Below are 57,671 nucleotides of genomic sequence, written 5' to 3'. Positions count from 1 at the left end.
GCCGCTCACGGACCCGGTCGTCACCCGCAGCACGGTCAACCGCCGGCGGTTCTACGAGAAGGTCGACGGCTGGCCCGAGGGGTTCGTCGCGATCGGCGACTCGGTGGCCACGTACAACCCGGTCTACGGGCACGGGCTCTCGGTCGCCGCGCAGGGCGCCGTGGCGCTGGGCGAGCTGGTGGCCCGGCACGGGCCGGCCGCGCCGGGGCTCGCGCGGCGGGTGCAGCGGGCGGTGGCCCGTCCGGTGGCGACGGCCTGGGAGTTCGCGACCAGCACGGACATCCACTACCCGGGCGCGATCGGCAAGGCACCGAGCCTTGCCAACCGCGTCCTCGGCGCGTACGTCAACCGGCTGATGCTCACCGCGACCGGCCGTCCGCTCGTCGCCAAGGCGTTCTTCGACGTGGTCACCCTGTCGAAGCCGATGAGCGAACTGGTCCGACCGGCGGTCGTGATCGCCGTCCTGCGCGGCCCCCGCCGCCCGCTCCTGACGGCGCCGCCGCTGACCGCGGACGAGTGGAAGGCGGTCACGGGACCGGCGGAAGGCCCGCAGAACAGCGGGGGCCGGGAGAGTGCGGCGTAGGGCCCGTTGCGAAAGTGGCGCCTGCCGCGCGACGCCCGGCACTTGCCCAAGCTCTCCGAGCAGGGGGTGCCCCCCGAGCACGCACCGGACGCCGCGCGGCCGCCCTTCGGGCGACGACGCCACTTTTCGCAGCAGGCCCTGGGGGTCCTTCCTTTGGATCAAGCCGTCGATGTGGGCGTGTTGCGCAGGGAGGCGCCGGCCGGGCCGGCCCTGAGATGAGCCGGCCCGGTAGTCATGTCCGGTTCCCGTCGCCGTCGCGTGCCGGGTCGGCGGCGTGGATCAGTTGGCGGAGTGCGCCAGGCCGCCCCATCGATGTCACCCGCGTCGTACTGTGCGGGTCCGGCACCGACCCCACCGACCTGATCGAGCCGCCCAGCGGGCAGTGACCCGCCGGCCGAAGCGGTCCCGCGGCCGGGGCGCTCACTTGAGTTCGATCACCAGGCCGAAGTCGTCGCCCCGGTGCCAGCCCGTGCTGATCTTCGGGCTGTGGTGGGTGTCGTCGGCCCAGCCGTAGAAGTGCGACCAGGTGACGTCGTCGCCGTACCAGTGGTCGTAGTCCGTCTCCGCATACGCCTGGACGGCCTTGCCGTCGCGCTTGGTGTCCCACAGGTAGAAGGCGCCCGAGGCGTACGACTTGCCGTTGACCTTCTTCGTGCACTCCATGTACTTGGCGGCGCCGCCGGAGATGTGGATCTCCTTCCAGCCGGAGCACTTGTCGGCCTGGGCCTCCACGTTCGCGGCGGGCCGAGCAGGCCGGGCGGACGGTGCGCCGGTCGCTGCCGGGGCGGCGGCGAGGCCGCCCGCCAGGGCGAGTCCGGCGGCTACCAGGGCGATGCGCTTGCGTGTCATCACAGTGGATCCTCTCCGTCGGCCGGCGGACGGTCCCCGGTGGGTCCCTCGTGGTCCGTCGGCACGACACCACCGTGCCCGGTCGCCCCGTCCCGCCCCAGCTGTCCTTGCCACATGACGCCCTTACGGGACCCCACCCCCTGTGACCTGGCAGGACGTCGCCAAAGGTGGGGGAACCGCGGGACGGCTGCGCGAGGTGTTCCCGCGGAACGGGCGGCACGGGTGGCGGCAGCGAACAGTCGCCGGCGGACGGTCGTGCGCAAATCACCGCGCCGCACGGGATTCGCCGCCTACGATGCGGTCCATGACCTGGCGACATTGATCCCGCAGCCATGCCTCCCGAGGGCCGCCTCGGATGCCCTGCTCCCGGCGTCCGAACTGTCCCTGCGGGAAGGCCTCATGACACTCTCACCTGCACGTGTGCCCGCCACCGGGATCCGGCGGCTGACCGCGAAGCTGTACTGCTACGCGTTCCTCAACGACTTCGTCCTGCTCTACCCGGTGTACGCACTGCTGTTCAGCGACACCGGTCTGCCGCTGTGGCAGATCTCCTCTCTCTTCGCCCTCTGGTCGGTCACGGGCGCACTCCTGGAAATTCCTTCCGGCGCCTGGGCCGACACGCTCTCCCGCCGGCTCCTGCTGTGGCTCGGCCCGCTCCTCACCGCCGTTGCCTTCGTCCTGTGGGTGCTCGTCCCGTCGTACGGGGCCTTCGCCCTCGGCTTCGTTCTCTGGGGCGCCGGCGGAGCTCTCCGCTCCGGGGCTCTCGAGGCACTCGTGTACGACGAGTTGGGCCGGCTCGGCGCCGCCGAGCGGTACGCGCGCGTCATGGGCCGGGTCCGCGCGGCCGGGCTGGTGGCCGTGATGGCGGCGATGGCGCTCGCCGGCCCGGTATTCGCCCTGGGCGGCTACCCGGCCGTCGGCGCGGCGAGCGCGCTGGCCTGCCTCCTCGCGGCGGCGACGGCGACCCGACTGCCGGAACACCGGGCTCCGGCCGCACGGAGCAGTGACTGGGCCAAGACGCTGCGGGCGGGGCTCGCCGAGGCCCGGGCCAACCGGTCCGTACGCGGAGCCCTGCTGCTCGTCCCGGCCGTGGGCGCCGTGTGGGGCGCGCTCGACGAGTACACCCCGCTCCTGGTATGGGGCACCGGCGTGCCCGACGAAGCCGTCCCCTACCTGCTCCTCCTCGTCTGGGCCGGGGCCACGACCGGCGGCCTGTCGGCCGGGGCGGGCGCACGCCTGGGTCAGGCCGGACTCTCCGGACTCCTCGCGGGAGCCGCACTCGCCCTTGCCATCGGCGCAGCGCTGCGGACACCGGCCGGCCTCGTCCTGGTGGCCCTCGCCTTCGGTGGCTTCCAACTGGCCACGGTGCTGGTCGACGCCCGTCTCCAGGCGCGCATCGTCGACGGACACCGGGCCACCCTGACCTCGGTGGCAAGCCTTGGCACCGACGCTGCGACGGTGGCGGTGTACGGCGCGTATGCGGCGGTCAGCTCGGCCACCACGCACAGCACCGCCTTCGTATGGGCCGCACTGCCCTACCTTGTGACGGCCCTGTTCGTAGCGGCCGGTGGCCGCGCTCAAGCCAGGTGATCGTCACGTGGCGCTGCGTTCGCTCGCCTCGCGTACGCCCCTGTCCGGCACCCGGTTCCCGGACGTACCGGGACGACCGGCCCGCAGCAGCGCCCGCCAGTGGTCGCGGCTCCACTGCGCGGGAGGTGTGCCGCCGGTGAACTCCTCGACCAGGGCAAGGAAGCGTGCGGGATCGGTGTGGAACGGGAAGTGGCCCGCGCCCTCGAAGATCTCCAGTCGGCTGCCGGGCATCGCCTCGTGCGCCCGGTGGGCGTGCCGCACGGGCACCACACCGTCCCGGTCCCCCCAGATCAGCAAGGTGGGCATGCCCTCGGTCAGATAGCAGCGGTCGAGCATGGTGACCGCCTGGCCGCGCCAGTCGACCACGGCCCGCAGCGTGCGGATGAAGGCGCTGCGGGACGTCGCGTTCGGGAGCGCGTCCACCAGGGTCAGCAACTCGGCCGTGTCCTGGCCGAGATCGGTGTCCAGCAGTCGCATCAGGTGCGCGAACAGGCCGAGGTTGAGCCGCATACCGGGCAGGCGGAGCGCGGAGAGCATCAGATGCGCTCCGGGCAGGGAGGCGGCGCGCAGCACCGGGTTGACCTCCCGGCCCACGCCCCCGGCGCTGACCAGAATCAACCGCTCGGTGCGCTCGGGGAACTGGTAGGCGAACTGCATGGCGACGCCGCCGCCCAGCGAGTGCCCCACCAGGGTCGCCGACTCGATGCCAAGGGTGGTGAGCAGATCGCGTATCCCGTTCGCGTACGCGGCCACGGAGTAGTCGGCGCGCGGTTTGTCGGAGGCTCCGTGGCCGAGCAGGTCCGGCGCGAGCACGGTGTGCGTGCGGGCCAGGTCGGGAATCAGCTCCGCCCAGGTCGCCGAGGAGTCGCCGATGCCGTGGATGAGGACGAGCACCGGGCCCTGGCCGGCCAGACGATAGGCGCGCCGGTAACCGTGCACGATCCGGTGGCGCGTGCGTGGTTCGCCCTCGCCCACGGAGCGCAGCCCAGGGACGCGCCGCGCATGCCCGCCCGGAACGTCCTCCACCGCCCGCCTCCCTTCCGCCGGCCCCCGCGAAGGCGTGTGAAAGCCCTTGCTCTCCAGCGTAGAGGGCGTGTTCCCCGCTGGATTTCGGCCATGTTTCGCCTCGGCTAAGCGGGCGAACCCACCGGGAGGCGAACGGGATTGTCAGTGGCGGACGGCAAGCTTGGGAGGTGCGCCCGAGGTGTGCGCGGCGGCCGTCCGCGCACCGCCGGCGCGTGCCGTGCACGAACCGCCGCGCGACGCCCCGTCGCACGGCCGAAACCGGGGAGAGACGACCGATGCCGACCGCCGTCCTGACCGACCGCCAGCGCGCCGCCGTGCAGGCATATCTGCGTCTCCTGCACACCGTCCGAGCCGCCTTCGACGGCCCGCCGGACGCGCACCGACCACCCGTGGTCCCGACCGCCGCGCTGGCCGAGGCGGACCGGGCCCTGGCGGAGGCGGGGCTCACGGGCACCGAGGAGGAGTTCTTCCGCCTGCTCGGCGACTGGTGCCCTCGATAGCCCGGTCGACGACTCGGAGGACGACTCAGAAGTGGTGCACGACGACGGCCGTCGCCAGCAGGCCCCCGCGTACGGTCCAGCGACCGTCGAAGGCCTCGACGCGGTGGCCGTCGACCAGCGGGCCCGGCACCAGAAGCCGTGCCCGGAAGCCGCCGGAGGCGTCCGAGGCGGCCGTGGAGTCGGACGGCCGCGAAGCGGCCCGGGAGTCCGACGAACCCGACGGGTCCGGGGCCGGGAGGGCGATGCCCGGGTCGATCTCCACGTCGGCCTCGAGAAAGTCGAGCCATTCGCCGGTCAGGGGGAACCACGCCTTGTAGACCGACTCCTTGGCGCTGAACAGCAGCCGGTCCCAGTGGACGGAAGAACGGCTGTGGGCAAGACCCCGCAGCCGGGTGCGCTCGGCGGGCAGGGCCACCGCGTCCAGTACGCCGTCCGGCAGCCGGTCGTGGGGTTCGGCGTCGATGCCGAGCGAGGCGAGTTCGCCGGCCCGGACCAGTGCGGCGGCACAGTAGCCGTCGCAGTGCGTCATGCTGCCGATCAGCCCGTCCGGCCAGCGCGGTGCGCCGCGCTCGCCGGGCAGGACGGGCTGCGGCGGGACTCCGAGCTTCTCCATGGCGTGCCGTGCGCAGGCCCGTACGGCGGTGAACTCCCGGCGCCGCTTGTCCACCGCCCGCCCTATGACCGCTTCTTCCTCGGGGTAGAGGCGGACACCTTCGCCGAGCACCTCACGGCCGTGCGCCTCCACGACCGCGACCGGCCCCGGAAGCAGCTCCTCGATCACCTGCTTGGTCCTCCATCGGCAGAATGCGCCGCAGCTCCCCGGGCGGCTGCGGGCGCGGGCCCCATTCACGGGGGTAGCCCAGGGACACCTCTTCGAAGCGGACGCCCTCGTGGTGGGTGGTCCGTGGGATGTGCAGATGGCCGTAGACCATGCACACCACCGGGAAGCGGCGGTGCCAGTCGGCGGTAAGGCGGGTCCCGCACCACATGGCGAACTCGGGATAGCGCAGGATGTCCGTCGGGTGCCGGTGAAGCGGGTAGTGGTTCACCAGCACCATGGGGAGTTCGGCGGGGATCTCGGTCAGCCTGCGTTCGGTCTCGGCCACCCGGGCCCGGCACCACGCCTCACGGCTGGGATAGGGGTCGGGGTGCAGCAGGTGCTCGTCGGTGCACACGATCCGGGTGCCGTGCGCGTAGTCGAGCCCCTGCTCCTTGGTCGTGCATCCCTTCGGCAGGAACGAGTAGTCGTAGAGCAGGAACAGCGAGGCGACGACCGCCGGACCGCCCGGGCCCTCCCAGACCGGGTAGGGGTCCTCGGGTGTCGTCACGCCCAGCCCCCGGCACACGGCCACCAGGTGCTCGTACCGTTCGACGCCGCGCAGGGTCACGGTGTCCTTCTGGTGGGTCCACAGCTCGTGGTTGCCCGGTGCCCAGATCACCTTGCTGAAGCGGCCCGCGAGCAGTTCCAGTGCCCAGCGGATGTCGGCGACGGTCTCGGCCACGTCACCGGCGACCAGCAGCCAGTCCTCGTCCGAGGTGGGCCGCATGCGCTCGACGAGGGCGCGGTTCTCGGCGTACCCGACGTGCAGGTCGCTGATGGCGAGCAGGCGTCCACGGCCGTCCGTCGACTCCACACTCGCCCCTTTCGAGATCCGAATTGGCTCCACAAGACCACATCGGGCTGCGGACGGACAAGAGCGACCCGCGGCAGGTTCCCGGCCGTGGCCGAAAGAGCGTGCACCGGGTGCTCAGCGTCGCGGAACACGCCCCTCGCCGCCTGATCGAGAGCCGGGGAAAATCCGTAACGCGCGCGTAGCAGTGACGGCGCCCGGAAGGCCCTATGATCGCCCCAGCACATCCGCCGCGGACGCCGCAGAAGCGTACGGCGGTTCGGTGCACCTCCCTCTCCCCTGGCCGGGCACGGCCTGCTTCGCCCTGCCCGCACAACCGTGAAAGGCGGCCTGCATGGTCTCTCGCGTACGCGTCTGGCTCAACCGCACGTACGCGGAGAACGTGTTCTTCATGGATCAGCTGCGGAGAAATCCCAGCGACCGGGCCGTCGAGATCCACGCCACGCACGGTGACCCGGACTCGCCGGTCCTGGCCGCCGCGGACACCGCCGATCTGGAGCCGGAGGACCTGTCCCCGGCCGCTTACGTGGAGTACGCCCTCGACCAGTGCGCACGGCGTGGCATCGATGTCTTCGTGCCCCGCCTGCACCAGTCGGCGATCGTGGCGCACCGCGCCGAGTTCGAAGCGGCGGGTACTGCACTGCTGGCTCCGCCGCCGGAGGCCGTGGCCGTCTTCGAGGACAAGGTGATCGCCTACGAGGCCGTGCAGGCGATCGGTGTGCCCGTGCCGCCGTGGTTCCGGGTGCGGTCGGCGGACGAACTCGTCGCCGCGGTGGAGGAGTTGGAGGCCGACGGGCACAAGGCGTGCTTCAAGCCGGCGTCCGGTGCGGGCGGGGTCGGCTTCCGGGTCGTCACGCGTGCCCCGTTCTCGCTCACGCACCTCACCGGGTTCCCCAGCCCCTACGCGCCGTTGGACCTGGTCGTGGAGGCGCTGAAGCAGACCGGCGAGCCGGTCGACTGGCTGGTGATGCCCCGCCTGGAGCAGCCGGAGGTGTCGGTGGACTGCCTCACCGGGCCGGACAACCGGGTACGACTGGCCATCGGCCGCACCAAGAACGGGCGTCGGCGCGGCTTCACGCAGCACGAGCAGTGGCTGGAGCCGGCGCGGCTGATCGCGGAGGGGTTCGGGCTGCACTACCTGTCCAACATCCAGTTCCGGATGTTCGGCGAGCGGCCCGTGCTCATGGATGTCAACACGCGCCCCGCCGGGGGCTTGCATCAGCTGTCCCTGTGCGGGGTCAACGCGCCCTGGGCGGCTGTGCAGTTGGCGCTCGGGGAGGATCCCGGGGAGATCACGCCGCCGTTCCTGGGGCAGGACTACACGGTGGTGTCGGGTCCGCGGCCGCTGCGACCGGTGTCGCTGCCGCAGCAGCGGGTCGAGCAGGTGGAGCCACTGCTGCCGACGGTTCCCGCACCCGTCGAGGCAGTGGAAGCAGCGGCCGAGGCACTGCCGCTCTAGGGGGTGTTTTTCGAAAGTCCTGTGCGGTGCCCGGTGCGCGCTCTGGGGGTACCCCCTGCTCGAAGAGCTTGGGGGAGTGCCGGTCGAAAGCCCTCGTACTGGACGTACTCGGGGTTTCGGCCGGTGCGGCGCGAGTGCGTGCCGGGTTTGCCCGTCGAGGGGCGGCGTCCGGTGCCCGCTCCGGGGGTACCCCCTGCTCGAAGGGCTTGAAGGAGTGCCGGGCGTCGCGACGGGGCGAACGTTGCCTGCTGGGGCGCTGGGTTCGCCGACCGGGTGAGAGCCCTTAGGAGTAGCTCAGCGGCCCGAAGGGCGAGCAGGCGGGCCCGGGGCGTCCGAGAGGCACCTCGGCGAGACTTCCGCCATGGATCTGACGCTCCATCAGGCAGCAGATGCGATGGAACGGCACGATCGCCCGAAGTGCGAGACTCCGGCGGGAAGCACGTGCCCAACCCAGGACCGGAGGTGTTCGGCAGGACCGTACTGACGCCGCAGCTCGCCGCATTGCACGCGGGCTCGGCTCTTCCGCCCACCGGTATGGACCAATTCCGTCATTCTCCTTGACACGCGGATTGGTCCATACCAACTTGGTTGCGCATCGTTCCGCATGTCCCTGCCACTCCCGAACACCCCACATCCTCCTGGGAGATCGCGTGCGCAACACACTGAGGCGTTCCAGACGCCGACTCCTCGCTCTGCTCGGTTCCGCCGCTCTGGCGGTCGGTGGAGCCATCGCCCTTCCGGGCACGGCCCAGGCGGCCAACATTCTGACCAACCCCGGCTTCGAGTCCGGCTCCCTCTCCCCCTGGTCCTGCACCGGGAACCTCGGCTCGGTCGTCTCCTCGCCCGTGCACGGGGGGTCCAAGGCCCTTCAGGGTGCGGTGAGTTCGAGTGACAACGCCCAGTGCAGCCAGACCGTGGCGGTGAAACCGAACACGACGTACACGCTTCAAGGCTGGGTGCGGGGCAGCTACGTCTACCTCGGCGTCGACGGCGGCGCCTCCACCTGGACGACGTCCCCGTCGGCCTACAGCCAGCTGTCGGTGTCCTTCACCACGGGTGCCTCCCAGACCAGTGCCACGATCTACGTCCACGGCTGGTACGCCCAGGGCTCCTACTACGCCGACGACATCAGCCTCGACGGCCCCGGCGGAGGCGGCGGCTCGGACACGCAGGCGCCGACCGCCCCCGGTGGGCTGACCTCCACGGGCAAGTCGTCGTCGAGCGTGTCGCTGAAGTGGAACGCCTCGACGGACAACGTCGGTGTGACGGCGTACGACATCTACAGCGGCTCCAGTCAGGTGCTCAGCGTCTCCGGTACGACCGCCACGGTCAGCGGGCTGTCGCCCAGCACCTCCTACACCTTCACCGTGAAGGCGCGGGACGCGGCCGGGAACACCTCCGCGGCCTCCAACTCCGTGACCGTCACCACGGACGCGGGCACCGGTGGCGGCACCGGCTTCAAGCAGGCCGCGCCCTACCTGTACGAGGGCTGGGGCGACCCGCCGAGCCCGACGACCGTGATGAGCGCGACGGGCATCAAGTGGTTCACGATGGCGTTCGTGCTGGACTCCGGCGGCTGCAACCCCGCCTGGGACGGCAGCAGACCGCTGACCGGCGGTGTCGACCAGACCGCCATCAACGCCGTCCGCTCCGCCGGCGGTGACATCGTCCCGTCGTTCGGCGGCTGGCAGGGCAGCAAGCTCGGCGCCAACTGCTCCTCGGCGAGCGCGCTCGCGGGGGCCCTGCAGAAGGTGATCGACGCCTACTCGCTCAAGGCGATCGACATGGACATCGAGAACACCGACGAGTTCGAGAACGAGGCCGTCCAGGCGAAGATCCTCACCGCCCTGAAGACGGTCAAGGCCAACAACCCCGGCCTGAAGACCATCGTCACCTTCGGGACGTCCACCACCGGCCCGACGTACTACGGCAACCGCCTCATAGAGCAGGCGCAGTCGCTCGGCGCCGACATAGACGTCTTCACCATCATGCCCTTCGACTTCGGCGGCGGCTCCGACATGTACGGCAACACCGTGAACGCGGCCGAAGGCCTGAAGGCCAAGCTGAAGTCGACCTTCGGCTGGGACGACGCCACCGCGTACTCCCACATCGGCATATCCGGCATGAACGGCCTGTCCGACCAGCAGGAGAACACGACCCCGGCGATCTGGACCCAGATCAAGGACTGGGCCAACTCGCACCACATCGCCCGTCTCGCCTTCTGGTCGGTCAACCGCGACCGGCCGTGCCCGGGCGGAGGCGTGGTGAGCAACTGCTCCGGCATCAGCCAGAACAACTGGCAGTTCACCTCGATCACGGCCGGCTTCACGGGCTGACCGAGGAAGCCACGAACGGGAAAAAAGGGGGTGCCCGGCACGTCGGGCACCCCCTGACCGTCAGAAGCGGCCCGAGCCCCGGTAGAGCTCCAGCTCGCCGTCCAACTCGACCGCGAGGACGGTGGCGTACGGGTCCAGGTCGGCCTCGGACGGCGGGTCGATCCACAGCACACCGACCGCCTCGTGCAGTCCGCCGACGACCCGGTGGCCGAGTTCGGTGCCGGTGCCGAGCACGGTGACCTTGCGGACCGGCGTGGCGAGGCCCCGGACGCCTGTCTCGGCGCGCGGGATGTCGAACAGGGTCAGGTAGAGGGTGCGGCGGTCGGCGGAAAGGGTGCTGGGGCCGTAGTGGTGTCCGGCCGGCAGGCCGCGCACCGTTCCGTACACCGCCTCCGCGTGCTTGCGGATCCACTCCCCCAGGCCCTCCAGACGCTCCACCTGGGGCTGCGGGATGGTGCCGTCCTCCATCGGGCCGACGTCCAGGAGCAGGTTGCCGCCTGCGCCGATGGTCTCGGTGAAGTAGCGGATCAGCTGGGACAGCGACTTGTGGTTGTGGTCGTGGTGCTGGTAGCCCCAGGAGTCGTTGATCGTCAGGCACAGCTCCCAGGGGCCCTCCGGCGGAACGATGGGAGCGCCCTGCTCCGGGGTGGCGTAGTCGCCCTCGCTGAGCATGCGGGCGTTGAAGACGACGTGGGGCACGTAACTGCGGATGAGCGCGGCGAGTTCGGGGATGCGCCACTGCTCCTCGCTGCGGTCCCACTCGCCGTCGAACCACATCAGGTCGGGACGGTACCGGGAGGCCAACTCCTCGACCTGGCCGTCCCGGTAGGCGATGAACCGCTCCCAGGCCTCAAGGTCCTCGTCCTCGGCCGCCACCTCGGAGTAGCGGTTGTCCTCCAGCTCCGGCGGGCGGCCCGGCTTGCGCGTGGAGGCGTAGTCGGGGTGGTTCCAGTCGGAGTGGGAGTAGTAGAGGCCGACCTTGAGCCCCTTCTCGCGCAGTGCCTCCGCGTACGGGCCGATGTAGTCCTTGCCGAGGTTGAGGTCGCCGTACCGCGTGTCCCACAGGGCCACCCCGTCGTGGTGACGGCTCGTCAGCACGGCGTACCTGGCGCCGGCGCGGGCGAACAGGTCCGCCCACGCCTTCGGGTCGTAGTCGGCGCCGGTGAAACGCTCCAGCTGGGACATGTACTGCTCGTGCGGCACGATGTCGTCGTAGAACGACCACGACTCCTGGACGCCGTCGACGGCATAGATGCCCCAGTGCACGAAGATCCCCAACTTGGCGTCGGTGAACCAGGGTTGCATGGCCACCGGTCAGCCCCTCCGCAGGCGGAGGGTCACGATCTGGAAGGGCCGCAGCGCGACGGGGACACCGCCGTCGACGATCTCCGCGTCCTCCAGCGGGCGCTCCAGCAGGTCCGTCACCTGGGCGCCGGCGAGCGGGAAGCCCGTGTGGAGCACACCCTCGGCGCGTCCGCCGCGCGACTCGTAGAGCCGTACGACGACGTCACCGGACTCGTCGTCGGCGAGCTTCACCGCCTCCATGGTGACGCCCTGGCCGTCCACGGAGACGACCGGCTCCGGCGCGCCCGCCGCCTCGGCCACCCGGAGGGGGAGGTTGAGGGCGTAGCCCTCGGCGACCGCGTCATCGATGGTCGCGCCCGGGAGGAGGGAGTACGTGAAGCGGTGGCGGCCCTGGTCGGCGCCCGGGTCCGGGATGCGCGGGGCGCGGACCAGGCTGAGGCTCACCCTGGTCGTGGTGCCGCCGTCCTCGCGGACCGTGCGGGAGACGTCGTGGCCGTAGGTCGAGTCGTTGATGACCGCGACGCCGTAGCCGGGCTCGGCGATGTGCACCCAGCGGTGGCCGGAGACCTCGAAACGGGCCGCCTCCCAGCTGGTGTTGGTGTGGGTGGGCCGCTGGATGTGCCCGAACTGGATCTCCGCGGAGGAGTGCGGGGCGCGGATGTCGACCGGGAAGCCCGCCTTGAGGAACTTCTCCGCCTCGTGCCAGTCGATGTCCGTCTCGAAGTCGATACGGGGGCTGCCGGCGCGGAGCGTGATCGTCTGCGTGATCTTCGAGCCCTTGCCGAAGCTCCGCTCCACGCGGATCGCGCCGAGCAGCGGGTCCTCCTCCACGACCGTCACGGAGTCGGCGTCCAGCAGATCCGTGTAGCGGTTCTTGTAGTGCTTGTCGACGTCCCAGGCGTCCCAGTAGTTCGGCAGGTCGGTGTGCAGGCGCAGCAGATTGCCCTTGTCGGCGAGGACCTCACGGCCACCGGCCCGCAGGTCGCGCACGGAGGCCAGCGTGCCGTCCTCCGCGACCTCGACGCGCACGAGGCCGTTGTCGAGCACACGGCCGCTCACCGTGACCGGCTGCGGCGGGGCGGCGACCGCCACGGGCGCGCTGCCGTTGGCCGGCACCTCGGCGTAGACCGGGACGCCCGTGGCCGTGCGGACGACCTCGGCGCGGTCGAAGGGGCTGGTGTTGAAGACGCGGGTGCCGCCGGCGCCCAGCGCGGCCACCGCCTGCGCCGTCAGCTCCTCCAGCTCCTGGGCGACGCGGGCGTACTCGGCCTCGGCCTCGCGGTGCACCCAGGCGATCGACGAGCCCGGCAGGATGTCGTGGAACTGGTGCAGCAGGACCGTCTTCCACAGCCGGTCGAGCTTCTCGTACGGGTAGGCGTAGCCCGGGGCGTGGAGCGCGGCCGTGGTCGCCCACAACTCCGCCTCGCGCAGCCGGTGTTCGCTGCGTCGGTTGCCCTGCTTGGTGCGGGCCTGGGAGGTGTAGGTGGCCCGGTGCAGCTCCAGGTACAGCTCGCCCACCCACACCGGGGCGTCCGGGTACTCCTCGCGGGCCTTGGCGAAGAACGCGTCGGGGTGTTCGACCTCGACCCGGGCGGAGCCCTCCAGGTTCTTCAGCCGCCGCGCCCGCTCCATGATCTCGCGGGTGGGGCCGCCACCGCCGTCACCCCAGCCGAAGGGGGCCAGCGAGCGCGTCGCGCCGCCCTTCTCCTGGTAGTTGCGCACCGCCCGGGCCATCTCCTCGCCGCTGAAGCGGGCGTTGTAGGTGTCGACCGGCGGGAAGTGGGTGAAGATGCGGGTGCCGTCGATGCCCTCCCACCAGAAGGTGTGGTGGGGGAACCTGTTGGTCTGGTTCCACGAGATCTTCTGGGTCAGGAACCACTCGTTGCCGGCGAGCTTGGCGAGCTGCGGGTAGGCGGCGGTGTAGCCGAAGGAGTCCGGCAGCCAGACGCCCTTGGTCTCGATGCCGAAGTGCTCGATGAAGAACCGCTTGCCGTGGATGAGCTGGCGGGCGATGGCCTCGCCGCCGGGCAGGTTGCCGTCGGCCTCCACCCACATGCCGCCGACCGGGGCCCACTGGCCCTTCTTCACCGACTCCTGGATACGGGCCCACACGTGCGGGTAGTTGTCGCGCACCCACTCGTACTGCTGGGCCTGCGAGCAGGCGAAGACGAACTCCTCGTACTCGTCGGCCAGGGACGTGACGTTGGAGAAGGTGCGGGAGGTCTTGCGCTTGGTCTCCCGGATCGGCCACAGCCAGGCGGAGTCGATGTGCGCGTGGCCGACGCCGGAGACGATGTGCGCGCTGGCGTGCGCGGGCTTGGCGAGGGCGGGCTTCAGCGCCTCCCGGACGGAGGCGGCCGAGCCGGAGACGTCGTCGAGGTCGAGCAGGTCCATCGCCCGGTCGAGGGCATGCATGATCTCGTGCCGGCGCGGGTCGTGCTCGCCGAGCTCCAGCATCAGCTCGCGCAGCACCTGGATGTCGAGGTCGAGGTGCCAGACGTCCTCGTCCAGGATGGCGATGTCGGCGCGCCGGAAGGTGTAGAGCGGCTTGTCCCCTGCTGTCAGCACGTCGCCGAGCGGGGTGGGGGCCGCGAAATTGTGCGCGAGGATGTCCGGGTTGGAGGCGGCCTCGACGAGGTAGTGGATCTCCTCGCCGCCGACGGCCGGGTGGGCGATCGGGACGTACTGGTTGAGCGGGTTGACGGCCTTCAGCGGCCGGCCGTCGGTCAGGTGCACCAGGGCCTCGGCCTGGTTGCCGGGCCAGTCGCCCACGAAGCCGAGGTCGATGACGGCCTCGACGCGCCGGCCGGCCCACTCCGCGGGGACCTGTCCACGCATCCGGAACCAGGTGGTGCCCCACGGCGGGCCCCATGGGGTTCCCATCGAGAAGGGCGCGTAGGACGCGGCGGCGGCCTCGGCGAACGGGACCGGCTCCCCCGGGGCCTGCCAGGCCTCCACCTCGAGGGGAACCGTGGCGGCGTAGATCGCGGTCTTGATGCGCTGGTCGTGGAGGCGCTGGACGCGCTCCTCGATCCGGCGGCGTTCGTCGTGCATTCGGTGTCTCCAGGGAGAGCGGGAGGCTAGAGAGGGAAAGCGCTTACTGAGAGGTGTTCACCTAAGGTACGCCAGCCCGGGGTGGACCGCCGTGTAGCCCTCGACCAGCCTGCGGGCCACGTTCACGGAGTCGACCAGCGGATGGAGGGCGAACGCCTTCACGGCCGTCGCGCGGTCGCCGGACTCGGCGGCGGCGAGCACCTCGCGCTCCACCGCCTTGACCGCGCAGACCAGTCCGGTGGCGTGGCCCGGCAGCGGGTCGACCGCGACCGGGTGCGCACCGTTCGCGTCGACCAGGCACGGGACCTCGATGACGGCCTCGGTGTCGAGGACGGACAGGGTGCCGCGGTTGCGGACGTTGAGGATCAGGGTCGTGCGCTCGTCCCGCGCGATCGCCCGCATCAGGGCGATCGCGACCTTCTCGTATCCGCCGGACAGGTCGTCGGCCTCGCGCTCGCCGGCGCCCGCGGTCTCGCGGTTCTCGGCCATGTAGGTGGCCTCCCGCTCGGCGCGGGTGCGTTCCCATGCCTGAAGGGCGGAGGCGCCCGGCCGCGCGACCTGTTCGTAGAAGTGCGCCTGCTGGTCGCGCAGGAAGGCGCCGCGGGTCTTCTCGGCGTGCTGGTACGCGCGCACGGACTCGCGGTTGAAGTAGTAGTAGTGCAGATACTCGTTGGGGATCGCGCCCAGCGACTGCAGCCACTCGGTCCCGAAGAGCTTGCCCTCCTCGAAGGAGCCGAGCAGGTCGGGGTCGGCGAGCAGGCGCGGGAGTTCGTCGCGGCCGGCGACGCGCAGGCCGCGGACCCAGCCGAGGTGGTTGAGGCCGACGTAGTCGATCCACGCCTCCTTGGGGTTCGCGCCGAGCACACGGGCGATGCGGCGGCCGAGGCCGACCGGTGAGTCGCAGATGCCGATGACGCGGTCGCCCAGGTGGCGGGACATGGCCTCCGTGACGAGGCCCGCCGGGTTGGTGAAGTTGATGACCCAGGCGTCGGGGGCGAGCCGGGCCACCCGCCGGGCGATGTCGACGGCGACCGGGACCGTGCGCAGCCCGTAGGCGATGCCCCCGGCGCCGACCGTCTCCTGCCCGAGGACGCCCTCCGCGAGGGCCACGCGCTCGTCGTTCGCCCTGCCCTCCAGGCCGCCCACGCGGATCGCGGAGAAGACGAAGTCGGCGCCGCGCAGGGCCTCGTCGAGATCGGTCGTGGCGGTCACCTCGGGCGCGTCGGGCACCCCCGCGGCCTGCTCGGCCAGGACCCGGGTCACGGCCGAGAGCCGGCCCGCGTCCAGATCGTGCAGCACGACCCGGGTGACGCGGCCCTCGGCGCGGTCCGTCAGGAGCGCCCCGTACACGAGCGGGACGCGGAAGCCGCCACCGCCCAGAATCGTCAGCTTCACGCTTGCACCTTTCCTGCCACGATCACCTCGACGCCCGCCTCGTCCAGCGAGGAGCGGGTCGCCGCGTTCACCGGCGCGTCCGACACCACCACATCCAGGTCCTCGGGACCGCAGACCTTCGCCATACCCGTACCCGGGAACTTGGCCGAGTCGGCGAGCAGGACGACCCTGTCGCTCGCCTTGATCATGGCTCGCTTGACCGGTACCTCGACGACCGTCGTGTCCATCACCTGCCCGCCGGGCCGGACCCCGCTGGTGCCGAGGAAGAGCCAGTCCGCGTGGAGCTGGCGCAGGTTGTCCTCGGTGAGGAAGCCGACCAGCGAGCGGTACTCGCGGCGGACCATGCCGCCGAGCAGCACCAGCTCGATGCCCTCGTCGTCGGCGAGCTCCTCGTAGACGACGAGGTTGCTGGTGATCACGGTGAGCCGGCGGCCGTGCAGCCGTCGGGCCAGGCGGTAGGCGGTGGTGCCGATGTCGAGCAGCACCGACTGTCCGTCCGTGATCATCTCTGCGGCGTGCGCGGCTATCGCGTCCTTCTCGGACACGCGCACCTCGGCGACCTCGGCGAAGGGCTGGTCGCCGTCCTCCACGACCGCGCCACCGTGCACCCGCGTGAGCAGGCCGTCCTCCTCCAGCTTGACGAGGTCGCGCCGGATGGTGGCCGGGCTCACACCGAGCTGCTCGGAGAGATCGGTCACTGACGCGGGCCCGCCGGAGCGCAGGACCCGCAGGATGAGTTGGTGTCGTCGTTCTGCCAGCACGCCGCGAACACTACTCGTCATCTTCAATCATTTCTATGCTCACTTCTGCTTGAGTATTGACCAATCTCGTCGATGAGCGCACGATTCCGTGCACCGAGTTTGAGCAGTTCTGACGAGAGGACCCACGCGTGGACGTCGACCGGCCCGATGTGCTGTTGACCGGGCTGCTCTTCTACGACCTCGTCCTCACGGGCCTGGGCAAAGCACCGACACCGGGCGAGGAGATCTGGACGGCGGGCATGGGCTGCGGCCCGGGCGGCATCGCGAACCTCGCGGTGGCCGCCGCCCGCTTCGGCCTGAGCACCTCCCTGGCCACGGTCTTCGGCGACGACTTCTACGGCGCGTACTGCCAGGACGTCATCGGCGACCAGGAGCACGTCGACCTCTCGCTCTCCCGCACCGCGAGCGGCTGGCCCACTCCCGTCACCGTCTCGCTCGCGTACGGCGACGACCGGGCCCTGGTCACGCACGGCCAGGAGCCCCCGTACACGCAGGACGAGCTGATGCGTGAGGTGCCCGAGGCGCGCACCGCCCTGGTGCACCTCGAGGCCGAGCCCCGCGCCTGGCTCGCCAAGGCCGCCGCGAACGGCACCCAGATCTACGCCGACGTCGGCTGGGACCCCACCCGGCGATGGTCCCGGGACCTCCTCGACCAGCTCTCCCTGTGTCACGCCTTCCTCCCCAACGAGACCGAGGCGATGGCCTACAGCCGCACCGACAGCGCGGTCGCGGCGCTCGGCACGCTCTCCGAGCTGGTGCCGGTCGTCGTGGTCACGCGGGGCGGCGCCGGCGCCGTGGCCGTCGACCAGACGACGGGCGAGTACGCCGAGGCCCCGGCCCTCGACGTCGGCGTACTGGACGCGACGGGCGCCGGCGACGTGTTCGGCGCGAGCTTCGTCGCCGCCTCGCTCGGCGGCTGGCCGCTTGAGGAACGGCTGCGGTTCGCCGTGCTCGCCGCGGGCCTGTCCGTACAGCACCACGGCGGAGCCCTCGCCGCCCCCGGCTGGTACGGCGTCGACCGCTGGTGGCGCTCCCTGGCCGACCCCGACCTCAAGCAGGTCTACGGCTTCCTGGCGGACCGCCTCCCGGCGGACGTGGGCCCACCCGTGCCCCACGCCCCCGTCACCCCGCCGATCCCTCGCACGACCGCCGGCCCACGGGCCTTCGCACGGCAGCACTGACTCTCATCACGCCCCTCAGCACCACGCAACAGGAACAACAGGAGTGACCCGTGGACCTTTCTCGTAGAGGCTTCCTCCAGGCCGCCGCGCTCACCGCGGCCGCGTCCGGCCTGACCGTCGCATGCGGCAGCGGCTCAGGATCGAGCGGCACCAAGAACGGCAAGGACCTCACCTTGTGGTACTGGGGCGGCGCACTCAGCGACAAGGTGGTCGCGGAGGCCAAGACACACTTCGGCAGCCAGGTCAAGCTGACCGTCTCGTCCATCGGCGGTGACTTCAAGCAGAAGCTCACCACCACCCTGGCGGCGGGCAGCTCCGTGCCCGACATCACCGGCATCAAGGGCGAGGACATGGCGTCCTTCCTGCCCAACGCCGGCCGCTTCCTCGACCTCAACGACCTGGGCTTCAAGAAGATCTCGTCCCAGTACCTGGACTGGAAGACCAAGCTCGCCCAGACCGCCGACGGCAAGCAGGTCGGCTTCCCGATCGACATCGGTCCGACCGCGCTCTTCTACCGGGCGGACCTGTTCGCCAAGGCCGGGCTGCCCACCGACCCCGACAAGGTCGCCGCACAGGCCAAGACGTGGGAGGACTACTTCGCGCTCGGCACCGAGCTGAAGAAGAAGGTCCCCGGCACCTACCTCGTCAACAACATCAGCTCGGTGTTCAACATGGCCGTCGGCCAGGGCACCCAGCGGTTCATCGACAAGAACAACCACTTCATCGGCGACCAGGACCACATCCGCACCGCGTGGACCACGGCGGTGCGCCCCTACACCCTCGGCCTCGACGCCAAGATCAACGACAACACCTGGAACGCCGCCATCGGCAAGAGCCTGACCACCGAACTCGGCGCGGCCTGGCACGCTCTGGACATCGAGCAGGCAGCCCCGGGCACCAAGGGCAAGTGGCGGGTGTGCGCGATGCCCGGCGGACCGGCCAACCAGGGCGGCTCCTACCTGGCCCTGCCCAAGCAGTGCCGCAACCCCGAAGAGGCATTCAAGATCATCAGCTGGATCCTCAGCCCGGCCAACGACGCCCGCGGCTTCACCGACGCCGCCATCTTCCCCGCCGCCCCGGCCGCGTACGCCATGCCGGCCATGACGGGCCCCGACGCCTTCTTCGGCGGGCAGAAGATCATCGAGGTCTTCGGCCCGGCCGCGAAGGCCATCCCGGACAGCTACGAGGCGCCCGCCGACGCCGCCGTCATGGCCCCCTACATGACGGAACTGACCAACATCGAGGCCAAGGGCAAGAAGCCCGACGACGCCTGGAAGGACGCGGTCAGCCAGGCCAGGCAGATCGCCCGGCGCCAGGGGGTGAACTGAGGTGTCGTCACCTCCGCTCACCGGTCCCGCCACGGTGCCCGAGCACCGTGGCGGGCCGGGCCCGGCCCGGTTCCGCCCGCGGCGCGCCACGCCCGCGGGCACCGCTCGGCCCAGGCGGCGCGGGCTGCTGTCCTACTGGCGGCAGTACCTGGCGATCTCGCCCTTCTACCTGATCTTCGTCGCCTTCTCCTTCTTCCCCGTCTTCTACTCGCTGTACCTGGCCTTCCAGCGCTGGGACGGCATGGGCACCATGCAGTTCGTGGGCCTGCAGCAGTTCCGGTTCCTCTGGTCGGACCCGGTCTTCTGGCTGTCGATCCGCAACACCCTGGTGATCTGGGTCCTGTCCACCGTTCCCACGCTCTTCGGCGCCCTGGTGCTGGCGACGCTGCTGCACTCGGTGCGCCGCTTCAAGGGCTTCTACCGCATCGCCCTGTACGTCCCGAACGTCACCTCGATCGTCGCGGTGGCGATCTTCTTCGGCGCGGTGTTCAGCAACAACTTCGGCCTGGTCAACGCGATCCTGGGCACGGTCGGCATCTCGCCCGTCCCGTGGCTCAGCAACCCGTGGCTGATCAAACTGGTCATCGCGCTGCTGATGACCTGGATGTGGACCGGCTACAACATGATCATCTATCTGGCCGGTCTCCAGGCGATCCCGACGTCGATCTACGAGGCCGCGAAGATGGACGGTGCCGGGCCCGTCCGCACCTTCTTCCAGATCACCATCCCGATCATGCGGCCCATCATCCTGTTCACCGTCATCATCTCGACCATCAACGGCCTGCAGAGCTTCAGCGAGCCCCAGGTCCTGTTCGCCAGCAACGCCGCCAACGCGAACCTCGGCGGCCCGGGCCAGGCCGGTCTGACCACGTTGCTGTACTTCTACCAGTCGGCCTTCCTGAACAACGACTACGGCTACGGCGCGGCCATCGTGTGGGCCTTCTTCGTACTGATCCTCGTGCTGGTCGCCATCAACTGGCGCATCACGCGCGGAGGGAGGAAGTCATGACGACAGCCGACACGACGCGGCCGGCCAAGAGCGCGCGGCGTCTGCGCCGCCCCAAGGGCCTGACCGCGCACATCATCCTCGTGCTGGCGGTCCTGATCTCGGTCTTCCCCTTCGCGTGGACGATCGTCATGGCGACCAACACCACCCAGGAGATCTACAAGAGCCCACCGAAGCTGACCTTCGGCTCCCACCTGCTGGAGAACATCCGGCACGTGCTGAACACCATCGACTTCTTCGGGTCGATGCTCAACACGGTCGTCGTCGCGTGCGTCACCACCGCCCTGGTGCTGTTCATCGACTCCCTGGCGGCCTTCACCTTCGCCAAGTTCGACTTCCCCGGACGCAAGGTGCTGTTCGGCACGCTGCTGTTGTTCATGATGCTGCCGCTCCAACTGGCCATCCTGCCGCAGTTCATCCTCATGTCGAAGATCGGCTGGGTCGGCATGCTCAAGGCGCTGGCGCTGCCCTCCCTCGCCAACGCCTTCGGCATCTTCTGGCTGCACCAGTACATAGAGAACGGCGTGCCCGACGAGCTGCTCGACGCCGCGCGCATCGACGGCGCCGGGTTCTTCCGTCAGTACTGGAACATCACGCTGCCGATGATCAGGCCCGCGCTGTCCTTCCTTGCCATCTACGCCTTCGTCAACTGCTGGAACGACTACATCTGGCCGCTCGTCGTGCTCACCAACCCCGACCATGTGACGCTCCAGGTGGAGCTCGCCCAGCTCAACGTCGGCCACACCACCGACTACAGCATGGTCATGGCCGGTGTGCTCATGGCGGCCCTCCCCCTGGTGGTGGTCTTCAGCATCTTCGCCCGCGGGTTCATAGCGGGCGCCACCGAAGGAGCGGTACAGGGCAGCTGAACCGGTGTCGCGAGGAAGAGGTGACCGGTGATGTACGACGTCGGGGTCGGGCGGCCAGGGCGTCGCAAGGTGCTCGTGGTGGGCATGGACGGGGTGCGCTACGACCGGCTGACCCGGTCGCCGTCCACGGCCCCCGTTGTGCACGGCCTCATGACCGCCGGGGCCCACGGCACCAGCCTGCTGCCCTACGGTGAGGTGGACGGTCAGGCCGAGAACGGGCCGTCGACCAGCATGGCCTACACCGACTCCGGGCCCGGCTGGTCGAGCGTGCTGACCGGGGTGTGGCCCGACCGTCACGGGGTGAGGGGCAACGACTTCGCCGGCGCCGACTACGCCCGCTACCCCGACTTCCTCAGCCGCGCCGTCACCGCCCGGCCTGGTCTGCGCGCCGCGGCCGCGGTGTCCTGGCCGGAACTGGTCCGCCGCGGCACCCTCGGGCCCGCCATCGGCCGAGGTGTGCACTACGACGGCGAGGCCGACGGATACGACACCGCCGACCGTCTGGTCGCCCGCACCGCCGCCCGCTGGCTCACCGAGGACGACCCGGACGTCGTGTTCGTGTACTTCGGTGCCACCGACGAGGCCGGCCACGCCACGGGTCCCCTCAGCCCCGCCTACGACCGAGCCCTCCTCACCCAGGACGCCCACCTCGGCCGGCTGCTCGCGGCCGTCGACGCCCGGCGCTCCGACCCCGCCCGTGCGGAGGAGCACTGGACCGTACTGGTCACCACGGACCACGGCCACCTCGACGCCGGTGGCCACGGAGGCGACACGCGTGCCGAGCGAGAGGTCTTCGTCATCCTCGCCGAGCCCGGCGCGCCCGGCGGCATCCGGCTCCCCACTGCCCGCCTCATCGACATCGCCCCCACCGTCCTGGACCGGCTCGGCATCCCCCTCGACCCCGCCTGGGGCCTGCAAGGCCGCGTCCTGGACGGCTCCATGCCACGCACACGTCACCACCGACTCACGTCACCACCGACTCCGGAATGGTCATGACCGACCCACTTCTCGCCCTGCGCCCCTGGCAGGCCCCAGAACTGACCTCCTGGGGGCGCCTGCCCATGAACGCCGTCGACCGGCGCTCCGGAGCACTCCCCCTGGACGGCGACTGGCGCTTCAAGTTGCTGCCCACTCCGGACGCGCCGGTCGGCGGTGCCTGGTCCTCGGCGTACGTCCCCGGCGCCTGGACCCTTCAGGGCACGGACGACCTGCCGCAGTACACCAACGTGCGCATGCCGTTCCCCGACTTCCCACCCGGCTCGCCGGACGCCAACCCGACGGGCGTGTACGAGCGCGAGGTGGACGTGCCCGCCGAGTGGGCCGGGCGGCGGATCGTGCTCCAGGTCGGGGCCGCCGAGAGCGTGCTGCTCGTGCACGTGGACGGGCGGCCCGTCGGCATCTCCAAGGACTCCCATCTGGCCGCCGAGTTCGACCTGAGCGGGGTCGTACGGCCCGGGGAGCGCGCCACCGTGCGCCTGACCGTCGTCAAGTGGTCCGACGCCTCGCACATCGAGGACCAGGACCAGTGGTGGCACGGGGGCGTCACGCGGTCGGTACTGCTGTACGCCACCGATCCCCTGCACCTCGCCGACGTGACCGTGCGGGCGCGGCAGGACGGCGGGCTGCGCATCGACTGCCGGGTGCGCGACGCACGCGGGGCACTGCCCGACGGGTGGTACGTCAGCGGCGAGCTGGAGGGCCACCTCCTCACGCAGGACACCGAGTTCGACCGCCTCAACACCGAGGACGACCGCGTCTCCGACTTCCTCGGCGAGGCCCGCATCCGCGCCACCGTCCCCGACGTGCGCACCTGGAACGCGGAGACGCCGGAGCTGTACGACCTCACCGTCCGCCTGCACCGCGCCGACGGAACGGTCGCCGACACCTCACGGCACCGCGTCGGATTCCGCGACGTCGAGATCGTCGGCCGGGACCTGCTGGTCAACGGCGAGCGCGTGTTCATCCGTGGTGTCAACCGCCACGACTTCCATCCACTGACCGGCCGCACGGTGTCGTACGACGACATGCGCGCGGACCTGGTGCTGCTGAAGCGGTTCGGATTCAACGCGATCCGCACCTCCCACTACCCGAACGACCCCGCCCTGTACGACCTCGCCGACGAGCTCGGCTTCTACGTCGTCGACGAGGCCGACATCGAGTCGCACGACCACGCCCACGAGATCGCCGACGACCCGCGCTATCTGAACGCCTTCGTGGACCGGGTCTCGCGGATGGTGCTCCGCGACAAGAACCACCCCTCGATCATCATCTGGTCCCTGGGCAACGAGTCCGACTACGGCGCGAACCACGACGCGGCGGCCGGCTGGGTGCGGCGGCACGATCCGACGCGGCCGATCCAGTACGAGGGGGCCGCCAAGCTCGACTGGGCGGCGACCGACGACGCCTCCGACATCGCCTGCCCCATGTACGCGCCGCTCGAGGACTGCGTGGCCCACGCCCTGTCGGGCCGGCAGACCCGGCCCCTGATCCAGTGCGAGTACTCGCACGCCATGGGCAACAGCAACGGCACGCTGGCGGACCATTGGGCGGCCATCGAGTCGACGCCGGGTCTTCAGGGCGGGTTCATCTGGGAGTTCTGGGACCACGGAATTCTGCAGCGCGTGAGCGACGGCAGACCGACCGGGCGCGCGGGCGCCGGGCTGTACGCGGGCGGTGTCGCCGCGCCCGGCCATCGCTGGGCGTACGGCGGCGACTTCGGCGAGACCATCCACGACAGCGCGTTCATCGCGGACGGTGTCGTCTTCCCGGACCGAACCCCCAAGCCCGCGCTGTACGAGCACCGGGAGATCGCGGCGCCGGTGCGCATCGAGTGCTTCAAGCACGAGGGCATCGTCCTCGGCAACCACCAGCACTTCCGGGGCCTGGACTGGCTGACCGGCCAATGGGAGCTGTCCCTCGCGGACGGCCGTACGCTGACCACGCCCGCCGATCTGCCCGATCTGCGGCCCGGCGAGACGGCTGCGGTACCGCTGCCCTTCGAGGTGCCGCGCGACGGCGGCGAGGCCTGGCTGACGCTGCGGGTGACCCTGGCCGAGGACCAGCCGTGGGCGCCGCGCGGCACGGAGGTGTGTGTGCCGCAGGTACGGCTGCGGGGACCCGACCCGACCGAGGACACCGCCGTGGACCGGCTCGTGGAGGTCGACGGCGAGGGCCTGCTGGTCCATCCGCTGCTGACGGCTGCCCCCACGCTGTCGCTGTGGCGGGCGCCCACCGACAACGACGAGCTGGGCGGCATGGCGCTGCGCTGGCGGACCTGGGGGCTCGACTCGCTGGTCCGCAAGGTCGTGTCGGTGCGGCGGGACGGCGGCCGGGTGACCGTGGACACCGAGTACGCCGGCACCGTCGGGGTCGTGCGGCACCGGCAGGTGTTCACACCGGTCGAGGGCGGAGTCCGGGTGGACGAGGAGGCCGAGCTGCCCGAGGAGTTCGACGACGTCGCGCGGGTCGGGTCGGTGTTCGAGACGACGCCGGGCCTGGATCTGCTGGAGTGGTTCGGGCAGGGGCCCTGGGAGTCGTATCCCGACCGCAGCGCGGGCGCGCCGGTCGGCCATCACTCCGTCCGCGTCGACGACCTGTTCACTCCCTATCTGCGCCCGCAGGAGAGCGGCGGCCGGCACGGCGTACGCCGGTTCACGCTGTCGGCGCCGGACGCGACCGGCCCAGTGCCCCGGCAGGCAACGTCCGCCCCGTCGCGACGCCCGGCACTCCCCCAAGCTCTTCGAGCAGGGGGTGCCCCCACTCTCGCCGCACCGGCCGAAAGCCCAAGTACATCCAGTACGAGAGCTTTCGGCCGGCACGCCGAGAGCACGCACCGGACGCCGCTCCTTGACGGGCAAGCGTTGCCTGCCGGGGCACTAGCGGTCGTGCTGGACGAGCCGCGCCAGGTCTCCGTCACCCGGCATCGCGCCGAGGACCTGGCGGCCGCCACACACCACGACGAGCTGGTGCCGCGTTCCGGCTGCGTGGTGCACATCGACGCGGCGCACCGGGGGCTGGGCACGACGTCGTGCGGCCCCGACACCTTCCCCGAGTACCGCATCCCACCGGGCGTCCACCGCTGGAGCTGGACCCTGCGTGTTCTGTAACCGCCCGCCTTTCCCGCTTTCCCGTCACGTCACCTCTCACGGAGCACACGTGTGTACGTCGCATGACCACGATCAGGACGAGGCCGCGCAGGCCGGTGCCGGAAGACGTGGTTTTCTCAGGGCCACCGCGCTGCTGGGCGCGGCCGCCACGGCCGGGGTGGCGCTGCCGGCCGTCGCCGAGGCGGCCGAGGAGAGCAGCCGGCGACCCGACGCCGAGAGCCGTCGTTTCACCCTCGCGGTGATGCCCGACACGCAATACCTCTTCGACGGGCCGAGCATCGACCCGGCGCCCGTCGAGGCGTCCCTGCGCTATCTGCTGGAGCACGGCAGGGACGAGAACATCGTCTTCCTGTCCCACCTCGGCGACCTCACCCAGAACGGCGCCGAGGAGGAGTTCGCCGCCGTCGGCAAGGCGTTCAAGCTCCTCGACCGGCAGGGCGTCGGCTACAGCGTCCTGGCCGGCAACCACGACATCAAGTCGTCGACGGACGACCAGCGCGGCTCGACGCCGTACCTGGACGCGTTCGGGCCGCAGCGTTTCAGGAGCAGCTCGACCTTCGGCGGCGCCTCCCCGGACGGCTACAACACCTACCACGTGTTCCGGGCGGCCGGGCGCGAGTGGCTGGTGCTGGCGCTGGACTGGCGGCTGTCGGCGAAGGGGTACGCCTGGGCGAAGGACGTACTCGCCCGGCACCCGAAGGCGCCCGTCATCCTCACCACGCACGAACTGGTCGCCGAGGACGACCAGTTGTCGGCGTACGGCCGGCAGCTGTGGGACCAGCTGATCGATGACCACGACCAGGTCTTCCTGACCCTGAACGGCCACTTCTGGCCCGCGGGTCGCGCGACCCGCAGGAACGCGGCGGGCAACGAGGTGCACCTGCACCTGACGAACTACCAGAACCGCTACTTCGGCGGCGCGGCGATGATCCGCCTGTACCGCTTCGACCTGGACCGGAACGTCATCGACGTGGAGACGGTCTCACCGTGGATCCTCGGGCGGGCCGCGGAGGGCCTCAACGAGCTGGAGCGGCAGGAGATCGAGCTGAGCGGTGACGCCGACCGGTTCTCGGTGGAGATCGACTTCGCGGAGCGCTTCTCCGGCTTCGACCCCGTCCCGGCCCGCCCCGCGCGGCCCGCGTCGCAGATGCTGATATCGGGCACGGTCGCCTACTGGCGCTTCGAGTCGCCCGTCTCCGGCGCCGTCCACGACCTGTCCGGCCGGGGCAACGACCTCACCGTCGTCTCGGTGGGCGGCGGCTCGCTCGGCTGGTCGCCGGACCACCACCCCGATCAACCGGGACACGGCAGCCTGGAGTTCCAGGGCTTCAAGTCGCCGCTGAAGGGCGCGTATCTGCGCACGGTGGACGGAGCTCCGCTCAACTCCGCCACCTTCGAGGACGGTTACACCATCGAGGCCTTCTACCGGCTGCCCGCCGACTGGGACCCCGACCACAACGCCTGGTCGGGCATCGTCAGCCGTACGGGCACGGGCGGCGCGGCCGGGAAGACCGCCGACGACCCCGACGAGCCGCTGGCCACCCTCTCGCTGTCCAACGACCGCGAGCCGCAGTGGGCGATGCGCCCGCTGAACCAGGAGGGCATCGCCACCAACTGGGGCCAGGAGACCCCGCTGGAGACCTGGTGGCACCTCGCGGTCGTCAACGACGGCCGGCACACGACGCTGTACGTCGAGGGCTGCCCGGTCGTCCGCAACCCGAAGGCCGCCGCGGTCGGCATCACGTCCGTCGGGCTGCCGTGGCTGCTCGGTGGCTACGAGTACGCCGGGAGGATCGACCAGATCCTGCACGGCCGCCTCGGCGACGTGCGCATCGTCGAACGGGCGCTGCCTGTCACGTCGTTCATGAACCAGCCGACTGCCCGCCGCCTGAACACGGGGATTGCGGGCTAGCGGGTGACGGGGCCGACGATCACCGTGTGGTCGTCGGGACCTTCGCCCTTGGCGGGCAGGTTCACCCTGAGTCGCAGGATGTGCGGGTGGATCTCACGCGGCAGGGTGATCACCGCGCGGGTGAAGGTCACTCCGCTGCCGCCACTGTAGTTCTGCGGCACGACCAGCAGGAAGGTCGCGCTCCGGCCCGGGGTGAGGACGACGGTGTGCGGGGCCTCGACGCTTCGCCGGGCACGGACGTGTCCGTCCTTGCCGACCAGGTCCACGCCCGGGAAGCCGTGCAGGGAGCAGGGGGCGGGGCCGGAGTTGGTCAGTCTCACGGGAATGTTCGAGTACGGGCCCTTGCCGTACGCGTCGCCCTTGGCGAAGGTCAGATGCGCAATCCTGCACCGGGCAGCGGTTTTCACGGTGGTCCGCGGTCCCGCGGACGCCGTGGCCGAGCCGGACCCCGCGGTCGTGCCGGATCCCGCGGTCGAGCCTGGCGCCGTGGCAGAGCCGGACGCGCTGCTCGTGCCGCCGGTACCGGTGCCGGAGGTGGCCGTCGCCGAGGAGCCGCCGCCTGCCGTACCGCTGCCGGAGCCCTGAGAGGCTCCTGACGTGGACGCGGTGGCGGACGGCGCGGAGCTCACTCCGCTGTGCTTGCCGTCGTCGCCGTTGCAGGCGGTGAGCGCGAGTCCCGCCGCGAGCACCACGGCGGCGGCCGGAACCTTGCGGAACTGCTGGACGCGCATGGGCTTCCCCCTGGTCTGGACGCGGGACCCGCCACGCGGGCCCTGCAGCCAGTTAGACGGGGGAAGGGGAGGCGAGGTTGCGGCGGGCGCGGGGAGGACTGCCGTGCGCATTGTCACCCGCCGCCGGAGGAACCCGGGCAGGGTTTCGAACGTGCGTTGCGTGCCCCTGCTCCGGACCGGACGCGCCTGCCTGCGAACGCGGGCCCGAGGCAGAAATCCCTGCCTCGGGCGAGAACGCCCTGCCTCAGGCGTAGAACCGCGACAGGCTCTGCAGGACGGCCGCGGGCTTCCCGCCGCCGTCGATCTCTATCGTGCCGTCCACGGCGATCTGCACCCCGCCCGGCACGTCCTCCACCGACGCGAGCTTCGCGACCAGCCGGATGCGGGAGCCGACCTTCACCGGTGCCGGGAAACGCACCTTGTTCAGGCCGTAGTTGACCTTCGTCGACACGCCCTCGACCTGAAGCAGCTCGGTGAAGAGCGGGATGAAGAGGGACAGGGTCAGATAACCGTGCGCGATGGGCGCGCCGAACGGGCCGTCCTTCGCCTTCTCCGGGTCGACGTGGATCCACTGGTGGTCGCCCGTGGCGTCGGCGAAGGTGTTGATCCGCTCCTGGGTGACCTCGATCCACTCGCTGGTGCCGAGGTCGCTGCCGGCCAGCTTCTTGAGTTCGTCGAGGCCGTTGACGGTGATGCTCATCTGTGGTCCTTTGCCTGGGAGTTGGTGCCGTACCGGGAGCGGACCCGGGACTTCAGGAGCTTTCCGGAGGCGGTGCGCGGGAGGGCGTCCGCGATCACCACCGACTTGGGGATCTTGTACTTGGCCAGCCGGCCGGAGAGCGAGGCGATCACCTCGTCCGGTTCGAGCGTGGCGCCCTCGCGGGGGACGACGACCGCGCGCGGCACCTCCCCCCACTTCTCGTCGGGCACGCCGATGACGGCGCACTCGACGATGTCCGGATGGGCGAGGAGCTGGTCCTCGATCTCGGCGGGGTAGATGTTCTCGCCCCCGGAGATGATCATGTCCTTGATGCGGTCGACGATGTAGACGTACCCGTCCTCGTCCACGCGGGCCGCGTCCCCGCTGCGGAACCAGCCGTCGGCGAACACGGCCGCGGTCTCCTCCGGCAGTCCCCAGTAGCCGGGCATGACGTGAGGGCCGCGCACCACGACCTCGCCCGTCTCGCCGACGTCGACGGGGGTGAGGTCGGGCCGCACCACCCGTACATCGCTGAAGAAGTGCGGCACACCGGCCGAACCCGCCTTGCTGACCGCGTGCTCGGCGTCCAGGAAGAGCGTGCCGGGAGCGGCCTCCGTCATGCCGTAGCCCTGGAGGAAGGTGAGCCCGCGCTCCTGGTACCTCGCGATCAGCGGGGTCGGGACCGGGGAGCCGCCGCAGGTGAGGATGCGGAGGCTGGACAGGTCTGCCCCGGCCCAGCGCGGATGCCGGGCCACCTGGTCGAACATGGTGGGCACCCCGAACATGAAGGTGATCCGGTGGCGTTCGATCAGGTCGAAGGTGGCCTCCGGGTCGAAGGACTCGACCAGGACGCAGGTGCCGCCCTTGAGCAGGACGGGCAGGGTGAGCATGTTCAGCCCGGCCGTGTGGAACAACGGGGCGGAGACCAGGGCGCGTTCGTCGGCGACCAGGTCGTGGTCGACGAGCACGTTGAACGCGTTCCAGACCAGGTTGCCGTGCGTGAGCATCGCGCCCTTGGGGCGGCCCGTGGTCCCCGAGGTGTACATGATGATGCAGGTGTCGTCGAGGAGTACGGGCTGGTCGATCGGCTCGTCGCTCGCGGCGGCCAGCAACTCCTCGTACTCACGGCCCACTTCCACGTACGTCCGCACATCCGTGCTGCCCGGGAGCCCGGCGACGAGCGCGGCCAGCGCGGGCGCGTAGACGAGGGCCTTGGCACCCGAGTCGGCGAGCTGGTAGGCGATCTCGGGGCCGGCGAGGCGGATGTTGAGCGGGACGAAGACCGCGCCGAGGGTGCCCGCCGCGAACAGGGTCTCCAGATATGCGGGGTGGTTGGGACCGAGGTAGGCGATCCGGTCGCCGCGGCGGACACCACGGGCGCGCAGGGCGTGCGCGAGACGGGTGGTGCGTTCGTACAGCTCCGCGTAGGTGGCACTGCGGACGCCGTGGATCAGGGCGGTGCGGTGCGGGGTCTTGCGGGCCCGGCGTGCGGGCCACGACCCCAGTCCCTCGTTGCGCATCTCACGGCCCCTTTACGCTTTCGTCAGCCCGAGCAGGCGGGCGGCGTTCTCCTTGAGGATCTTCGGCCGGACCTCGTCCTTGATCGACAGCTTCTCGAAGTCGGCGAGCCAGCGGTCGGGGGTGAGGACGGGGAAGTCGGAGCCGAAGAGCACCTTGTCCTTGAGCAAGGTGTTGGCGTACTGCACGAGCTGCGGCGGAAAGTACTTCGGCGACCAGCCGGACAGGTCGATGTGCACGCCGGGTTTATGGGTGGCGACCGCGAGGGCCTCGTCCTGCCAGGGGAACGACGGGTGCGCCAGGATGATCTTCAGATGCGGGAAGTCGGCGGCGACGTCGTCCACATGCAGCGGATTGGAGTACTTGAGCCTGATCCCGCCCCCGCCGGGTACGCCGGCGCCGATCCCGGTCTGGCCGGTGTGGAACAGGGCGATGGCGCCGGTCTCCTCGATGACCTCGTACAGGTCGTACGCCACCGAGCGGTCGTTGGGGAAGAAGCCCTGGATGCTGGGGTGGAACTTGAAGCCCTTCACTGCGTACTCCTCGACCAGACGGCGGGCCTGCCTGACGCCGGCCTTGCCGCGGAAGGGGTCGATGGACGCGAACGGGATCAGCACGTCCGGGTTGGCGGCGGCGGCCTCGGCGACCTCCTCGTTGGGGACCGGCTCGGTGCCGGTCGCGGACTCGGCGTCGACCGTGAAGATCACGGCGGCCATCTTCCGCTCGCGGTAGTACGCGGCCGTCTCCTGAAGGGTCGGCTTCCGCTTGCCCTCCACCTTGAAGTAGGCGGAGGAGGCGTCGTGCAGGTCGTCGTCCAGCGAGGAGTGTCCCTTGGAGGAGACCTCGGCGTGGGTGTGGACGTCGATCGCGACGAGTTCGTTCAGGTCCATCACGCCTCCGGGAACTTCGGCGCGGGGATGCCGACGGTCTGCGGTTCGGCGCCGACCGAGGTGGCCCACGCATCGGCGAGGGTGTCCGGGGACCAGCCGCCGTCCGCGTACGCCGTCCTGATCTCCTGCGGATGCGACCAGAGTGCCACCTTGTCGCCGCCGATGCCGATGCACTGGCCGGTCACACCGCGCGCCGCCTGGGAGGCCAGGAAGGGCACGAGAGCGGCGCAGTCCTCGGGGGTGCCGAAGCCCTCGCCCTTGCGGAGGAAGTCCGGCAGCGGCTCCCCGTTCCTCATCGCCTCGATGTAGGGGGCGAAGGCCGGAATGGTCTCGGTCATGGCGGTGGCGGCGACCGGCACGATCGCGTTGACGGTGATGTTCGCGCGGGCCAGCTCCATCGACCAGGTGCGGGCCATGGCGGCGATGCCGGCCTTCGCGGCGGCGTAGTTGGTCTGGCCGAAGTTGCCGCGCTGGCCGGCCGGAGAGCCGACCAGGATCAGGGTGCCGCCCTCGCCCTGTTCGCGCATGCGGACGGCGGCGGCACGGGCGCAGGTGAAGGTGCCGCGCAGATGGGTGGTGATCACCGCGTCGAAGTCGTCGTCGGTCATCTTCCACAGCACCTTGTCGCGCAGGATGCCGGCGTTGGTGACCAGGACGTCCAGTCGGCCGAACTCCTCTACGGCACGGGCGACCAGCCGGTCGGCGGCCTCGCGGGTGCCGACCGCGACGACCTCGGCCACGGCCTTGCCGCCCGCCTCGGTGATGGACTTCACGGCCTGCTCGGCCACGGCCTCGTCGACGTCGTTCACGACCACGGCGGCGCCGTGGGCGGCCAGTGCGTGGGCGTAGGCCAGGCCGAGGCCACGGCCGCTTCCGGTGACGACGGCCACCTTGCCGTTGAGATCGATGCTGGGCACGAGCGGGTCCCTTCCAGACGGGTCGGCCACCGGGCGCGCTGCGGCGAGGCGCCTGCTGCTCCGGCGGCGGTGCGGCTTCGAGATCGAAGCTAAGGACAATCATTGTTGTCGTCAATAGTTGTTGCCGACCGGTCCGTGCGGCATGCTGTGGGCAGCAGTCCGTACCGCCTCCCGTCCGGAGGCCCGGCCCAGGGAGCCCGTCATCACCGGCCAGCAGCACGCCCCGACCTCCGCCGACCCCATCGACGCCCGGGAGCCGTGGATGCGCGGGCTGCACGCGGACACCGGCTATCTGCTGTACCGGCTCGGGCTGCGCTCGGGTCAGCTGTTCAACGCCTTCCTCCAGGAGTCCGGCCTGCGGCTGCGCCACTACGCCCTGCTGCGCTTCCTCGCCACCTCCGAGGGCGCCCTCCAGCGGGAGCTGAGCACCTCTCTCGGCTACGACCCGAGCGCGATCGTCGGCCTCGTCGACGACCTGGAGAAGCTGGGGTTCGCCGAGCGCCGCCCCTCCCCGGACGACCGGCGCAGCCGCATCGTCGTGCTGACCGAGGCCGGCCGGGCCTTCCTGCGCGACACCGACGAGGCGGGGTCCCGGGTCACCGACGAACTGCTCCGGCCGCTCGGCGCCGACGAGCGGGACGCCCTGCACGCGCTGCTGCTCAGAGTCGCCGAGACCGGACTCGGGTGACACATGCCGATGACCGCCGACGCCCTGCCCCCTCAGGTGGCGCGCTCCGCGCCCGACCGCCTGCTCGCCGTCCTCGCCGCCTTCGACCACGCGCACCCGGCGCTGTGCCTGACCGACATCAGCCGCCGGGCCGGGCTCACCCTCACCACCACGCACCGCCTGGTCGGCGCGCTGACCGAGTGGGGCGCGCTCGAGCGGGACGCGGACGGCGTCTACCACGTGGGCCTGAGGCTGTGGGAGGTCGCGGCGCTCGCCCCGCGCGGGCTCGCGCTGCGGCAGGTGGCGTTGCCGTACCTGGAGGACCTGTACGAGGCGACGCACGAGAACGTGCAGCTCGCGGTGCGCGACGGCGCCGAGGTCGTGTACATCGAGTGGCTCTCGGGGCGCTCCGCCGTCGGCGTGCACATCCGGGTCGGCGCCCGCTGGCCGCTGCACGCCACCGGGGTGGGCCTGGCCCTGCTGGCCCACAGCGACCAGGAGTTCCAGGACGAGTACTGCGCGGGGCCGCTGGCCGCGTTCACCCCGTACACCATCACGGACCCGGTGCGGCTGCGCCGCCAACTGGCCGAAGTACGCCGTGCGGCAGCGGCCGTGAGCAGCCGTCAGGTCACGGAGGACGCCCTGTCGGTGGCGGCCCCCGTACGGGACCGCGACGGCAGGGTGACAGCGGCGGTGTCGGTCGTGGTCCCGCACGCGACGGCCCAGGTACCGGCTCTTGTCCCGGCGGTGCGGCTGGCGGCACGGGGGATCTCACGGGCGCTGGGGTGGCAGCCGGAGGCGCGGTGACGCCCAGGGCACGGTTTCAGGGATTGGGGCCAGACCCTGAGGCGTCGGCACCGTCGGTGGAACGGCTGGGACATGGGGCGTGGTTCGCCGACCCGTTCCCCGACCCCGGTGGCGCCGGGCTCGATTGAGAGTGGTGGCCGGCACCGGGAACCGACGGACCCACGGGCCCGGTCGACGCCGGACCGTCCTGCCCCCCTTCCTCCCTTCATGCCCTGAACTCCCTTCCGTCCGAGCGACTTTCTCCGCTTCACCTCTTGACGACCGGAGTGACGGAGAGCACATTGAGCGCGCAACCATCGCGTGAGAGCGCTCTCAAAGGGCCGCGGCGCTCTCCGGCAGGCACCCGCGCACCCACTCCCCGTACTCGAGAGGCACCCCCCATGAGCGATTCCCCCGGCATACCCCGCAGACGGCGCAGTGCGAGGCGGGCGTTCGTCGCCGCCCTCGGCACGGCGGTGCTCGCCGTGGCCGCCGCCACGGTCGCCACGCCGTCCGCCAACGCCTCCGCTCCCGCTCCCCCGTCGGGCTGGAGCCAGGTCTTCCTCGACGACTTCAACGGCGCGGCCGGCTCCGGCGTCAACACGTCCAACTGGCAGTACGACACCGGGACGGCGTATCCGGGCGGCCCTGCCAACTGGGGCACCGGCGAGGTCGAGACGATGACCTCCAGCACGAACAACGTCGCGCTGGACGGCAACGGCAACCTGCTCATCACCCCGCGCCGCGACGCCTCCGGCCACTGGACCTCGGGCCGCATCGAGACCACCCGGACCGACTTCCAGCCGCCGGCGGGCGGCAGGCTGCGCGTCGAGGCCCGGCTGCAGATGCCGAACGTGACCGGCACCGCCGCCGAGGGCTACTGGCCCGCGCTCTGGATGCTGGGCGCCCCCTACCGCGGGAACTACCAGAACTGGCCCGGTGTCGGCGAGCTGGACATCATGGAGAACGTCCAGGGTCTGAACAAGACCTGGGCCACGATGCACTGCGGCACCAACCCGGGCGGCCCGTGCAACGAGACCAGCGGCATCGGCAACTCCACCGCGTGTCCGAACACGACGTGCCAGTCCGGCTTCCACACCTACTCCATGGAGTGGGACCGCTCGGTGAGCCCGGAAGCGATCCGCTTCTACGTCGACGGCGTCAACTACCACACGGTCACCGCCAACCAGGTCGACGCGACGACCTGGACCAACGCCACGAACCACGGGTTCTTCGTCATCCTGAACGTGGCGATGGGCGGCGCCTTCCCGGACGCGCTCGGCGGCGGCCTGGACAACGACACGCAGCCCGGCCATCCGATGGTGGTCGACTATGTGCAGGTCCTCCAGTCCTCGGGCGGTGGGAGCGGTACCACGCCTCCGCCGTCGGGCAACCGGGACGCCTACAGCGCGATCCAGGCCGAGTCGTACGACAGCCAGTCCGGCGTGGCCACCGAGACGACCTCGGACACGGGTGGCGGCCAGGACATCGGCTCGCTGGCGAACGGCGACTGGGCGCTGTACAAGGGTGTCGACTTCGGCTCCACGGCGGCCAAGCAGTTCTACGGCCGGGTCGCGAGCGGCGCGGCGAGCGGGGTGAGCGGACTGGTCGAGGTGCGCCTCGACAGCCGGAGCAACGCGCCGATCGGCAGTTTCGCGGTGGCCAACACCGGTGGCTGGCAGAGCTGGAGGACGATTCCGGCCAACATCACTTCCGTGACCGGCACACACGACGTCTATCTGACCTTCACCAGCGGTCAGCCGGGCGACTTCGTGAACGTGAACTGGTTCGACTTCGGGCACTGACCACCTTGGTCCCCCATGGGAAAGGGGCCCCACGCGCGCGTGGGGCCCCTTTCCCATGCACGGATTTCCCCGTGCACGGAACCGTGCACGGGACTCAGCGCAGCTCCGCCCGGAACGCCGCCGGCGTCGTGTCCGTGTGCTGGTGGAAGAACTTGGAGAAGTTCGCCGCGTCGGGGAAGCCCACAGCGGCGCCGACGCGGCCTATCGGCAGGTCCGTGTGCGCCAGCAGGCGCTTGGCCTCGAGGATCACGCGCTTGTCGATGAAGCCCTTGGGCGTCTCGCCGGTGGCGGCGCGGACGGCGCGGACGAGGGTGCGGCGGGAGTAGCCGAGGGCGTCGGCGTAGGCGCTGACGCTGTGGTTCGTCGCGAAGTCCTTCTCCACCGCGTCGCGGAAGCGGGTGAAGGTGGTGTCGATCTGGGCGCGGGCCGCCTCCGCTGAGCTGGTCGCGAGGTACGCGAGGCGTACCAGGAACGCGGTCAGCGCGTGCCGCAGCACCTCGGTGTGCAGACCGAGCGGCAGTGTGGTGGTGTCCTCGTACTCGCGCCGGAGCTGGGCGAGGGCCGCCCGGAGTGCGGCGAGCTGGGCGGGGTCGGGGTGCAGCAGGGGCGGCAGATCGTAGCGGTAGAGGCCCGTGGCCTCCACCGTGGCACGGGGCAGGAAGCCGGGTTGCATGGTGAGCACGGTGCCGCGGTACTCGCTCGCCCGGGAGAACCGGTGGACCTGCCCGGGGCGGATCCACAGAAGGTCGCCGTCGGCCATCTCGTACTCGGCGAAATCCACCATGTGTGTCACGGGGCCGCCAGTGAAGAGCATCAGGACATGGAAATCGATGCGGTGGACACGGTCCAGCGGCGCGTGCTCGTGCCAGGTGCGCCCCGGCTCCATGGGGCCCACCTGCATACCGACGCCGCAGACGCTCCGGTCGACCGGGAACGCGTATGTCCTGATCCCGTCGCCGTCTTGCCCTGTTCTGTCTGCCATGTCCTTCTCGTGCCGCCTCGGTACCGCTGTCGATGTCCCACTTTCACCGAAGGCTGACACAGGCGCACCTTCCCCGGCAAAAGTCAGACTTTTAGGTTTGAACGCGTTCCGCCAGCGATTCCACATCCAGTGAGGACTCTTGAAGATGAGTGCGCAGAGCACCGACGGATTCGAATGGACCGAGCTCGACCGGCGCGCCGTCGACACCGCCCGTATCCTGGCGGCCGACGCCGTGCAGAAGGTCGGCAACGGCCACCCGGGCACCGCGATGAGCCTGGCCCCGGCCGCGTACACGATCTTTCACAAGGTGATGCGCCACGATCCGGCGGATCCCGAGTGGACGGGCCGTGACCGTTTCGTCCTCTCCCCCGGCCACACCTCGCTGACCCTCTACACGCAGCTCTTCCTGGCCGGCTACGAGCTGGAGCTGGACGATCTGAAGGCGTTCCGCACGCACGGTTCGAAGACGCCCGGTCACCCGGAGTACGGGCACACGGCCGGTGTCGAGACCACCACGGGTCCGCTCGGCCAGGGTGTCGCGAACGCGGTGGGCATGGCGATGGCCGCCCGCTACGAGCGCGGCCTGTTCGACCCGGAGGCCCCGGCGGGCGAGTCCCCCTTCGACCACACGATCTGGGCCATCGTCTCCGACGGCGACCTGGAGGAGGGCGTCTCCGCCGAGGCCTCCTCCATGGCCGGCCACCAGAAGCTCGGCAACCTGGTCTTCCTGTACGACGACAACCACATCTCCATCGAGGGCGACACCGCGACGGCCTTCTCCGAGGACGTACTGAAGCGGTACGAGGCCTACGGCTGGCACACCCAGCGCATCGAGCCCGCCGAGAACGGCGACATCGACGTCCACGCGCTCTACGCGGCGCTGAAGGCGGCGCAGGACGAGACCGAGCGCCCCTCGATCATCGCGATGCGCACCATCATCGCCTGGCCGGCTCCGAACGCGCAGAACACCGAGGCCGCGCACGGCTCCGCGCTCGGCGCGGACGAGGTCGCCGCCACCAAGCGCGTCCTCGGCTTCGACCCGGAGAAGTCCTTCGAGGTGGCCCCCGAAGTCCTCGCCCACACCCGTCAGGCCCTGGACCGGGGTGCCGAGGCGCACGCCGCCTGGGACAAGCGGATCGCCGAGTGGCGCGGTGCCCAGCCCGAGCGCGCGAAGCTGTACGACCGTGTCGTGGCCGGTCAGCTCCCCGACGGCTGGGAGCAGGCGATTCCGGAGTTCGAGGAGGGCGCGTCCGTCGCCACGCGTGCCGCCTCCGGAAAGGTGCTCCAGGCGCTCGGTGCCGTCATCCCCGAGCTGTGGGGCGGCTCCGCCGACCTCGCCGGGTCGAACAACACGACCATCGACAAGACGTCGTCGTTCCTGCCGAAGGGCAACCCGCTGCCGGAGGCGAGCCCGTACGGCCGCACCGTCCACTTCGGCATCCGCGAATTCTCCATGGCCGCGGAGATGAACGGCATCGCCCTGCACGGCAACACCCGTATCTACGGCGGCACGTTCCTCGTGTTCTCCGACTACATGCGCAACGCGGTCCGCATGTCCGCCCTCATGCAGCTGCCGGTGACGTACGTGTGGACGCACGACTCCATCGGCCTCGGCGAGGACGGCCCCACCCACCAGCCGGTCGAGCACCTCGCGTCCCTGCGCGCGATCCCGGGTCTGAACATCGTCCGCCCGGCCGACGCCAACGAGACCGCCGTCGCCTGGGCCGAGATCCTCAAGCGGCACTCCACCAACCCCGCCCCGCACGGCCTCGCGCTCACCCGCCAGGGTGTGCCGACGTACGCCCCGAACCCCGATGCGGCCAAGGGCGGTTACGTCCTGAAGGAGTCCTCCACCGGGACGCCGGACGTCATCCTCATCGCCACCGGTTCCGAGGTGCAGCTCGCCGTCGCCGCGCGGGAGCAGCTTCAGGCCGAGGGCGTGGGCACCCGGGTGGTGTCGATGCCGTCCGTGGAGTGGTTCGAGGAGCAGCCCGCCGAGTACCGCGAGCGCGTCCTCCCGCCGTCCGTGAAGGCCCGGGTGGCCGTCGAGGCCGGTATCGGCCTGACCTGGTACCGGTACGTCGGCGACGCGGGACGCATCGTGTCCCTGGAGCACTTCGGCGCCTCCGCCGACGCCAAGACCCTGTTCGCCGAGTTCGGCTTCACCCCCGAGAACGTGGCCGCCGCCGCCCGGGAATCCCTCGCCGCCGTCCGCGGTTGATCCGATCGCCAGAAGGAAGATGATCACAGTGACCGAAGCAACCGCAGCAGCGGAGCCCCTGAAGCGCCTGTCCGAGGCGGGCGTGTCGATCTGGCTGGACGACCTGTCCCGCAAGCGGATCGCATCCGGCAACCTCGCCGAACTCATCGAGACCCAGCACGTGGTGGGCGTCACCACCAACCCGTCCATCTTCCAGGCCGCCATCGGCTCCGGAGAGGGTTACGAGGAGCAGCTGGCCGACCTGGCCGTGCGCGGTGTGACGGTCGAGGAGGCCGTCCGCATGATGACCACCGCCGACGTCCGGGCCGCCGCCGACATCCTGCGGCCCGTGTACGACGCGACGGACGGCCGGGACGGCCGGGTCTCCATCGAGGTCGACCCGCGCCTCGCCCACAACACGGCGGCGACCGTCGCCGAGGCCAGGCAGCTCGCCTGGCTCGTCGACCGGCCCAACGTGATGATCAAGATCCCGGCGACCGAGGCGGGCCTGCCGGCCATCACCGAGGTCATCGGCCAGGGCATCAGCGTCAACGTGACGCTGATCTTCTCCCTGGAGCGCTACCGCCAGGTGATGGACGCCTACCTCGCGGGCCTGGAGAAGGCCCGGGCGGCCGGGCTCGACCTGTCCGCCATCCACTCCGTGGCCTCCTTCTTCGTCTCACGCGTCGACACGGAGATCGACAAGCGCCTGACGAAGCTCGGGACCGACGAGGCGCTGGCTCTCAAGGGCCGGGCTGCGCTCGCGAACGCGCGACTCGCGTACGAGGCTTATGAGAAGGCGTTCGCCTCCGAGCGGTGGAGCGCGCTGGAGACCGCGGGTGCGAACAGGCAGCGCCCCCTGTGGGCCTCCACCGGTGTGAAGGACCCGGCGTACAAGGACACCCTGTACGTCGACGAACTGGTCGCGCCGGGCACGGTCAACACCATGCCGGAGGCCACCCTGGAGGCCACCGCCGACCACGGCGGCATCCAGGGCGACACGGTGACCGGCGGCTATGAGCAGGCCCGCGCCGACCTGGCGGCCGTGGAGCGGCTCGGGATCTCCTACGACGAGGTCGTGCAGCAGCTCGAGGACGAGGGCGTCGCGAAGTTCGAGACGGCCTGGCAGGACCTGCTGGACGCCGTGACGAAGTCCCTGAACAGCAAGGGAGTTGACGCGGAATGAGCGAGCAGAACATGGCACAGGGCGCGGCTCCGGCCGAGAGCACGCTGGTGCTCGAAGCCGCCCTCACCCCTCCCGACAGCGGTTCATCCGCCTGGGACAACCCGCTGCGCGACCCCCGGGACCGCCGTCTGCCCCGCATCGCGGGCCCTTCCGGACTGGTCATCTTCGGTGTCACCGGCGACCTGTCCCGCAAGAAGCTGATGCCGGCGGTCTACGACCTGGCCAACCGCGGTCTGCTGCCGCCGGGCTTCTCCCTCGTCGGATTCGCCCGGCGCGACTGGGCCGACCAGGACTTCGCGCAGGTGGTGCACGACGCGGTGCGCGAGCACGCCCGTACGCCCTTCCGCGAGGAGGTCTGGCAGCAGCTCGTCGAGGGCATGCGGTTCATCCCCGGCGACTTCGACGACGACACGGCGTTCAAGCAACTGAAGTCCGCCGTCGACGAGTTGGACGCCTCCCGGGGCACCAGCGGCAACTACGCCTTCTACCTCTCGGTGCCGCCGAAGTTCTTCCCGAAGGTCGTCCAGCAGCTGAAGAAGCACGGCCTCGCCGACGCTCCCGAGGGCTCCTGGCGGCGCGCGGTCATCGAGAAGCCGTTCGGCCACGACCTGGCGAGCGCCCGCGAGCTGAACCGGATCGTGCACGAGGTGTTCGAGCCGGACCAGGTGTTCCGCATCGACCACTACCTGGGCAAGGAGACCGTCCAGAACATCCTGGCGCTGCGCTTCGCCAACCAGATGTACGAGCCGATCTGGAACCGGTCCTTCGTGGACCACGTGCAGATCACCATGGCCGAGGACATCGGCATCGGCGGCCGCGCCGGCTACTACGACGGCATCGGCGCCGCCCGTGACGTGATCCAGAACCACCTGCTCCAGCTGATGGCCCTGACGGCCATGGAGGAGCCCATCGCCTTCGACGCCGGGTCGCTGGTCACCGAGAAGATGAAGGTCCTGAAGTCGGTGAAGCTGCCGGAGGACCTCGGGGCGCACACCGTGCGCGGCCAGTACGCGGCCGCGTGGCAGGGCGGCGAGAAGGTGCGCGGCTACCTCCAGGAGGAGGGCATCGATCCCGCGTCCACCACGGACACGTACGCGGCGATCAAGCTGGAGGTCGACAACCGCCGCTGGGCGGGCGTGCCGTTCTACCTCAGGACGGGCAAGCGCCTGGGCCGCCGGGTGACCGAGATCGCGGTCGTCTTCCAGCGGGCCCCGCACTCGCCCTTCGACACCACGGCCACCGAGGAACTGGGCCAGAACGCGATCGTCATCCGGGTGCAGCCCGATGAGGGGATGACCGTTCGCTTCGGTTCGAAGGTGCCGGGTACCTCGATGGAGATCCGGGACGTCACGATGGACTTCGCCTACGGCGAGTCGTTCACCGAGTCCAGCCCGGAGGCATACGAACGGCTGATCCTGGACGTACTGCTCGGCGACGCCAACCTCTTCCCCCGTACGGAGGAAGTGGAGGAGTCCTGGAGGATCCTCGACCCGATCGAGGAGTACTGGGCGACGCACGGCAAGCCCGCGCAGTACGCCTCGGGCAGCTGGGGTCCCGGGGAAGCCGACGAGATGCTCGCACGAGACGGACGGAGCTGGCGCAGGCCATGAAGATCGACCTGACCGACACCACGGCAAGCAAGATCAACAAGGCGCTGGTGCAGGGCCGCCGCGCCCTCGGCACCCCCGCCGTGGGCATGGTCCTGACCATGGTCATCGTGACCGACGAGGAGAACGCCTACGACTCGATGAAGGCGGCCGAGGACGCCTCGCACGAGCACCCCTCGCGGACCCTCGTGGTCATCAAGCGGCAGGCCCGCACCCCCCGCGACCGCACCCGGTCGCACCTGGACGCCGAGGTCCGGGTGGGCGCCGACGCCGGCACCGGCGAGACCGTCGTGCTGCGGCTGTACGGCGAGGTGTCCGACCACGCCGACTCGGTGGTCCTGCCGCTGCTGCTGCCCGACGCGCCCGTCGTCGTCTGGTGGCCGGTGGACGCTCCGGACAACCCGGCCAAGGACCCGCTGGGCGCCCTCGCGCAGCGCCGTATCACCGACCTGTACGCCGTCGAGGACCCGCAGCGCGTGCTGCAGGCCCGAGTCGCCTCGTACGCGCCGGGCGACACCGACCTCGCCTGGACCCGGCTGACGCCGTGGCGGTCGATGCTGGCCGCGGCGCTCGACCAGGCCCGCACGAAGGTGACCTCCGCGGCCGTGGAGGCCGAGGCGGACAACCCGGCCGCCGAGCTGCTGGCCCGCTGGCTGGAGGCCCGCCTGGAGGTGTCCGTCGACCGGGTCGTCACCGCGGGACCGGTCGTCACAGCCGTCCGGCTGGGCACCGACAAGGGCGAGATCGTCATCGACCGCCCCGAGGGCCCACTGGCCACGCTCACCCTGCCCGGCCAGCCGTCGCGCACCCTGGCGCTGAAGGTGCGCGCGACCTCCGAACTGATCGCCGAGGAGCTGCGCCGCCTCGACGCGGACGAGATGTACGCCATCGCCCTGCGCGGCGGCGACGGTGCCAAGGAGGGTGCCGCTCATGTCTGACAGCCCAAGGCTCGACCGGCGGCCCGAATGGGCCGAACTGGAGGACCACCGCGCCCAGTGGCACGCGCACCTGCGGGACCTGTTCGACCAGGACCCCGGGCGTGCGGAACGCTACGTCGTTCGCGTCGGTGATCTGCGCATCGACTACTCCAAGCACCTGATCAACGACGAGACCCTGGCGCTGCTCCAGGAACTGGCCACCGCCACCGACGTGTTCGGGCTGCGCGACGCCATGTTCCGCGGCGAGAGGATCAACACCACGGAGCGCCGGGCCGTGCTGCACACCGCGCTGCGCGCTCCGCGTGACGCGGTGATCGAGGTCGACGGTGAGAACGTGGTGCCCAAGGTGCACGCGGTGCTCGACCAGATGACCGACTTCGCGGGCCGGGTCCGCTCCGGCGAGTGGACCGGCCACACCGGCAAGCGCATCAAGAACGTCGTCAACATCGGCATCGGCGGCTCCGACCTGGGCCCCGCGATGGCGTACGAGGCGCTGCGCGCCTACACCGACCGCGATCTGACGTTCCGGTTCGTGTCGAACGTGGACGGTGCCGACCTGCACGAGGCGGTGCGGGACCTGGACCCGGCGGAGACGCTGTTCATCGTCGCCTCCAAGACGTTCACCACGATCGAGACGATCACGAACGCCACGTCCGCCCGCTCCTGGCTGCTCGCCGCCTTTGACGGTGACGAGAAAGCGGTCGCCAAGCACTTCGTCGCGCTGTCGACGAACGCCGGGAAGGTCACCGAGTTCGGTATCGACCCTGACAACATGTTCGAGTTCTGGGACTGGGTCGGCGGCCGCTACTCGTACGACTCGGCCATCGGACTGTCGCTGATGATCGCGATCGGTCCCGAGCGGTTCCGGGAGATGCTGGACGGCTTCCGCATCGTCGACGAGCACTTCCGCAATGCCCCGGCCGAGGCCAACGCGCCGCTGATCCTGGGTCTGCTGGGCGTCTGGTACGGCAACTTCTTCGACGCCCAGTCGCACGCGGTGCTGCCCTACTCGCACTACCTGTCCAAGTTCACCGCCTACCTGCAGCAGCTGGACATGGAGTCCAACGGCAAGTCGGTGGACCGCGACGGGCACCCGGTGCAGTGGCAGACCGGCCCGGTGGTGTGGGGCACCCCGGGCACCAACGGGCAGCACGCCTACTACCAGCTCATCCACCAGGGCACCAAGCTGATCCCGGCCGACCTCATCGGCTTCGCGAACCCGGTCGCCGAGCTGAGCGACGAGCTCAAGGCGCAGCACGACCTGCTGATGGCCAACCTGTTCGCGCAGGGCCAGGCGCTCGCCTTCGGCAAGACGGAGGAGGAGGTGCGCGCGGAGGGTGTGCCCGACGAGCAGGTGCCGCACCGCACCTTCAAGGGCAACCATCCCACCACCACGATCCTGGGCACCGAGCTGACCCCGTCGGTCCTCGGCCAGCTCATCGCTCTCTACGAGCACAAGGTGTTCGTGCAGGGCGCGATCTGGAACATCGACTCCTTCGACCAGTGGGGCGTCGAGCTCGGCAAGGTGCTCGCCAAGCGCGTCGAGCCCGCCCTGACCCAGGGCGCCGACGTCCCCGGGCTCGACCCGTCCACCGCCGCCCTCGTGGCCGCCTACCGCACGCTCAAGAACGCTCAGGAAGAAGTGAACTGACATGGCATCGATGCAGTTGGGCCTCATCGGTCTCGGCAAGATGGGCGGCAACATGCGCGAGCGGATCCGCCGCGCCGGCCACACCGTCGTCGGCTACGACCGCAACCCCGAGGTCTCCGACGTCAAGAGCCTGGGCGAGCTCGTCGAGAAGCTCGAAGCCCCGCGCGTGGTCTGGGTCATGGTGCCGGCCGGCGCCGCCACCCAGTCCGTCATCGACGAACTCGCCGCCCTGCTCTCCCCCGGCGACATCGTGGTGGACGGCGGCAACTCCCGCTGGACGGACGACGAGAAGCACGCCACCGAACTCGGCATCAAGGGCATCGGCTTCATCGACGCGGGCGTCTCCGGCGGAGTGTGGGGCCTGCAGAACGGCTACGCGCTGATGGTCGGCGGCGACAAGGAGCACGTCGACCGGCTCCAGCCGATCTTCGACGCGCTGAAGCCGGAGGGGCCGTACGGCTACGTCCACGCGGGCAGGGTCGGTGCCGGCCACTTCTCGAAGATGGTCCACAACGGCATCGAGTACGCCATGATGCAGGCCTACGCCGAGGGCTGGGAACTGCTGGAGAAGATCAAGTCCGTGGACAACGTCCGCGAGGTCTTCCGCTCCTGGCAGGAGGGCACCGTCATCCGCTCCTGGCTGCTCGACCTCGCGGTCAACGCCCTGGACGAGGACGAGCACCTGGACAAGCTGCGCGGCTACGCCGAGGACTCCGGCGAGGGCCGCTGGACCGTCGAGGCGGCCATCGACAACGCCGTCCCGCTCCCGGCGATCACGGCGTCCCTGTTCGCCCGGTTCGCCTCGCGGCAGGACGACTCCCCCCAGATGAAGATGATCGCCGCGCTGCGCAACCAGTTCGGCGGCCACGCGGTCGAGTCCGCGAAGGAGTAACGAGCCGTGGGCGACCTCCTGCTGGTCCGCCACGGCGAAACCGAGTGGAGCGTTACGGGACAGCACACCAGCTTCACCGACCTTCCGCTCACCCAGCGGGGCGAGGAACAGGCCAAGTCCCTCGCCCCGCTGCTCGCCGGACGCACCTTCGCGCGCATCCTCACCAGCCCCCTCGGCCGCGCCGTACGCACCGCCGAACTCGCCGGGCTCTCCGGCGCCGTCCCCGACCCGGATCTGCACGAGTGGGACTACGGCGGCTACGAGGGCATCACCACCCGTGAGATACACCGCACCGACCCCGACTGGTGCCTGTGGACCCAGGGGGTTCCGGCGGGCCCGCCCGAGCACCCGGGCGAGTCGCCCGACGAGGTGGCGGCACGTGCCGACCGGGTACTGGCCCGCATCGCGCCCGCCCTCGCAGAGGGCGATGTGATCCTCGTGGCCCACGGTCATTTCCTGCGCGTCCTCACCGCTCGCCGTCTCGGCCTCTCGGCCGCCGAGGGGCGCCTGTTCCAGCTCGGGACGGGAACGGTCAGCCGGCTGTCCACCGAGCACGGCTGGCCCGTGATCTCGGAGTGGAACCACGCCTCGCCCCTGTGAGCCGGATGGGCCGTACGCCCGATCACCGCACCGGTCGGCTCGCGTGCTGCGCCGCCAGCCGCACCGGTGCGTTCCGGGCGCCGTACCCCCGGTAGCCGCCGTCCCGCTGGACCAGTTCGAAGAAGACGCGGCCTACGGTGTGCGTGTAGCAGTGCAGGAAGGCGCCGTCCGCGTCGCGGTCGTAGAGAATGCCGAGGTCGCGGTACGTCTCCAGCTCGCCGTCGGAGAAGTCGTACTGGGCGGCCAGGTCGTCGTAGTAGTTGGCGGGCACCTCGAGGAGCCGGCCGCCCGCCTCGCGGTAGCGGCGGGCCGCCGTGACCACGTCTTGTGTCGCGAGCGCGATGTGCTGGGCCCGGGCGCCGTCGCCGGTCGGGGCGGGACCGATGCTCAGGGCGACGCGCACGCTGCCGTCGGCGTTGGTGACCGCGCGGCTGCGGTGCAGTCCGTAGGGGTCGGCGACGTCGACGCTTTCCTGGGCGTCCAGCCCGAGGACGCTCCTGTGGAAGAGGGCCGCCTCGTCGAACTGGTGCCAGGGCTGGGTGAGGGCCAGATGGTCGACGCGGTCGATGCCGGATGCCGGGGCCGTGTGCGGGACGTCCTCGAAGTCCCCGCGCCAGTCGGGAAGCCGGCCCCGGCCGGTCGCGCAGAAGAACAGTTGCGTGCCGTCCGGCGCGGACACCGCCTCCAGCGGCGCGTCCTGCGGGTCGCGGCGGCGTGGCAGGACCGGGGCGAGCAGCGCCTCGGCGCGCCGGGCGGCTCCCTCCGGATCCGGGGACTCAAGGCCGATGGCGGCGAGGGCGGTGCCGTCACGGCGTGCGGCCGGGCCGGTGTTGACGAGGACGCGGGCGGCGCCCTGCTCCCACAGGTCCACCGGTTTCGTCCGGTGCCGGGCCGTGCGGGCGAAGCCGAGCGCGCCGAGGACCGCGGAGACCGGGTCGACGTCCGGGGTGACGAGTTCCGCGAAGGCGACACCGGTCGGCACCACGGGCGCAGGCGGGGCCGCGAGTCCGGTCGCCTCCTGGAGGACGAGCAGTGACCGGCGGGCGTCCACGGCGGTGGGGGCCGCCTCGGCCTGGCGGAAGACGTCGTTGAAGACCTCCAGGGACAGCGGACCGGTGTAGCCGGCGCGCATCACATGGGCGAGGAGCCCGGCGAGGTCGAAGCCGCCCTGGCCGGGGAAGCAGCGGTAGTGACGGCTCCACTGCAGGACGTCCATCGCCATCAGCGGGGCGTCGGCCAGTTGCAGGAAGAAGATCTTCTCGCCGGGGATGTCCTCGATGCCCTTCGGGTCGCTGCCCCGGGCGAGGATGTGGAAGCTGTCCAGACAGACGCCGAGCGCCGGGTGGTCCGCGGCCTCGACCACGCGCCACGCATGGTCGTACGTGCTCACGTGCCGGCCCCACGCCAGTGCCTCGTAGGCGACGCGGATCCCGAACTCCTGGGCGGCCTCGGCGAGTCGGCGCAGATGCCAGGCGGCGAGAGCGTCGTCGTCCTCGGCGTGCGGACAGACGCTGGAGCAGACCAGGACCGTGTCCGCGCCGAGCCGGTTCATCAGCTGGAACTTGTGCCGGGCCCTGCGCAGATTACGCTCGAACTCCTCCGCGGGCACGGCCTCGATGTCGCGCATCGGCTGGTAGAGGTCGATGCCCAGGCCGAGGTCGGCGCAGCGGGCCCGGATCTCCTCGGGGCTCAGCGGGCTGGCGAGCAGGTCGTTCTCGAAGATCTCGATCCCGTCGAACCCGGCGCGGGCCGCCGCGGTGAGCTTCTCGGTGAGGGATCCGCCGATCGAGACGGTCGCGATGGAGGTACGCACCAGGGGTCCTTCCCTACTGACGGGCGGCCGTTGCCCCGGCCAGTTCGGTGATGTCCGTGAGCATGCGCGTGCTGTCCGGTTCCCGACCGGTGAACAGGCGGAACGCGTCGGCCGCCTGGAAGACGGCCATGCCGCCGCCGTCGAGCGTGGCGCAGCCGAGCGCGCGGGCGGTGCGCAGCAGTTCGGTCTCCAGCGGGCGGTAAACCACCTCGGCGACCCACAGCCCCGGGTGCAGCAGCCGGGCCGGGAGCGGCAGCCCTGGGTGCGCGGCCATGCCGGTGGGGGTCGCGTGCACAAGGCCGTCGGCAGCCGTCAGGACCGCCGGAAGCGCGTCGAGGGCCGCCCCGGCCGCGCGCTCGGCGCCGAAGTGCCGGCCGAGGGAGGCGGCGAGGTCGGCGGCGCGCTCGGGCAGGGCGTCGACGACGGTGACGTGACCGGCGCCGAGCGTCAGCAGGGCGTGCGCGACGGCCGCGCCCGCGCCGCCCGCGCCGAGCTGCACGACGCGGTCCAGCGGGGCATCGGGCAGCCCGCGGGCGAAGGAGGCGGCGAAGCCGGTGACGTCCGTGTTGTGGCCGACGGCCCGGCCGCCCTCGAAGACGACGGTGTTCACGGCGCCGAGTGCCTCGGCCTGCGGGGCGAGCGCGTCGAGGTGCGGGATGACCAGCTGCTTGCACGGGTGGGTGATGTTGAGCCCGTCGAAGCCCAGGTCCCGGGCGGCCCGGACGAGATCGCCCACGGCTGCCGGACCGGCTCCGAGTCGGTCGAGGTCGATCAGCCGGTACAGGTAGCGCAGGCCCTGCCGGTCGGCCTCCCTCTCGTGCAGGGCGGGGCTGAGCGAGGGACCGATGCCCGAACCGATGAGACCGACGAGATACGAGTCCTGGGGCACCGGCGTCCTCCTGGCAGTAATGTACGAACTAGTACGTTAGTCATAGCAGCAGTCGTCGGCGGGCGGAAGCCCTCCGGGGAACGGAAGGTGACCGGGCTTCTACAATCGCGGGCACGCGAACGCGTCAGTCAGCCCTTCCCTCGCCCCAAGGAACCCCATGACCAGCGTCGACGAACCGGCACGACCGAACGGCCGCATCCGCGACGCCGCCCGCACGAGGGCCGAGATCCTCGACGTGGCCACCCAGGAGTTCGCCCGCGCCGGGTACGACGGGGCCCGGGTCGACGAGATCGCCGCCCGCACCCGCACCACCAAGCGGATGATCTACTACTACTTCGGCGGCAAGGAGCAGCTGTTCACGGCCGTCCTGGAGCGGGCGTACGGAGTGATCCGCCAGGCCGAGCAGGAACTGGACGTCGAGCACCTGGACCCGGTCGCGGCCATCCGCCGGCTCGCCGAGGTCACCTTCGACCACCACGAGCAGCACCCCGACTTCATCCGCCTGGTCAGCATCGAGAACATCCACGGCGCCGAGCACATCGCCGCCTCCGAGGAGCTCGGCACGATCGGCTCGCCGGCCCTGGAGGTGACCGGCCGCATCCTCGCGGCGGGCCGGAAGTCCGGACTGTTCACGGCCGACATCGACGCCGTCGACCTGCACGCGCTGATCAGCTCGTTCTGCTTCTTCCGGGTCGCCAACCGGCACACCTTCGGCGCCCTCTTCGGCCGGGACCTGGTCGCCGCCGACCAGCGCGAACACTACCGCCGGATGCTCGGGGACATGGTGATCGCGTATCTGACGGCGGACCGCACGGAGGACTGACCGCCGTACCGGCACGCGAGGCACGACCTCTTGACACCGGGGAAACGCGGGCGCAACATCCCACCCACCGCTACTAACTACCCAGTGGGTTAATTAGCCGAATCCGGCGCCTCTCCCCATCCGCTCACCTCCACCCGTTCGCTACGGTGGAGTCCCTCGAAGGAGCCCGTCGTGTCCGTCCCCGCCCCGCCCGACGACGCCGCCGCCCCGCCCGGCCAGCCGAGGAAGGCCGCGACGGCCGCCTGGATCGGCAGCGCCCTGGAGTACTACGACTTCTTCATCTACGGCAGCGCGGCGGCGCTGATCTTCCCGAAGGTCTTCTTCGACGCCTCCGCCCCGGCCACCGCGACCCTGCTGTCGCTGGCCACCTTCGGTGTCGCGTACGCGGCCCGGCCCCTCGGCGCGCTGTTCCTCGGCCACTACGGCGACCGGGTGGGCCGTAAGAAGATCATGGTGTTCACGCTCGTCCTGATGGGCCTGTCGACGTTCCTCATCGGCTGTCTGCCCACCCGCGCCGAGGTCGGCACCCTGGCCCCCGTCCTGCTGGTGCTGTGCCGCGTCCTTCAGGGAATCTCGGCGGCCGGCGAGCAGGCGAGCGCCAGTTCCATGAGCCTGGAGCACGCGCCCCCGCACCGGCGTGGGTTCTTCACCAGTTTCACGCTCAGCGGCACCCAGGGCGGCCAGCTCATCGCCACGCTCGTGTTCCTGCCGGTCGCCGCGCTCCCGGAGAGGCAGTTGCTGTCCTGGGGCTGGCGCCTGCCGTTCTGGCTGAGCGTCGCGGTCGCCGTCGCCGGCTACGTCATCCGCCGCAGGCTCGCGGAGACACCGGCCTTCGCCCGGCAGGCCGACACCGAGGGGCCGGCCCGGCTCCCGCTGGCGGTGCTGCTGCGCGACCACTGGGCGGACGTGCTGCGGGTGATCGCGGGTGCCCTCATCGCCTCGGTGAGCACCGTCTTCACGGTCTGGGCGCTGGCGTACGCGACGAGCGACGCGGTGGGCGTGTCCCGCTCCTCCATGCTGTGGGTGGGCGCGCTCGCCAACCTCGTCGCCCTTGCCGCGATCCCGCTATGGGCGGCACTGTCCGACCGCGTCGGCCGCCGCCCGGTGTACCTCATCGGTGCCGCGGGCAGCGCGGTGACGATGTTCCTGTACCTGTGGGCGATCTCCAGCGGCTCCTACCCGCTGATCCTGCTGACGGGGATCGTCGCCTTCGGTGTCGTCTACAGCGCCGCGAACGGAGTGTGGCCCTCCTTCTACGGTGAGATGTTCTCCACCCGGGTCCGGATGTCCGGCATGGCGATCGGCACACAGATCGGCTTCGCGGTCGCCGGGTTCGCGGTGACGTTCGCCGCCGAGATCGCGGGGCCGGACGGCACCGACTGGTCGTCGGTGGCCCTGTTCACCGCGGCCCTGTGCGTCCCGCCGGTCGTGGCCGCGCTCACCGCCCGCGAGACGCACAGGGTGCCGACGGAACGGCTCGGCGAGCGCCCGGCGGGCGAGGCAGCCGGCCGGGAGACGGTCACGGCCTGAGCCCCGCCCGCCCGAGTCCCCGACCGAGTCCCCGACCGCGCCGGAGGTTCGGGGACTCGGACGCGCCGCCCTCGCCGCTCCTGCGGCGACCGCCCGCTCACCCACCGCGCCCCCGCGCCCGCGCCCGCCCCCGGTCCGGGCCGCACGCCGCGCGCCCGCCGTCCGAGTGGCCCGCACCCCGTGTGATCCGCCCGTCATCCGCGCGCCCTAGCCTGGCCGCATGCCCCGTCGTCCGTCCCGTCGTCCTGTACGTGCCCTCACCCTGGGCGCCTCCGTCCTCGCCGCGCGGGCGCGCCCGTCCGGGCCGTCGGCCGAGCCGTCCTCCGCACCCGTACCGGCACCGGCCGGGCGCCCGATCCGGCCCGTGCCCGGGCGTGTGCTGCACCTGGTCACCAACGGGCTGCCGCACCAGCGCACGGGCTACGGCCTGCGCACCCAGGCGCTCGCCCGGGCGCAGTCGGAGGCGGGGCTCGATCCCCACGTGGTGACCCGCATCGGATTCCCGGTCACCCACGGTGTGCTCGACGCACGGTCGCTGGATCTGCTGGACGGCGTGCCCCAGCACCGGCTCCTGCCCCGGTGGCTGCCCCGCGGCGACGGACCGCTCCTCACGCGCAACGCCGAACTGGCGGCGCGGCTCGTCGAGCGACTGCGGCCCTCGGTGCTGCACGCGGCGAGCGACCACCGCAACGGCCGTGTGGCGCTCGCCCTGCGCGAGACGTACGGGCTGCCCGTGGTCTACGAGGTGCGCACTCTTCCGGCGGAGCCCTGGCCGGCGCGGATCCCCGGGCGTTCGGGCGCCGACGAAAGGCGCCCCACCCTGCACCCGATGGAGACGTACTGCCTGCGCGAGGCCGACGCCGTGCTGGCTCCGAGCGAGGCGATGAGGGCCGGGATCGTCGCGCTCGGGGTGCCCGAGGAACGGGTACGTGTCGTCCCGGACGTCGTTGACCCCGTCTTCCTCCAGCCCCTGTCCGACGGCAGCGCTCCTCGCTCCGGGTTCGGCATCGTCGCCCGTGACCGCACCTGGTCGCAGATCGCCGCCACGACCCGCGCGGCGTACCAGTCGCTCGGATGCCTGTGAGACGTCCGGCTCCGGATCCGGCCTCCTCACCCGGCCCGGCATAGAGCGCGGCACCGATCTGTTGGCAGAGCCGAGGGACGTGGTGTCGGCGGCACCCTGTTCCCCCGACCGCGGCTCCCCCGGGTGCCGTGCCCCCCACCAGGCCGCCACCATCCGGAGCAGGAATGAGCGCTGCCACCCCCACCACGTCCGCGACCGGGATCCTCCAGGTCTGGCGCCGGGCAGCGCCACACCCGCTCTTCATGGTCGTCCCCCTGATCTTGATCATCTCCATTCCGGCGGCCGACGCCTTCCTGCCGTCGGACATCCACCTCGCCCATCTCCTGGTGGTCGCCACCGCGGTGACCGCCATCGGAGCCGGTCCTCGCCCCACAGCGCTGATCGGTGCCCTCGCGGTACTCGCGCTGATCGCCGCGGGGGCGGAGCGGCGGACCCTGATCACCGAGAGTGTGCTGGTCGAACTCGCTTCACTCGCCGCGCTCTCCGTTCTCCTGGTCGCCTTCACCCGCCTGCGGGACCGGCACCATCGGGAGCTCATCAGGGCGCGCACGGTCTCGGACACCGCCCAGCGTGTCGTCCTGCGCCCGCTCCCGGAGAGGGCGGGGCCGGTGTCCCTCGCCGTGGAGTACCAGAGTGCCGAGGCCGACACCTACATCGGAGGCGACCTGTACGCCGCGGCCCGTACCACCGACTCGACCCGCCTGATCATGGGAGACGTCCGCGGCAAGGGCCTCGCGTCCATCAGTGACACGGCGATCGTGCTGGGCGCCTTCCGCGCCGCGGCCCACCGGCAGATCCCGCTGACGGAACTGGTCGCCTACGTCGAGGACGCCGTCCGCTGGGGCCTGGCGGAATTCTCCGCATGCGAGCCCGACGCCGCGGAGCGCTTCGTGACCGCCGTGGTGCTCGACATCCCGGACGACGAGCCGGTGGTTCACCTGATCAGCCTGGGCCATCCGCCGCCGCTGCTGCTGCGCCGGGCGGCCGGGACCGCCACCGCGCTCCATGTGAGCGAACCCGCCCCACCGCTCGGGCTCGGCGCCATGTCCGACAACACGTACACGGCGGCGACCTTCCCGTTCCACGAGGGGGACAGAATCCTTCTCTACACCGACGGCGTCACCGAGACCCACGACAGCGAGGGCACGTTCTACCCGCTGGCCGAACGCGTCGTGCGGTGGACCGACCGGGCCCCCGGGGCGCTCCTGAAGGAGATCACAACCGACCTCCGGGCCTACGCGGGCGGCCTGCTCAACGACGACATGGCCATGATGCTCGTACAGCGGGGCCCGGAGACCGGCTAGTTCGGGGACTGCCGGGAGGTGCCGTTGTCGACGCTCGCGTCGAGCAGCGGTCCGAGTTCCCGCACCACGGTCGTCAGGGCCCGGTCGTCCCGTTCGGCGCGGGCGATCAGCAGGGCGCCCTCCAGAGCGCTGATCATGAGCGTCGCGAGCGGTTCCGCCCTGGCGGCCGGGACTCCCATGTCCGTCAGCGCCCCGGCGACCGGGCGCGTCCACTGGGAGAACGCCGCCGCGGCCGCCGCGCGCGTGGAATCGGTGGACTGTGCGCAGTCCACGGCCGCCGCGGCCACCGGGCAGCCGCCCTCGAAGCCGGTTCTGGCGAATTCCTCCGTCCACTGCCGGACCATCTCGGCGAACAGCCCGCTCGGTGTCGGCTCGGCCATCGACGCAAGGAAGCGGGCGATCCGCTTGGCGGCGTACCTGCCGGCCCACTCCACCGCCTCGTTGACGAGCTGTTCCTTGCCTCCGGGGAAGTAGTGCTGGAGCGAGCCGCGCGGCGCCCGCGCGTGCGCGGCGACGTCGCGCATGCCGGTCGCGGTGACGCCGTCGCGCCGGATCAGCTGGGCCGCGCTGAAGACCATCCGCTCGCGTGGCCCGCGCTCGGACACCGCCATCGTGACCTCCGTCTCGACACTTCGGCAGCCACCCTATGACCGGCGTCATAGGGTGGCTACTATGACCACTGTCATAACCAGGACGACGCCTCGCCGGGAGGGCGGTCCCCATGGACGTCGGCTTCATCGGTCTCGGGGTCATGGGTCAGCCGATGGCGCTCCGGCTGGCCCGGGCCGGCACCCCGCTCCTGGTCTGGAACCGCACGGCCGCCCGCACCGAGCCGCTGCGCGCGGCCGGCGCCGAGGTGGTGACGGATCCCGCCGAGGTCTTCGCGCGGACGGACGTCGTGATCCTCATGCTGGCCGACGACCTCGCGATCGACGCCACCCTGGGCCGCGGCACCCCGGACTTCGCGACCCGCGTCGCCGGACGCATCGTGGTCCACATGGGCACGACGTCGCCCGGATACTCGCGCGCCCTCGAGGCCGATGTGCGCGCGGCGGGCGGGCGCTATGTCGAGGCACCGGTCTCCGGGTCCAGGGTCCCCGCGGAGAACGGGCAGCTGGTGGCGATGCTGGCCGGGGACGAGTCGGCCGTTGCGGTGGTACGGCCGCTGCTGGCACCCCTGTGCCGGGAGACGTTCGTCTGCGGTGCCGCACCGAACGCCCTGCTGATGAAGCTCTCGGTCAACCTGTTCCTGATCACACTGGTGACCGGGCTGTCGGAGGCGTACCACTTCGCGGACCGGCACGGTCTGGACCGGCGGCTCTTCCTGGACGTCCTGGACGCGGGCCCGATGGCCAGCGGGGTGTCCCGTATGAAGGCGCCGAAGCTGTACGCCCGCGACTTCACGGTGCAGGCGGCGGCCCACGACGTCCTGAAGAACAACCGGCTGATCGCCGAGGCCGCCCGCAAGGCGGGGGTCGCCTCCCCACTGCTCGACGTCTGCCACACCCTGTTCGAGGAGACCGTGACGCTGGGCCACGGCCACGAGGACATGGTGGCCGTCCTGCGCGCGATCGAGTCGCGCACCGAGGACGGCCTCCACGGTTAGGGCCTCACCTTCGGCTCGAGGGCCCTAGCCCAGGTTCGCCCCCTTGGGGATGCCGTACGCGCGTTCGACTCGCAGGCGCAGCACCAGGCGGCGGTCGCGGACCATGGCGGCGCGGTACTCGTCCCAGTCGGGGTGCTCGCCCAGCACCTCGCGGTAGAGCCGGATGAGCTCCTCGACCGTCGCGTCGTACGGGTCCGCCGCGACGGGTGAGAGTTCGGCGGTGCCCTCGACGACCGTGTACGCCCACCGGTCGGCGCTCGTGACGTGGTAGGAGGCCCTGGGATCCCGGCGCAGATTGCGGGTCTTGGCGCGGTCGTCGGTGATCGAGACCCGGATGATCCGCTCGCCGGGGTCATAGGCGTGGCTGACATTCGACAGCTGGGGCCGACCGTCCCGCTTGAGGGTGACCAGCACCCCACCGTGCCCTTCGGAGAGCAGCGCGAGCAGCGCGTTCTGTGTCCCGTCCTGAGTCATACCCGGGTCAACTGCCCGGGCCGAACCGCGCATTCCCGAGTGGGCACTGTCCACGCACGTCTGGTGGACACCCTCTGCGCCTGGGCGGCGCGGCGATCGGGGTGGCACCCGGCATCAGCTGGGTATTGAGCAGTCACCTGATGCAGAAAGGTGCTCGGCCCCGCCCCGGGGCGGACCGCTCAGCCAAGGAGGGACCGGCCCCGGTTCCGCGGCGGAGCATGAAAGGTTGGCCCCGGAAGCCCGGGACCGCACCGGGAGAGACCGGAGGAGAACGATGGGACACCTGCGGCAGGAGGTCGAGCCGGAGGAGGTCGGCCTCGACCCGAAGGCGCTGGCCCGCCTCGACCAGCACTTCGCACACCAGGTGGACGACGGCCGGCTGCCCGGCTACCTGGTGGCTCTCTCCCGGCACGGCCGCATAGCCCACCTCACCACGTACGGGCACCGGGACGTCGCCGGGCGGCTCGCAGTGGAGAGCGACACCTTGTGGCGGATGTACTCGATGACCAAGCCGGTCACGTCCGTCGCCGCGCTGATCCTGATGGAGGAGGGCCGCTTCGGGCTGGACACGCCCGTCGCCGACTTCCTGCCGGCGTTCGCCGAGCCGCGGGTGTACGTCGACGGCACCGGCCCGGCCGTCCGGACGCGCCCCGCACAGCGGCCCATCCTGGTCCGCCATCTGCTCACGCACACCGCCGGCCTGACGTTCGGCTTCTACCACTCCCATCCCGTGGACGCGCTGTACCGGGAGGCGGGCATCGACTCGTCCGTGGTGCCCGGCACGGACCTCGCCGAGACCTGCGAGGTGTACGCGCGGCTGCCGCTCCAGTTCGAGCCGGGCACGCAGTGGAACTACTCGGTGGCGACCAACGTCCTGGGCCGGCTGGTCGAGGTCGCCTCGGGCCAGGACCTGGACGCCTTCCTCGCCGAACGGGTCTTCGGTCCGCTGGGCATGGAGGACGCGGGCCTGCACGTCACCGAGGACCGGGCGCCGCGCCTCGCGGAGCTGTACGGCGAGACGGGCAGCGGCGGCATCACGCCGATTCCGGGTCTGCCGCTGCACGCACGGCCCCGGCTTCTCTCCGGCAGCGGCGGCATGGTGGCGTCGGCGTACGACTACCACCGCTTCATGGAGTTCCTGCGGCGCCGCGGCGAACTGGACGGCACCCGGCTGCTGACCCCCGACACGGTCGCCGTGATGACCTCGAACCACCTCCCGGGCGACGCCGATATGCGGTCGTACGGCAGCCGGGTGCACCGCGAGCCCGGCAAGGCGGGCCTCGGTTTCGGCCTGGGCGTCTCCGTGGTCACCGACCCGGAACTCACCCGGTCCCCGGCGGTGCGGGGCGCGTTCGGCTGGAGCGGGGTGGCCACCACCACGTTCTGGGTGGACCCGCGGCACGACCTGACGGTCCAGTTCCTCACCCAGTTGCGGCCCACCGGCTCGCACACGGTGTACCCGGAGCTGAAGCGGCTCGTGCACGAGGCCCTGCCGGGAAGCGTCAGGGCCGCAGCGGAGTCCGGCAGGTAGTCCGGCAGGTAGCGGCTCCGACAGGTCTGCCCCGGGCCGGCCCGTACGTCGAGGACTCAGACATGGCCCCGCTCCTCTCCTCCGGCGCCCAGTGCCCGGACCGCCGCGTCGAAGTACTCCCGGCAGCGGCCCCAGGCGCCGCCCACCTCGAAGTCCAGCAGCAGCGGGGTGAGCGCGGCCGAGAAGTCGGTGCTGGCCTCCAGCGGCAGCAGGGACGGGAGGTTGTCGATGGCGATGAGGTCGAGCACGGGGTGCTCACGCAGCCTGCGTACCGGATGGTCCCAGTCGGTCGGGGTGTCGTAGACCGGCAGGAGGTTCAGGGGCGAGCCGACGTCGGCCGTCACGTCGCACAGGGTGCGCAGCCGGCGTCCGGGGTCGTCGAGGTCCTTGTCCGTCAGGAAGGGCGGGACGGGACGGGTCGTCAGCACGGTGTTGACCATCAGCTCGTGGGCGAGCAGGGCCTGACGGTCCAGGTTCCGGGTCTCGGCCAGATCCCAGCAGGTGGGGTCGGCGCCCGCGACACCGAGCGCGACCCGGGCGCCGCGTCCGCTGCGGCCGAGGGCGCCGATCACCAGCGCCCGCACCTCGCCCGGGGCGGCGCGCAGTTGTTCGTCCAGCTCCTCCTTGGACGTCGGCCGCAGCGGCGCGGTCAGTCGGCCCTGGTGCTGGAGCAGGGCGAGGGCGGCGCCCAGGTATCCGGCCCAGTAGCCGAACGCGACGAGCCGCCGCCCGTCCTCGTCCACCAGGTACTCCAGGTCCAGCAGCGCACCACCGCCGGCGACGAGCCGGCGCAGCAGGGCCTCGGCGCCAGGCTGCCCCTTGTAGGCATGCCCGAAGAACACGTGACGGTGGACCAACGCGGAAGGTTCGTCGGGGAGTTCCTTCAGGCCGGCGATCAACGCCTCGGGCGGCGCGGACACCCAGGAGCCCGGCTCGGCGACACGGCAGCCCACCTGCTCGTACGCCTCGGCCGGGAACACCCGCTGCGGGGAGTCCTCGACCGTCACGGTCACGCCGCTCTCGACCAGGCGCCGGGCGTCGGACGGCACGATCGGTGTGCGCCGTTCGGTGGTACGGGACTCGTGGCGGAGCCACAGGTGGAGTGCGGTCATACGCGGTTGACCTCCGGGCGCGGGGCGTCGGCGGCGAAGCGGCCGACGCTCACGGGGCTGACGTCGACGAAGGGTACGCGCCCCGGGAGGAGATCCCTCAGGATCTCACCGACGGCGGGTCCCGGCGGGAGCCCGTGGCCACGGCGGTCGCGGCGGTCGGTGCACCCACGGGAGCGGGGCGCGCGGCGGCCGGCGCCGGACGGCCGCCGCGCGGGCCGCTCACGAGGACTGCACCACGGCGTCCAGGTGCGGCAGGTAGTGGTCGAGCCGCTCCCGCTTGGTGCGCAGGTAGGTGATGTTGTTCTCGCACGGCGGTATCAGCAGCGACACCTGCTCGTCGACCTTGATGCCGTGCTGCAGCAGCGCCTCCCGCTTGCGCGGGTTGTTGGAGAGCAGGCGCACGGACCGTACGCCGAGGTCGTGCAGGATCTCCGCCGCGACCCGGTAGTCGCGGGCGTCCACCGGCAGACCGAGGGCGAGGTTGGCCTCGACGGTGTCCAGGCCCTCCGACTGGAGCTTCATCGCGCGCAGTTTGGCCAGCAGG

Annotated in this window: 48 protein-coding genes and 1 pseudogene (2 of these 49 cut by a window edge); 28 read left to right on the top strand and 21 right to left on the bottom strand. The window is 71.1% G+C overall.

Going from position 1 to position 57,671, the window contains the following annotated elements:
- Window positions 1-583 carry the 3' portion of an NAD(P)/FAD-dependent oxidoreductase gene (locus C3488_RS09785; RefSeq protein ID WP_103838946.1) on the top strand. 872 nt of this gene lie to the left of the window's left edge, so only the last 583 of its 1,455 coding nucleotides appear in the window; its start codon lies beyond the left edge, outside the window; the stop codon is at window positions 581-583.
- A gap of 420 nt (window positions 584-1,003) precedes the next feature.
- Here C3488_RS09785 and C3488_RS09780 read toward each other — a convergent pair whose 3' ends face one another.
- A complete protein-coding gene (locus C3488_RS09780; protein ID WP_103838945.1) occupies window positions 1,004-1,432 on the bottom strand; it encodes a hypothetical protein in 429 nt (142 codons plus the stop codon).
- Between the two features lie 399 nt (window positions 1,433-1,831).
- Here C3488_RS09780 and C3488_RS09775 point away from each other — a divergent pair, with 399 nt between their 5' ends.
- Window positions 1,832-3,022: an MFS transporter gene (locus C3488_RS09775; protein WP_103838944.1), complete on the top strand. Its 1,191-nt coding sequence runs from the start codon at window positions 1,832-1,834 to the stop codon at window positions 3,020-3,022.
- Window positions 3,023-3,025: 3 nt separating this feature from the next.
- Here C3488_RS09775 and C3488_RS09770 read toward each other — a convergent pair whose 3' ends face one another.
- Complete coding sequence (locus C3488_RS09770; protein WP_103838943.1) at window positions 3,026-4,048, bottom strand: alpha/beta fold hydrolase; 1,023 nt, start codon at window positions 4,046-4,048, stop codon at window positions 3,026-3,028.
- Window positions 4,049-4,323: 275 nt separating this feature from the next.
- On the opposite strand from C3488_RS09770, the gene C3488_RS09765 reads away from it, so the two are divergent.
- Complete coding sequence (locus C3488_RS09765) at window positions 4,324-4,548, top strand: hypothetical protein (RefSeq protein ID WP_103838942.1); 225 nt, start codon at window positions 4,324-4,326, stop codon at window positions 4,546-4,548.
- Window positions 4,549-4,573: 25 nt separating this feature from the next.
- Here C3488_RS09765 and C3488_RS09760 read toward each other — a convergent pair whose 3' ends face one another.
- Together C3488_RS09760 and C3488_RS09755 are read right to left on the bottom strand one after the other, a co-directional pair.
- Window positions 4,574-5,329, bottom strand: a complete 756-nt coding sequence (locus C3488_RS09760) for a 4'-phosphopantetheinyl transferase (RefSeq protein WP_103838941.1) — start codon at window positions 5,327-5,329, stop codon at window positions 4,574-4,576.
- Window positions 5,274-6,182, bottom strand: coding sequence for a metallophosphoesterase (locus tag C3488_RS09755; RefSeq protein ID WP_103838940.1), 909 nt, complete (start codon window positions 6,180-6,182; stop codon window positions 5,274-5,276). The genes C3488_RS09760 and C3488_RS09755 overlap by 56 nt, the downstream gene beginning before the upstream one ends.
- Window positions 6,183-6,513: 331 nt before the next feature.
- Here C3488_RS09755 and C3488_RS09750 point away from each other — a divergent pair, with 331 nt between their 5' ends.
- Both C3488_RS09750 and C3488_RS09745 read left to right on the top strand, forming a co-directional pair.
- Window positions 6,514-7,638, top strand: coding sequence for an ATP-grasp domain-containing protein (locus C3488_RS09750; RefSeq protein ID WP_103838939.1), 1,125 nt, complete (start codon window positions 6,514-6,516; stop codon window positions 7,636-7,638).
- 650 nt (window positions 7,639-8,288) lie between these two features.
- On the top strand, window positions 8,289-9,974 hold the full coding sequence (locus C3488_RS09745; RefSeq protein WP_103838938.1) for a carbohydrate binding domain-containing protein: 1,686 nt from the start codon (window positions 8,289-8,291) through the stop codon (window positions 9,972-9,974).
- A 60-nt stretch (window positions 9,975-10,034) separates the two neighbouring features.
- On the opposite strand, the gene C3488_RS09740 is transcribed toward C3488_RS09745, so the two are convergent.
- From C3488_RS09740 to C3488_RS09725, 4 genes are read right to left on the bottom strand one after another with little or no spacing between them, the layout of a single operon-like run.
- Window positions 10,035-11,285 (bottom strand): alpha-L-fucosidase, encoded by a 1,251-nt coding sequence (locus C3488_RS09740; protein ID WP_181138948.1) that lies wholly within the window; start codon window positions 11,283-11,285, stop codon window positions 10,035-10,037.
- A gap of 3 nt (window positions 11,286-11,288) precedes the next feature.
- Window positions 11,289-14,333, bottom strand: a complete 3,045-nt coding sequence (locus C3488_RS09735; protein ID WP_103838937.1) for a glycoside hydrolase family 38 C-terminal domain-containing protein — start codon at window positions 14,331-14,333, stop codon at window positions 11,289-11,291.
- A 57-nt stretch (window positions 14,334-14,390) separates the two neighbouring features.
- Window positions 14,391-15,728 (bottom strand): 6-phospho-beta-glucosidase, encoded by a 1,338-nt coding sequence (locus tag C3488_RS09730; RefSeq protein ID WP_103838936.1) that lies wholly within the window; start codon window positions 15,726-15,728, stop codon window positions 14,391-14,393.
- Window positions 15,725-16,489, bottom strand: a complete 765-nt coding sequence (locus C3488_RS09725) for a DeoR/GlpR family DNA-binding transcription regulator (RefSeq protein ID WP_103838935.1) — start codon at window positions 16,487-16,489, stop codon at window positions 15,725-15,727. Before C3488_RS09725 ends, C3488_RS09730 begins: the two co-directional genes overlap by 4 nt.
- A gap of 128 nt (window positions 16,490-16,617) precedes the next feature.
- On the opposite strand from C3488_RS09725, the gene C3488_RS09720 reads away from it, so the two are divergent.
- The 7 genes from C3488_RS09720 to C3488_RS09690 all read left to right on the top strand — a co-directional run bounded on the left by C3488_RS09720 (window position 16,618) and on the right by C3488_RS09690 (window position 26,891).
- Window positions 16,618-17,670, top strand: a complete 1,053-nt coding sequence (locus tag C3488_RS09720) for a carbohydrate kinase family protein (RefSeq protein WP_103838934.1) — start codon at window positions 16,618-16,620, stop codon at window positions 17,668-17,670.
- 50 nt (window positions 17,671-17,720) lie between these two features.
- Window positions 17,721-18,998 (top strand): ABC transporter substrate-binding protein, encoded by a 1,278-nt coding sequence (locus tag C3488_RS09715; protein ID WP_103838933.1) that lies wholly within the window; start codon window positions 17,721-17,723, stop codon window positions 18,996-18,998.
- Window positions 18,999-19,122: 124 nt separating this feature from the next.
- The gene (locus C3488_RS09710; protein WP_103838960.1) at window positions 19,123-20,007 is read left to right on the top strand and encodes a carbohydrate ABC transporter permease; all 885 of its coding nucleotides are present in this window, start codon (window positions 19,123-19,125) and stop codon (window positions 20,005-20,007) included.
- Entirely contained in the window at window positions 20,004-20,873 is an 870-nt protein-coding gene (locus tag C3488_RS09705) for a carbohydrate ABC transporter permease (protein WP_103838932.1), read from the top strand. Before C3488_RS09710 ends, C3488_RS09705 begins: the two co-directional genes overlap by 4 nt.
- 30 nt (window positions 20,874-20,903) lie before the next feature.
- Complete coding sequence (locus tag C3488_RS09700; protein WP_103838931.1) at window positions 20,904-21,869, top strand: alkaline phosphatase family protein; 966 nt, start codon at window positions 20,904-20,906, stop codon at window positions 21,867-21,869.
- Window positions 21,866-24,979 (top strand): glycoside hydrolase family 2 TIM barrel-domain containing protein, encoded by a 3,114-nt coding sequence (locus C3488_RS09695; protein ID WP_103838930.1) that lies wholly within the window; start codon window positions 21,866-21,868, stop codon window positions 24,977-24,979. Before C3488_RS09700 ends, C3488_RS09695 begins: the two co-directional genes overlap by 4 nt.
- Before the next feature lie 49 nt (window positions 24,980-25,028).
- Window positions 25,029-26,891 carry a LamG-like jellyroll fold domain-containing protein gene (locus C3488_RS09690; RefSeq protein ID WP_103838929.1) on the top strand — a complete coding sequence of 621 codons (1,863 nt, stop codon included), beginning with the start codon at window positions 25,029-25,031 and terminating at the stop codon, window positions 26,889-26,891.
- Here the strand turns inward: C3488_RS09690 and C3488_RS09685 are convergent.
- From C3488_RS09685 to C3488_RS09665, 5 genes are all read right to left on the bottom strand, one after another.
- Window positions 26,888-27,622 carry a DUF4232 domain-containing protein gene (locus C3488_RS09685; protein ID WP_103838928.1) on the bottom strand — a complete coding sequence of 245 codons (735 nt, stop codon included), beginning with the start codon at window positions 27,620-27,622 and terminating at the stop codon, window positions 26,888-26,890. The two genes, C3488_RS09690 and C3488_RS09685, sit on opposite strands and share 4 nt — an antisense overlap.
- Before the next feature lie 244 nt (window positions 27,623-27,866).
- On the bottom strand, window positions 27,867-28,322 hold the full coding sequence (locus tag C3488_RS09680; protein WP_103838927.1) for a MaoC family dehydratase: 456 nt from the start codon (window positions 28,320-28,322) through the stop codon (window positions 27,867-27,869).
- Entirely contained in the window at window positions 28,319-29,842 is a 1,524-nt protein-coding gene (gene menE / locus C3488_RS09675) for an o-succinylbenzoate--CoA ligase (RefSeq protein WP_103838926.1), read from the bottom strand. The genes C3488_RS09680 and menE overlap by 4 nt, the downstream gene beginning before the upstream one ends.
- Window positions 29,843-29,854: 12 nt before the next feature.
- Window positions 29,855-30,730: an amidohydrolase family protein gene (locus C3488_RS09670; protein ID WP_103838925.1), complete on the bottom strand. Its 876-nt coding sequence runs from the start codon at window positions 30,728-30,730 to the stop codon at window positions 29,855-29,857.
- Window positions 30,730-31,647 carry an SDR family NAD(P)-dependent oxidoreductase gene (locus C3488_RS09665; protein WP_103838924.1) on the bottom strand — a complete coding sequence of 306 codons (918 nt, stop codon included), beginning with the start codon at window positions 31,645-31,647 and terminating at the stop codon, window positions 30,730-30,732. The genes C3488_RS09670 and C3488_RS09665 overlap by 1 nt, the downstream gene beginning before the upstream one ends.
- A gap of 142 nt (window positions 31,648-31,789) precedes the next feature.
- On the opposite strand from C3488_RS09665, the gene C3488_RS09660 reads away from it, so the two are divergent.
- The 3 genes from C3488_RS09660 (at window position 31,790) to C3488_RS09650 (ending at window position 34,905) form a co-directional block, all read left to right on the top strand.
- Window positions 31,790-32,335 carry a MarR family winged helix-turn-helix transcriptional regulator gene (locus C3488_RS09660; protein WP_258053356.1) on the top strand — a complete coding sequence of 182 codons (546 nt, stop codon included), beginning with the start codon at window positions 31,790-31,792 and terminating at the stop codon, window positions 32,333-32,335.
- Between the two features lie 9 nt (window positions 32,336-32,344).
- Window positions 32,345-33,121, top strand: coding sequence for an IclR family transcriptional regulator (locus C3488_RS09655; RefSeq protein ID WP_103838958.1), 777 nt, complete (start codon window positions 32,345-32,347; stop codon window positions 33,119-33,121).
- A gap of 380 nt (window positions 33,122-33,501) precedes the next feature.
- A complete protein-coding gene (locus C3488_RS09650) occupies window positions 33,502-34,905 on the top strand; it encodes a glycoside hydrolase family 16 protein (RefSeq protein ID WP_103838923.1) in 1,404 nt (467 codons plus the stop codon).
- Between the two features lie 94 nt (window positions 34,906-34,999).
- Here the strand turns inward: C3488_RS09650 and C3488_RS09645 are convergent, their stop codons facing one another.
- Window positions 35,000-35,887: an AraC family transcriptional regulator gene (locus tag C3488_RS09645; protein WP_103838922.1), complete on the bottom strand. Its 888-nt coding sequence runs from the start codon at window positions 35,885-35,887 to the stop codon at window positions 35,000-35,002.
- A 145-nt stretch (window positions 35,888-36,032) separates the two neighbouring features.
- On the opposite strand from C3488_RS09645, the gene tkt reads away from it, so the two are divergent.
- The 7 genes from tkt to C3488_RS09610 are packed head-to-tail and all read left to right on the top strand — an operon-like array spanning window position 36,033 to window position 44,961.
- Entirely contained in the window at window positions 36,033-38,108 is a 2,076-nt protein-coding gene (gene tkt / locus C3488_RS09640; RefSeq protein ID WP_103838921.1) for a transketolase, read from the top strand.
- Window positions 38,109-38,127: 19 nt separating this feature from the next.
- Window positions 38,128-39,273, top strand: coding sequence for a transaldolase (gene tal, locus C3488_RS09635; protein WP_103838920.1), 1,146 nt, complete (start codon window positions 38,128-38,130; stop codon window positions 39,271-39,273).
- Window positions 39,270-40,883, top strand: a complete 1,614-nt coding sequence (gene zwf, locus C3488_RS09630) for a glucose-6-phosphate dehydrogenase (protein WP_258053355.1) — start codon at window positions 39,270-39,272, stop codon at window positions 40,881-40,883. The genes tal and zwf overlap by 4 nt, the downstream gene beginning before the upstream one ends.
- Complete coding sequence (opcA, locus tag C3488_RS09625; RefSeq protein ID WP_103838919.1) at window positions 40,880-41,818, top strand: glucose-6-phosphate dehydrogenase assembly protein OpcA; 939 nt, start codon at window positions 40,880-40,882, stop codon at window positions 41,816-41,818. The genes zwf and opcA overlap by 4 nt, the downstream gene beginning before the upstream one ends.
- A complete protein-coding gene (gene pgi / locus C3488_RS09620) occupies window positions 41,811-43,469 on the top strand; it encodes a glucose-6-phosphate isomerase (protein WP_103838918.1) in 1,659 nt (552 codons plus the stop codon). The genes opcA and pgi overlap by 8 nt, the downstream gene beginning before the upstream one ends.
- Before the next feature lie 10 nt (window positions 43,470-43,479).
- Window positions 43,480-44,361, top strand: coding sequence for a phosphogluconate dehydrogenase (NAD(+)-dependent, decarboxylating) (gene gnd / locus C3488_RS09615; protein ID WP_103838956.1), 882 nt, complete (start codon window positions 43,480-43,482; stop codon window positions 44,359-44,361).
- Window positions 44,362-44,367: 6 nt separating this feature from the next.
- Window positions 44,368-44,961, top strand: coding sequence for a histidine phosphatase family protein (locus C3488_RS09610; protein WP_103838917.1), 594 nt, complete (start codon window positions 44,368-44,370; stop codon window positions 44,959-44,961).
- A gap of 22 nt (window positions 44,962-44,983) precedes the next feature.
- Here the strand turns inward: C3488_RS09610 and C3488_RS09605 are convergent, their stop codons facing one another.
- Together C3488_RS09605 and C3488_RS09600 are read right to left on the bottom strand one after the other, a co-directional pair.
- Entirely contained in the window at window positions 44,984-46,774 is a 1,791-nt protein-coding gene (locus C3488_RS09605; RefSeq protein WP_103838916.1) for a bifunctional sugar phosphate isomerase/epimerase/4-hydroxyphenylpyruvate dioxygenase family protein, read from the bottom strand.
- A gap of 13 nt (window positions 46,775-46,787) precedes the next feature.
- The gene (locus tag C3488_RS09600; protein WP_103838915.1) at window positions 46,788-47,663 is read right to left on the bottom strand and encodes a shikimate dehydrogenase; all 876 of its coding nucleotides are present in this window, start codon (window positions 47,661-47,663) and stop codon (window positions 46,788-46,790) included.
- 157 nt (window positions 47,664-47,820) lie between these two features.
- On the opposite strand from C3488_RS09600, the gene C3488_RS09595 reads away from it, so the two are divergent.
- The 4 genes from C3488_RS09595 to C3488_RS09580 all read left to right on the top strand — a co-directional run bounded on the left by C3488_RS09595 (window position 47,821) and on the right by C3488_RS09580 (window position 52,404).
- The gene (locus C3488_RS09595) at window positions 47,821-48,486 is read left to right on the top strand and encodes a TetR/AcrR family transcriptional regulator (RefSeq protein WP_103838914.1); all 666 of its coding nucleotides are present in this window, start codon (window positions 47,821-47,823) and stop codon (window positions 48,484-48,486) included.
- Between the two features lie 171 nt (window positions 48,487-48,657).
- Window positions 48,658-50,016: an MFS transporter gene (locus tag C3488_RS09590; RefSeq protein WP_103838913.1), complete on the top strand. Its 1,359-nt coding sequence runs from the start codon at window positions 48,658-48,660 to the stop codon at window positions 50,014-50,016.
- Between the two features lie 220 nt (window positions 50,017-50,236).
- A complete protein-coding gene (locus tag C3488_RS09585) occupies window positions 50,237-51,100 on the top strand; it encodes a glycosyltransferase (RefSeq protein WP_103838912.1) in 864 nt (287 codons plus the stop codon).
- 164 nt (window positions 51,101-51,264) lie between these two features.
- The gene (locus tag C3488_RS09580; protein ID WP_103838911.1) at window positions 51,265-52,404 is read left to right on the top strand and encodes a PP2C family protein-serine/threonine phosphatase; all 1,140 of its coding nucleotides are present in this window, start codon (window positions 51,265-51,267) and stop codon (window positions 52,402-52,404) included.
- On the opposite strand, the gene C3488_RS09575 is transcribed toward C3488_RS09580, so the two are convergent.
- Window positions 52,401-53,015 (bottom strand): TetR/AcrR family transcriptional regulator, encoded by a 615-nt coding sequence (locus C3488_RS09575; protein WP_103838910.1) that lies wholly within the window; start codon window positions 53,013-53,015, stop codon window positions 52,401-52,403. The two genes, C3488_RS09580 and C3488_RS09575, sit on opposite strands and share 4 nt — an antisense overlap.
- 110 nt (window positions 53,016-53,125) lie before the next feature.
- Here C3488_RS09575 and C3488_RS09570 point away from each other — a divergent pair, with 110 nt between their 5' ends.
- A complete protein-coding gene (locus C3488_RS09570) occupies window positions 53,126-54,010 on the top strand; it encodes an NAD(P)-dependent oxidoreductase (protein WP_103838909.1) in 885 nt (294 codons plus the stop codon).
- A 24-nt stretch (window positions 54,011-54,034) separates the two neighbouring features.
- Here the strand turns inward: C3488_RS09570 and C3488_RS09565 are convergent, their stop codons facing one another.
- Window positions 54,035-54,484 carry a PPOX class F420-dependent oxidoreductase gene (locus C3488_RS09565; RefSeq protein WP_103838908.1) on the bottom strand — a complete coding sequence of 150 codons (450 nt, stop codon included), beginning with the start codon at window positions 54,482-54,484 and terminating at the stop codon, window positions 54,035-54,037.
- 274 nt (window positions 54,485-54,758) lie between these two features.
- Here C3488_RS09565 and C3488_RS09560 point away from each other — a divergent pair, with 274 nt between their 5' ends.
- Window positions 54,759-56,015, top strand: a complete 1,257-nt coding sequence (locus C3488_RS09560; protein WP_103838907.1) for a serine hydrolase — start codon at window positions 54,759-54,761, stop codon at window positions 56,013-56,015.
- A 56-nt stretch (window positions 56,016-56,071) separates the two neighbouring features.
- Here the strand turns inward: C3488_RS09560 and C3488_RS09555 are convergent, their stop codons facing one another.
- From C3488_RS09555 to ribA, 3 genes and pseudogenes are all read right to left on the bottom strand, one after another.
- On the bottom strand, window positions 56,072-57,127 hold the full coding sequence (locus C3488_RS09555; RefSeq protein ID WP_103838906.1) for a saccharopine dehydrogenase: 1,056 nt from the start codon (window positions 57,125-57,127) through the stop codon (window positions 56,072-56,074).
- Window positions 57,124-57,267: pseudogene (locus C3488_RS41460) on the bottom strand (sarcosine oxidase subunit beta); the annotation flags it as partial. The gene C3488_RS09555 and the pseudogene C3488_RS41460, both read right to left, overlap by 4 nt.
- A gap of 79 nt (window positions 57,268-57,346) precedes the next feature.
- Window positions 57,347-57,671, bottom strand: partial view of a GTP cyclohydrolase II gene (gene ribA / locus C3488_RS09545; RefSeq protein ID WP_103838905.1) — the final stretch only. The gene runs 359 nt beyond the window's last position; the window shows 325 of its 684 coding nt (coding positions 360-684); its start codon lies beyond the right edge, outside the window — the gene reads right to left on this strand; its stop codon occupies window positions 57,347-57,349.

It is taken from the genome of Streptomyces sp. Ru72 (assembly GCF_002920635.1).
Classification (GTDB): domain Bacteria; phylum Actinomycetota; class Actinomycetes; order Streptomycetales; family Streptomycetaceae; genus Streptomyces.
This window is presented reverse-complemented; position numbering and strand designations above follow the sequence as displayed.

Bases quoted from the DNA above. Each gene is read 5' to 3' on its own strand.
- C3488_RS09695 (WP_103838930.1), top strand. From the start codon at position 21,866: ATGACCGACCCACTTCTCGCCCTGCGCCCCTGGCAGGCCCCAGAACTG.
- C3488_RS09580 (WP_103838911.1), top strand. From the start codon at position 51,265: ATGAGCGCTGCCACCCCCACCACGTCCGCGACCGGGATCCTCCAGGTC.
- C3488_RS09650 (WP_103838923.1), top strand. From the start codon at position 33,502: ATGAGCGATTCCCCCGGCATACCCCGCAGACGGCGCAGTGCGAGGCGG.
- C3488_RS09560 (WP_103838907.1), top strand. From the start codon at position 54,759: ATGGGACACCTGCGGCAGGAGGTCGAGCCGGAGGAGGTCGGCCTCGAC.
- tkt (WP_103838921.1), top strand. From the start codon at position 36,033: ATGAGTGCGCAGAGCACCGACGGATTCGAATGGACCGAGCTCGACCGG.
- tal (WP_103838920.1), top strand. From the start codon at position 38,128: ATGATCACAGTGACCGAAGCAACCGCAGCAGCGGAGCCCCTGAAGCGC.
- C3488_RS09765 (WP_103838942.1), top strand. From the start codon at position 4,324: ATGCCGACCGCCGTCCTGACCGACCGCCAGCGCGCCGCCGTGCAGGCA.
- C3488_RS09575 (WP_103838910.1), bottom strand. From the start codon at position 53,015: ATGGCGGTGTCCGAGCGCGGGCCACGCGAGCGGATGGTCTTCAGCGCG.
- menE (WP_103838926.1), bottom strand. From the start codon at position 29,842: ATGCGCAACGAGGGACTGGGGTCGTGGCCCGCACGCCGGGCCCGCAAG.
- C3488_RS09645 (WP_103838922.1), bottom strand. From the start codon at position 35,887: ATGGCAGACAGAACAGGGCAAGACGGCGACGGGATCAGGACATACGCG.
- C3488_RS09660 (WP_258053356.1), top strand. From the start codon at position 31,790: ATGCTGTGGGCAGCAGTCCGTACCGCCTCCCGTCCGGAGGCCCGGCCC.
- C3488_RS09655 (WP_103838958.1), top strand. From the start codon at position 32,345: ATGACCGCCGACGCCCTGCCCCCTCAGGTGGCGCGCTCCGCGCCCGAC.
- C3488_RS09705 (WP_103838932.1), top strand. From the start codon at position 20,004: ATGACGACAGCCGACACGACGCGGCCGGCCAAGAGCGCGCGGCGTCTG.
- C3488_RS09735 (WP_103838937.1), bottom strand. From the start codon at position 14,333: ATGCACGACGAACGCCGCCGGATCGAGGAGCGCGTCCAGCGCCTCCAC.
- zwf (WP_258053355.1), top strand. From the start codon at position 39,270: ATGAGCGAGCAGAACATGGCACAGGGCGCGGCTCCGGCCGAGAGCACG.
- C3488_RS09700 (WP_103838931.1), top strand. From the start codon at position 20,904: ATGTACGACGTCGGGGTCGGGCGGCCAGGGCGTCGCAAGGTGCTCGTG.
- C3488_RS09570 (WP_103838909.1), top strand. From the start codon at position 53,126: ATGGACGTCGGCTTCATCGGTCTCGGGGTCATGGGTCAGCCGATGGCG.
- C3488_RS09780 (WP_103838945.1), bottom strand. From the start codon at position 1,432: ATGACACGCAAGCGCATCGCCCTGGTAGCCGCCGGACTCGCCCTGGCG.
- C3488_RS09565 (WP_103838908.1), bottom strand. From the start codon at position 54,484: ATGACTCAGGACGGGACACAGAACGCGCTGCTCGCGCTGCTCTCCGAA.
- C3488_RS09680 (WP_103838927.1), bottom strand. From the start codon at position 28,322: ATGAGCATCACCGTCAACGGCCTCGACGAACTCAAGAAGCTGGCCGGC.
- opcA (WP_103838919.1), top strand. From the start codon at position 40,880: ATGAAGATCGACCTGACCGACACCACGGCAAGCAAGATCAACAAGGCG.
- pgi (WP_103838918.1), top strand. From the start codon at position 41,811: ATGTCTGACAGCCCAAGGCTCGACCGGCGGCCCGAATGGGCCGAACTG.
- C3488_RS09750 (WP_103838939.1), top strand. From the start codon at position 6,514: ATGGTCTCTCGCGTACGCGTCTGGCTCAACCGCACGTACGCGGAGAAC.
- C3488_RS09670 (WP_103838925.1), bottom strand. From the start codon at position 30,730: ATGGACCTGAACGAACTCGTCGCGATCGACGTCCACACCCACGCCGAG.
- C3488_RS09555 (WP_103838906.1), bottom strand. From the start codon at position 57,127: ATGACCGCACTCCACCTGTGGCTCCGCCACGAGTCCCGTACCACCGAA.
- C3488_RS09775 (WP_103838944.1), top strand. From the start codon at position 1,832: ATGACACTCTCACCTGCACGTGTGCCCGCCACCGGGATCCGGCGGCTG.
- C3488_RS09595 (WP_103838914.1), top strand. From the start codon at position 47,821: ATGACCAGCGTCGACGAACCGGCACGACCGAACGGCCGCATCCGCGAC.
- C3488_RS09685 (WP_103838928.1), bottom strand. From the start codon at position 27,622: ATGCGCGTCCAGCAGTTCCGCAAGGTTCCGGCCGCCGCCGTGGTGCTC.
- C3488_RS09585 (WP_103838912.1), top strand. From the start codon at position 50,237: ATGCCCCGTCGTCCGTCCCGTCGTCCTGTACGTGCCCTCACCCTGGGC.
- gnd (WP_103838956.1), top strand. From the start codon at position 43,480: ATGCAGTTGGGCCTCATCGGTCTCGGCAAGATGGGCGGCAACATGCGC.